Origin of the sequence: Staphylococcus sp. HMSC072E01, assembly GCF_001814125.1 — a bacterium.
Classification (GTDB): domain Bacteria; phylum Bacillota; class Bacilli; order Staphylococcales; family Staphylococcaceae; genus Staphylococcus; species Staphylococcus hominis.
The window spans coordinates 173,015-230,685 of the sequence record NZ_KV814962.1 but is presented as its reverse complement, the minus strand read 5'-3'; the positions used below and the strand labels follow the sequence as shown (position 1 = coordinate 230,685).

The window sequence follows — 57,671 nt, the reverse complement described above, 5'->3', positions numbered from 1 at the left end:
CTTTTTCTAAAGCTTTCCACGCTAACGTTGCACATTTAATACGCGCTGGGAATTGAGAAACGCCTTGTAATGCTTCTACATCTCCCATATCTTCAGTGATGTTATAATCTTCACCTAACATCATTTTAGTAAATTCTTGACTCATTTGCATTGCTTCACCTAATGAATGACCTTTAACTGCTTCAGTCATCATCGATGCACTTGACATTGAAATTGAGCAACCTTCACCTTCGAATTTCGCCTCTTGAATGATACCATCTTCAATATCAAATGTTAGTCTAATGCGATCACCACAAGTAGGATTATTCATATCTACTGTCATTGATCCATTATCTAAAACGCCTTTATTACGAGGATTCTTATAATGATCCATAATTACAGATCTATAAAGTTGATCTAAATTATTAAAACTCATATGAGAAAAACTCCTTCGTTTGTTTCAATGCTTCTACTAATTGGTCAACATCTTCTTTTGTATTATAAATATAAAAACTTGCTCTTGCAGTAGATGATACATTTAACCATTTCATTAATGGTTGCGCACAGTGATGTCCAGCTCTAACAGCGACACCTTCAGTATCTACTGCTGTAGCAACATCATGTGGATGAATATCAGCTAAATTAAAAGTGATCACACCTGCACGTCTTTCTTTAGGGGGACCATATATTTCTAATCCTTCAATTGAAGATAATTGCTCATATGCATATTCTGTTAATTCTTTTTCATGCTGATGAATGGCATCAAAGCCTATATTTTCGATATAACGAATAGCTTCAGCCAATCCAATAGCTTGAGCAATAATCGGTGTACCAGCTTCAAATTTAGTAGGTAAGTCAGCCCATGTTGCATCGTACTTACTTACAAAATCAATCATGTCCCCACCATACTCAACAGGTTCCATGTTTTGAAGTAGTTCACGTTTTCCATATAATACACCAATACCAGTCGGTCCTAACATTTTGTGACCGCTAAAGCTAAAGAAATCAACATCTAAATCTTGAACATCGATATCCATATGAGGTGCAGATTGTGCTCCATCAACACTAATAATAGCACCGTGTTCATGCGCAATCTTAGCAATTGCTTTTATATCATTAATGGTACCTAAGACATTAGACACATGAGTAATAGCTACAATCTTAGTATTGTCATTAATTGTCGATTTGACATCTTCGATTCTTAGTTCACCATCATCAGTCATAGGAATAAATTTTAAAGTAGCTTTTTTTCGTTTAGCTAGCTGTTGCCAAGGCACAATATTAGCATGATGTTCCATCTCTGTCACAACGATTTCGTCGCCTTCGTTAATATTAGCGTCTCCATAACTATGTGCAACAATATTAATTGAAGCAGTCGTACCTCTAGTAAAAATAATTTCTTCAAAATATTTAGCATTAATGAAACGTCGTACTGTCTCACGAGCACTTTCATATCCATCTGTTGCTAAAGAACCTAGAGTATGCACACCACGATGCACATTAGAATTGTAACGTTTATAATAATCATCTAATACATTTAATACTTGCACTGGTGTTTGACTTGTTGCTGTTGAATCAAGATAAGCTAATCGTTTTCCATTAACTTTTTGATTTAGTATAGGAAAGTCTTCAATAATTTCTTGTATGTTTAATGAAGTTTCGGCCACTACCTTCACGACCTTTCTTTTATTGAAAATCTCAATGACCTATTTATTTACTTTAAGTTCGATGACTTCTCGTAATTGACGTTTCACATCTTCAATTGGTAATTCACGGACAACTGGATCTAAGAAACCATGAATAACAAGACGTTCTGCTTCTTTTTGAGAAATACCACGGCTCATTAAGTAGTAAAGTTGTTCTGGGTCAACACGACCAACCGAAGCTGCATGACCTGCTTCAACATCATCTTCATCGATAAGTAGAATAGGGTTCGCATCTCCGCGAGCATGCTCTGAAAGCATTAACACACGAGATTCTTGATTTGCGATAGATTTTGTACCGCCATGCTTAATATATCCAATACCGTTAAATACAGATGAAGCATTTTCACGCATTACACCATGTTTTAAGATATAACCATTTGTTTCCTTACCATATTGAACGATTTTAGATGTTAAGTTAATTTTTTGATCACCAGTACCAACAATGACTGATTTTAGTTCACTTGTTGAACGATCACCCATTAAGTTAGTAGTATTATCAATAATTTGGCTTCCCTCATTCATTAAACCTAAAGCCCAATTAATTGATGCATCTGCTGCCGTCACACCACGACGGATAATGTGACCTGTAAATCCTTTATCTAGATAGTCAACTGAACCATAAGTAATGTTTGAATTTGCTCCTGCAATCACTTCAGAAATAATATTGACTTGATTACCTTCACCACTTGCAGTTGAAAGGTAATTCTCAACATATGTTACTTCAGCACTTTCTTCCGTTACAATAATGACATGATTAAATAAACTTGCATTCTCATTGTCATGTAATACTACATATTGAATAGGGTCTTCAACTACTATATTTTTAGGGACATATACAAATACGCCACCATTCAATAATGCTGTATGCAAAGCAGTTAATCGATGTTCATCTACTGTAACTGCATCTTTCATTAAATATTTTTCTACTAATTCACTATGATCTTGTAGCGCTTTTGATAAACCTTCAATAATAACATTATTATGATTTGCTTGTTCTGATACTTGTGTGAAAGCTAAATCATTATTATGTTGAATAATTAAATTTTTAGAATTTTCTATATCAATAATATTTTTAACTGATTCAGGAAGTTCTGATACATCATTATATGATTTACTTTCTACATGATGTTGTTTAAATGCATCGAAATCCCATTTTCTTAGTTTTGTTTTATCTGGTTTAGGCATTTCTAAAGTTTCTGTTAATTTCAAAGCTTTTTGACGTAGTTCAGTCATCCAAGAAGGTTCATTTTGTGCTTTAGAATAATCAACAAGTTGTGCTTCAGAAATATTTAAAGTTTCTGTTGTCATAATGCTTTTTCCTCCTACTTGATGAAAAATTTTAGTAACTGAATTGATATATAAACTGTTTATTTCCACATTTTAAAATCAATCAGTTCTTTTTATGAATAGTTTTTATATTATTTAATGACCTATTCAGTTGCACCAAATTCTTCTTTAACCCATTCATAACCTTCTTCTTCAAGACGTTTAGCTAATTCTGGACCGCCTGATTTTACAACTTTACCGCCATACATAACATGTACTTTATCAGGAGTAATATAGTTTAATAAACGTTGATAGTGTGTAATCATTAATGCACCGAAATCTTCACCACGCATTTCATTGATTCCTTTAGAAACGACTTTTAATGCATCAATATCTAAACCTGAGTCAATTTCATCTAAAATCGCAAATTTGGGTTCTAACATCATTAATTGTAAGATTTCATTACGTTTTTTCTCCCCACCTGAGAAACCTTCATTTAAATAACGTTGCGCCATATCTTTATCAATATCTAAGAAATCCATTTGTTTATCTAATTTTTTAATAAATTGCATTAAGTTAATTTCTTGACCTTCTTCACGTTTTGCATTAATCGCTGAACGCATAAAGTCTGCATTTGTTACACCAGTAATTTCTGATGGATATTGCATTGCTAAGAAAAGACCTGCTTTTGCTCTTTCGTCAACCTCTAATTCTAAAATATTTACGCCATCAAGTAATACTTCACCTTGAGTAACTTCATAACTTGGGTGACCCATAATTGCAGAAGATAATGTTGATTTACCTGTACCATTAGGTCCCATGATTGCGTGAACTTCACCAGTATTAATTGTTAAATTAACACCTTTTAAAATTTCTTTATCTTCAATAGACACATGTAAGTCTTTAATTTCCAATGTTGATGACATTTATATTCCCTCCATAAAATATAAAGTTTTCTTAACTAGTTTATAGTAATTTTAATTTATAGTCAAAAAGACTTCTAACACTTTAATACACTTAATTATAACGTAAATAGTCCCCAATATAAACTTATTAAAATGACAAAAAAGATTATATTTTCGTCAAAATTGTTTCGAAATGACTTCAATTTTCAAGTGCGACTGATAATCAAAAGGCATCTGTTCTCAATAGGCATCTATATATTAACGATGATTGACTACTTAATATTTCAATGTAAGTTAAAAATTTGGTAGTATTCGTATTAACTTAATAAAGAAAGGAGACCTTTATGACATTCAAATGGAAAAATATTTTAAAAGGATTTGCGATGGGAACTTCAGATTTAGTTCCAGGAATTAGTGGAGGTACCATTGCTTTACTTTTAGGAATATATGATGGTTTTATTTCATCCATTAGTGGATTGTTTTCTAAACGATTTTGGCCAAGTCTAAAATTTTTACTTCCTATATTAATAGGAATGATTTTAGCGATTGGTGTACTTAGTAATTTAATTCATTACCTACTCGATCATCATCACGTAATAACGATGTTCTTTTTTACTGGTTTAATTATAGGCATTGTCCCTTACTTATTAAAAACTTCAGATTTTAAAAAAACATTTACAACTAAACACTATGGATTATTAATTTTAGGAATCATAGTTATAGTGGCATTAACGTTATTAAATCCTAGCACACAGCAATCAAGTTTAACACTTCAATTATCTTTTAGTCTTATTATTAAATATTTTATAGCAGGTGTTTGTGCTTCTAGTGCAATGCTACTTCCAGGTATCTCTGGCTCATTTATGCTACTTGTATTCGGTGCATATGGAACAATAATGTTAGCTATTGCTAATTTAGCTAAATTTAACTTTACCGGTCTGCCTATATTAATAGTAGTTGGTTTAGGTATTTTATGTGGATTTCTATTTTCAAGCCGTATTATAAAATACTTTTTAACCCACCACTTTATTGGAACATTTGCCTTAATTACTGGTTTTGTTATTGGTTCAATTTATGCTGTATTCCCAGGAATTCCTAAATCACCAGTAGAATGGATTGTTTCGATTATTTCTTTAGTAATAGGATATATAGTAAGTTATTCATTAGGACTGATTACGTCTAACAATGATACTCAGACATAATATTCTAAAATAAACAAAAAACGCATGTGTTTAACACATGCGTTCTCTTCTAGTTAAAACGACTTATTTATCGCCTTTTAATTTATCAATAACATCATTTGCTTTATCTTTAACGTTATCAACCACTTCTTTAGCTTTACCTGAAGCTTTGTCGCCTTGACCTTCTTTTTCTAAATCTTTATTATCAGTTGCATTACCAACTGTTTCCTTAATATTACCTTTAGCTTGTTCAAATTTATCTTCTGCCATTTTAAATTCCTCCTTGTTGAACATTTCATTCTTAAATGATTTTTGTAATATTAACATACCCAATACATATCATGTATAAACATAAATTCTGTTATTTTTTTATATTTTCTGTCTAATTAAAATAATTGTTATAATAACATTGTTCAATTTACTTATCCAATTGGAGATGATAACTATGACATTTGTTAATTTTACTGCTATGACAGAAAAAGGTTTAAATAAAAAAGTCAATGCATTCTTAGAAGAACATCCATATATAGAAATTGTTAAATTTGAATATGCGATGGGTCAAGGTGGTATCGGCGTTGGAATACTATATCAAGACGATTCAAGTTTATAATATAAATGACTGCAATAAATGTATTGATATAAAATAAAAAAACGGTTCACATATTTCTTTGTGAACCGTTTTTTACTGCATTATTATTCATTATTTTGCAGGTACAACTGCACCTTTGTATTTTTCATTGATGAAATCACGAATGTCTTTAGATTGTAATACTTCAACTAAAGCTTTAATTTTTTCATCATCTTTATGATCTTTACGAACTGCAATTAGGTTTGCATAAGGGTTATTATTAGGTTTTTCAACTACAATTGAATCTTTTTGTGGACTTAAGCCTTGATCAATAGCATAGTTTGAATTAATAATAGCTGCATCTACATCTTGATTTTGATAGATTTTTGGAAGATATTCAGCTGATTGTTTGTTATTGAATTTAATATCTTTTTTGTTTTCAGTAATATCTTCAAATTTAGCGTCTTCAATTTTTACGCCTTTTTTAATTTTAATTAAGCCTTCATCAACGAAGAATTTTAAGAAACGACCTTGTTCAGCTGGGTTATTTGAAACATAAACTGTCGCACCTTTAGGAAGGTCTTTTAAACTTTTGTATTTTTTAGAATAAACAGCCATTGGTTCTAAATGAACTTTACCTGCATCTTCAATTTTGTATCCTTTTTCTTTACTTTCAGTTTTTAAATAAGGAACGTGTTGGAAGTAGTTAGCATCAAGCTCACCTTTATCTAACAACTTATTAGGTGTAGTGTAATCATTGATTGTTTTAATTTCTAAATTATAACCTTTTTTCTCAAGAAGTGGTTTTGCTTTTTCTAAGATTTCAGCATGTGGTGCTGGTGAAGCACCTACAACGATTTTTTTATCTTTTTCGTCTCCGCCTTTACCACAAGCAGCTAATACAACTGTCAGTGTAAGTACTAATACTAAACTTAAAAGTTTTTTCATTTAATCTGTCCTCTTTTCTATTATCGTTTATCAATTTTATTTGTAAGCCAATCCCCGATGAATTGGATTATAAATACAATAATTAAAATAAATACGGTTGACACTAGAATGACGTCGTTTTGGTTACGTGTAAAACCAGTTAAGTAAGCTAAGTTACCTAAACCACCTGCACCAATAACGCCTGCAATAGCAGTTGAACCAACTAAAGCGATAGCAGTTACTGTAATACCTGAAACAAGTGCTGGCATTGCTTCTGGAAGCAATACTTTTCGAACGACTGTCCAAGTATTCGCACCCATAGACCATGCTGCTTCAATAACGCCTTTATCGATTTCTTTAAATGCGATTTCAACTAATCTTGCGTAGAACGGTGCAGCACCAATGATTAATGCTGGAAGTGCTCCCGTCGGTCCACTAATTGTACCTAATAATACACTTGTGAACGGAATTAATAACAAAATTAAAATAATAAATGGAATTGCACGGAACAAGTTAACTATAAATGAAACTACCGTATAGAAAATTTTAGCTCCAGGTGCGTCACTTTTAGCTGATAAGAAAAGCAGCACACCTAAGATTAAGCCAAAGATAAAAGCAAAAATGGTTGACACTATAGTCATATAAAGTGTTTCATATATTGCTTGCCAAACTTCAGGCCATTGCACGTTAGGCATAGTAATCATTTCATGGAAGATATCACCATATGATTTATCCATGTTTAATCACCTCCACATTTACGTGTTGTTTATGTAACTCAGTTACAAATGTATTAAATCCATCTTCACTAATATGTGGAATGTGTACAATTAAAAATCCAATTGAACCTGTACGTGTGTTTTTAATATTTGCTTCCAAAATATTTAACTCAATATTCTGCGTTCGCGTAATATCAGATACAACAGGTTGTGTTGTATTATTACCGTTGAAATTCAATCTTACAATATAAGCGTCTTTGTTCAATGGTTCTAGATGTTTGATTGAATCTTCAAAATCGTCGTCTAAATCGTCTTTCACGAATCGTTTTGTCACCTCATGTTGAGGATTTTCAAATACTTCATCAACATTACCTTGCTCAATAACACGTCCATTTTCCATCACTGCAACTGCATCACATATGCGTCTAATCACTTGCATTTCATGTGTAATAATCACAATCGTTAGATTTCTTTCTTCTTTTATTTTTAACAGTAAATCTAAAATTTCATCCGTTGTTTGTGGATCTAGCGCACTTGTAGCCTCGTCACACAATAAGACATTCGGATCATTCGCTAATGCACGAGCAATCCCAACTCTTTGTTTTTGACCACCCGATAATTCTGAAGGATAAGCTTTTTCACGACCTTTTAAACCGACCAACTCTACAAGTTCTAAAGCTCTTTTTTTTGCTTCTGTACGAGCTACTCCAGCTATTTCTAGTGGAAACATAATATTACTAATGACAGTACGTGACCATAATAAATTAAAATGTTGGAAAATCATACTTACTTTTTGTCGTTTTTTTCTCAAATCTGATTTAGAAAGTTTGTTAATATTGTCTCCATCTATAATGATATCCCCTGAAGTCGGCTCTTCTAGATTATTAAACATTCGAATTAACGTACTTTTACCAGCACCAGAGAACCCAATCACTCCAAAAATTGAGCCTGATTCTATATTCAAATCAACGTGATCTACTGCTAGTACATCTTTGTTCTTTGTGTGATAGCGTTTAACAACTTGATTTAACTCAATCACGTTAAATGCCTCCCTTAAATTCCTTATGTAATTAAAAAATGCTTTCCCACCTAGAGAGATGAGAAAGCATTTAAAATTATCTTTCTCTCATCTTCTAAAGTCTTAAACTTTATGTGAATTGGCACCATTTCCATTATAGACGGTTGCCGGGCTTCGTAGGGCACATCCCTCCACCTCTCTCGATAAGAGTTTTCGCACTATTTAATTAATTTATATCCTATCACTGTACTAATAATTCGTCAATCATTTTTTTAACTTTTCTAACAAATATGGCACGGATTGAAATGCATAGATTCTATCTACCTCTTTATCCTTATCCATAATTAACAGTACAGGTACAGACATAATTTTATATTCTTCACTAAAATACTTATGGAAATTTAAATCAATTTTTTTAAGTGGTAATTGTTCGATATCATTTGCAATATCTAGCATACGCTCTGAAATCTTACATGTTCCACACATAGGAGTATATCCAAATATTAAATGTTTATCTTTATCAAAGTGTTCTTTGATGTCTTCGATTTTAATAGAATTATTCATTCACGAGTACTAACCTTTCAGAACTTAAATTAGGTATAAGTTTTTTCTCTTTTTTTACGTTAAATCCATATTTACTCAATACATGAGCAAGATAATTTTTAGGACAACGCGCGACTTCACAATATGTTTTATCTACATAGATATGTTCACTTTCACTTAAATAACGTTTAAACCATTTTCTAATTTTTTCGCCTTCATCATCTGAATCGGCAAGAATATAGACCTGTTTTCCATATAATGTTTCTATCATATCGTCTAGTTTGTCGATACTCATTGTACCATGTGTACAAATAATATTTACAGGTTCAGCTATGACTTGTTGCACTTTCTTCTTATCAGATTTACCTTCAACAATGATAACTTTGTTTAAAATTGCCATGTTCATCCACCTTCTAAGTCGATATTAAACAATCATTTACTTTTTCACGTTATTGATGAATATAAACACAATTTACAGATAATTAATATAATATATAAAAAACTCCTAGATTCAATATCAAGGAGTTTTTTAAAATTATTCGCCAATCATTTCAGAATATTGTTCAGCTGATAGCAATTCATCTAATTGACTTTCATCATTTAATTCAACTTTTACCATCCACGCTTTTTCATAAGGTGATTCATTAACAAATTCTGGACTATCTTCTAATTCGTCATTTGTTTCAACAATTTTACCAGAGACAGGTGCATACAATTCAGATACTGTCTTTACTGATTCAACACTACCAAATGTATCCCCTTCATTAATTTCATCATCGACATCTGGTAATTCGACAAATACGATGTCTCCTAATTCGCCTTGCGCGTATTCAGTAATACCAATTGTTGCCGTATTTCCTTCAACTTTAACCCATTCATGTTCCTTAGAATATTTGAATTCGCTCGGTACTGCCACGAAAATCCCCTCCTAAAAATAATTACAATTTAATGATGCCATACCGTAAGTTTTCATTCAACTATTAATATTAAAAGTTGTGATTATACTTTCTATAACCATACATCTTTATATTGTTCTTCATTAAAACCTAATGTAACTTTTTCACCTGAAACCGCTAGCGGACGTTTTACCAACATTCCATCTGAGGCTAAGAGTTCTAATTTTTCATCATTAGATAATTCTTTTAATTTATCTTTTAAACCAAGTTCTCTATATTTCACACCATGTGTATTAAAGAATTTATTTATTTCCACTTCTGATTTAACTACTAACTCTTTGAATTCTTGTTTTGTAGGTGTGTGTTGCACAATATCTATAGACTCATAACTCACTCCATGCTCATCTAAAAATCGAGCAGCTTTTTTACAAGTTGTGCATTTTGGATATTGATAAAATTTAATCATTCAGTATTATCCTCCTATTTAAACTTATTATAAATATATCAAATTATTTAAATAAACGCTCTACTTTTTAAGCTTTATTTTTTTCTAAATATTAGTAATTAGTTATAATATATAAAACAAGCTAAAAGGAGTGTAAAGTATGAAAAATATTACTACTACTGAAGAATTTAATTCAATTATTCAAAGTGAACAACCTGTAATTGTAAAATTTGAAGCTGGTTGGTGTCCTGATTGTAAAGCAATGGATATGTGGATTGATCCAATCGTTGACAAGTATAACGACTATAAATGGTATTCTGTAAATCGTGATGAATTAGAAGATGTAGCATCAGACAATGAAGTCATGGGTATCCCAAGTTTACTTATATTTGAAAATGGTCAAAAACAAGCTCATTTGCATTCTGCTAATGCAAAATCACCTGAACAAGTTGAATCATTCTTAAAAGAAACATTTAATAAATAATTAAAGAACCACACTCGTTATTTTGAGTGTGGTTTCTTTAGTATTCTGAGATTAAATGTTTATTTTTACGTTTTGCTTTAGGTGGTACCTCTTTTAAATCAGTAAGATACAATAAACCTGCAATAGCTTCATCTTTAGCAATACCAAACGCTTTTCTTACTTTTGGTTCAAAGATGTACAATGGCGTTTTCCAACATGTACCAATACCTTTTTCATAAAGTAATAACATTAGATTCTGAGTGTATGCACCCATCGCAAAAAAGTTTTCGCGATTTTGTCGTTGTCGTGGGTCAGTTTTAAGTACTAAAACTAACATACCTCCTAAATTTGTCACCGCGTTATAATGATCTTCTTGTTTTTCTGGACTATTTGGAAAGGCAAAACGTGTAATATCTCTACTCATATCTCCTAATCTATCTTTAGAAACATGAATAACTCTCCACGGTTCTCTCATACCATGATTAGGAGCGTCAGTAGCTTGTTCTATGGCTTTAAATACATCTTCATCATTAATCACCATATCATGTTTAAATTTCTTTATACTTCTTCTTAAAGAAATTACTTCTTGTAATTCCACAATTATCGCTCCTCTATATTGATAACTATTATCAATTATACGCGGATATCGATGACATTTCAATGTATACTACATGCTTTCGTAAAATAATAATTGTTTTTTTAGTTCTTTAACATGAATCTGTCCTGGCGCTTGAGGTTCACCTAAGCAACCATATGACACTGTACCCCCAAAAACACCTTGAGCAGTTCGGCTCACTAATCCTAAATGAGACATAGATATTCCAATAACTTGTTGAGAAATCGCTTCAGATGTATAAGCTACTGCTTCTAATAGCATTGCTACGTCCTGTTTTTCCTTAGGCATTACTGCAATTTTTACATACTCAGGATTTAATTTTTGCATTTTATAATATGTGAATTTTAATTCTTCTAACGGTGGCGTTTCTAAAAAATTATGATATGACACAATTATTTGTTTCTGATGACGATGTGCATTTTCTATAATACGCTTATGCGTCTCAACCTCAATATTTGACTCCCATTCTATATCTATCATTTGAAATGCATCTATTGAGGAAATTGTTTCAATTAACTGTAAATATGCTTTATTAGTTAACTGACCTTTTCCACCTTGAGAAATTGTGCGATATGTCACCAATATTTTGAAATGATCCTTTATTTCATTTAGAAGTGAAAGGTTTTTCATTAAAAGTTCGTGATGATGACTCTCCCACTGATCTATACGCAACTCAATGATATCTATATATGCATGATTATCATTGATACTATTTAACGTTTCATTATCTATTATATCTTGAGGTGCTATGGTTGCAGCTACCTTTACTTCTGCCATATAATCCCTTCTTTTCTTGCCATTTACAATTTTATATTATTTTAAACTATTTATGTCACACTCGCCAATGTTTAAAATTCTTTTTAATTTTTACAAATCATGATTTAAAACTTTTTAGTTGGGTATACAATAATTGTATTCGAATTTAGGAGGTAATAATAATGGCAGTTCAATATGAAACTAAAGCAACAAACGTTGGTGGACGTAAAGGACACGTACACACAGACGATAATGCAATAAATGTAGATGTATTACCACCACAACAAGCAGATGGAAACGCAACTAACCCTGAACAATTATTCGCAGCTGGCTATGCTTCATGCTTCAATGGTGCATATGACCTTATTTTAAAACAAAACAAAGTTCGCGGAGCAGAACCTGAGGTAACTTTAACTGTACGCTTAGAAGATGATCCAAATGCTGAAAGTCCAAAATTAAGCGTATCTATTGATGCAAAAGTTAAAAATGTATTATCTCAAGAAGACGCTGAAAAATATCTACAAGATGCTCACGAATTCTGTCCATATTCAAAAGCAACTCGTGGCAACATCGATGTAGATTTAAATGTTCAAGTTGTTGACTAATTAGCATTATTCTTTAAAATTAAAATTTTATAATTTAAAAAAACCCTGAGACACCTCATTATGTCTCAGGATTTTTTTATGTGTTGATAGATAAAGACTGAATTAAAAAGAGCTGATATCAAGTTATTTCAATAGTAGTATGAAAGTTAACATAATGACTTTCAATAAGAACATTTACGTCCTTGGGGATATATTGCTAGAATTGAACGACGAATTTAAATTGAATTTTGTCCCACTCCATTTCATTTCCTATCTAACAAATTAAGTTTAAAGATAGCGATGTATGATAGATCATATTCTAACGTCTATGTATTCTCACACTTTTTGTATAATTTTTAAAAATAGGCTATTCTATGGATATAGTTATTAATTAAACTTTATAAAATATTTATAATTCAATTAATTTGTATAAATAGATTATTAAATGCTAATAATAATTTGAGGTGAGTATAATGTCAGAAGTTAGAATTCTTACTAACAATGATTTAAATCAATATATTACTTTAATATCAAATGATTCACATACTTATTCATGGGATAAATTTTATTTTGAACATGTGTCTCCAAATTACTTAAAACACATTCTATCTAAAGAAGAAGAGTATTGTAATATTTTTGGCAATTTTAAAAATGAAAAACTTGTGGCTGGTGTTACATTGCGACAACTCAAACAAGTGGGCACACAACATAAAGCAATGTTAGAAAATCTCTTTTTAAAAGACAAAAAAGACGAGATTACTTTGCAAAATTTAATCTGTGAAGTGATTAATTATGCAAAGTCTCGTCATATTGAAAAACTAATGACTTGTATTACATCAAATCATATTGGTGCAAAGATTTTTTTCACTGCACTTGGTTTTGAAACTTTAGGGATTGAAAAAAACTCATTTAAAGTAGATGATACTTATTTTGATGTTCATTGGCTACTCTATGATATTAAATAGCCAGGATAATGATTTATTTATTGGCATCATCGATTGTAGGATCAACCATATCGAGAAATTCAAACTTTCCATGTGTATAAATAAATTTTAAAATACAACAATTTCCAATGACATATTGATTTGCCATATCATCACCTATCCATTTTCTTAAAAAAACCTGAATGGCTGTACCATGGCTTACCGCTAAGAATGTTTTTCCATTAGAGGACTCTAATAAATTACTTAATGTCGTAACGATACGATGTTCAACTTCATTTTTCGTTTCTCCTCCAAAAGGGCGTAGTCTAGTTCCAAAAATATCGTGTTTATCCCAAACTGCATCCAATAATTGAACACTATCCCCTTCAAATAGCCCAAAACTCCACTCTTTTAATCCTTTATTACGTTGATATGCTTGTTCAGGTAAAACATTTTCTAACGTATCACATGCCCGTTCCGAACTAGATGAATATGCTTCGTCAAAAGTAATATGATTATGTTTAAAGTAATGACCTGCTTGCTTCGCTTGAGATATTCCTAATTTAGTAAGTGGAGAATCACTTGCACCTTGTACTTTCCCTCTTAAATTAAACATAGTTTGTCCATGTCTCATTAAATAGAGTATTTTACTCATTACATTCACCTCAATATATTTTTAAATAATATAGGCAACTTTCTTTTACACCACTTTATAATCCATACATAGTATACCTTAATTTTTTTATACTTAAAAATAACTAAAGGTAAAAAATTAATTAATACACGTTTGGTTCTCATTGTGATGGGTATAATGAATTATAAGTTTTACAAATAAAGGAGCGTTCATTATGAATGATCATCATCAATACAATTATGTCAATCCTAATAAGCTCTCATTAGATTGGGAATGTTTTGTAATAAGTAAATCAGAAATGTTACTTGATGGAGTTCCTAGTGAACTTATTCATTCGTGGTTAGATAGAGAAATTATAGAACCTTTTTCAATTAGAGATAATGAATTAAACTTTAAAACTAAAGATATATGGAATGCGTTAAAGCAACAAAATTGGTACTATCCTAATTCAAATTAATTTATAGAGACTCATTGCTCGATTAGCGCTTTCAATTAGTTGGTGATCAACGTAATTTGACATCACATATGCTCTAATTTCTTTATTATTGCGTTCGTTTTTGGGAAATTTATGATCATTTACAATGTAGTTTGCTAAACTTCCTAGTGGTGTATCATCATTAATAAATCCAATAACAAAATCATAAAATGTCATTTTTTTCCTCCTCACATTACAACATTTCAGTATCTCCTATCATCTTATTGTTTCTAAATGAATGATGTTTATTTATATATAATCACATCAGTAAGTTATATTTTTTATAAAAGTTGTAATGTTTTAATTGATTTTATTAAAATAATTAAAACACTTTATTTCTAACTATTCACTAAAAACATTCTATGCGAATATTAATTTTCTGTAAATGTGACGATTTTTCGAATTTTTATACTCTTTTATTTACTTTTTTGATTTCCCCTTTTAATTGATACGTTTATTAGTTAATCATACATATTTATGACTGCCGATGAGTACATTTTAGTTTAATCGCCGGTTTTTTTATGTAAATTTACGAAGTCATTCTTTTAATAAGGATTAAAGTTTTACCTTTCTTTTAAAGAAGTGATATGATGATAAAAAAGACATCATTGTTATAGAGGTGACACTACCTATGAATATTAATAAATTATTTTGGATTAATATTATGATTACCCTTTTATTTCTAGGTTTTAACATTATTGTCACCTATTTTCCTAAGTTAGATGATTATTTCTGGCTCATACCTGGTTTAATCATATGTGGCCTCACTATTTCATTCAGTTTAATTGCCGCTATCTTGGATAAAAACCTTATAAGCGAAATAATTTTTTTAACTAATCTAATCATTTTTTTATATTATATATATCCACTGATATATAACTTTTTTTAATTAAAATGTGGGAGGTTTACAAATGAGTACACATTTAACGATTTTACTTTGGCTGGGTATTATATTTGTTGTTGCTGCTTCAATTATATTAGGGTTATTGCTAAAATCTAAAAAAGAAGAACGTAAAGAATCATATTTAGGCTTTACAGTCATCTTCTATATTTTTGGTTTTGCTTTACTGATATATATACTATTATTTGGTATTTTATAAATAGGGTTTAAAAGAACAAAATACGATTTTATTTTGTTCTTTTTTATATGTTTCTCTATAAAACGATTAAGGAGATATAAATTGAAGATTATTCAATTGAAACGTATTATATTTGTGATTTTCATTTTATTACTATTTTTCGCGTTCTCTTCTCATACTTATGCATCTATAAGTTCCACTTCTTCATCTTCAGAAAAAGGAAATGATTTCAAATTACAACCTGGTGATATTATTCTTACAAAAGGTCCGGTATTATTTGGTTTCTTTGGACATTCAAGTATTGCTTTAGATCATGATACTGTTTTACAAATTGAAGGACCCGGCGATAAGCCTATTACTGAATCTTTCGAATCATTTAAACAGCGATTTGGCGTTAAAAAAAATGATTGGATTAAAATATATCGTTGTGAGTATCCTAATGCAGGTCAAAAAGCAGCTAATTGGGCAAAAGCTCATTATAAAAATAGTGATAAAACTTATTTAGTTACACTTAATTTAAAAAGTGAACGCTTTACATATTGTACTAAAATTATCTATCAAGCATATAAATACGGTGTAAGTAAAGATACGATAAATGATCATGGTTTACTGATTATCTCTCCGTATGCTTTAGTTGATAATTTTAATAATGACTATCGCCTTAAGCTAGTCAAAAAATACTAATAGTTAAAGAATGTGGTGTTACACTATACTTTTCTATACTAAGAAATGATATTTAAAGGACCAACTTATTTTTATGAAAAACAAAAAATTACATTATCGATTTTTTTATTATATGTTTTTAACTCTTATTATTATATTATTTATTCTTCTCTTTCTTTACTTTTATAAACATTTTGAATTAAAACAAAATCAATCCTTAGATTACTATGCTAACTTTAATGATTTAAAACAACATACAACAAAAAATAAAGATTGGAAAATAATCACAAAACACCGTAAGCATAGCGATACCTTAATTACAGCTATTCATGGTGGAAGTATTGAACCTGGAACCACTGAACTCGCTCGTCGTATTTCAAATATTGGTCAATATAATTTTTATTCATTTGAAGGTCTACGTTCAGATAATAATGCTCAACTACATATTACTTCTACTGTTTTTGATGAACCTCAATTATTAGATATGCTCAACCATTCGTCAAAAACAATATCTATTCACGGATATGCAGGCGATGAACCCATTGTTTACGTAGGTGGTAAAGATAAAAAATTAGTTCAAACATTACGTCATTCATTAACTCATCATGGATTTACAGTACAAAAAACGCCTAAAGGAATTGAGGCCCTTTCCAATAATAATATTATTAATAGAGATAAAAAAGATACAGGAGTGCAACTGGAATTGACGACCCGCCAGCGAGCTTTGTTTTTTAAACATAATAAATTGGATAAAAATAATAGACGATATTCAAAAAATTATACGAGAACATTTTATAAATTTGCCGAAGCAGTAGATCAAGGTATTAAAAAAGCGCAATAAATGTAATATCGTCTTTTTAGTTTTTTAATTAAATTAATTTGGGTATATATAAGTAATGAGTTTAGGAGGCGTTTCTATGGACGAGTTAACTAAAGAACAAAAATATACAGTAGCAAAATTTTATAAGCTATATATGGAACGTTCAAATAGTGGACAAACAGAGGAAGAAGCAAATAATTTTAAAGATAGTATTACAGCTCAAGATGACTATTTTTGCGATAGAAAATATAGTGATTTCTTAGAAAATTGCAAAGTTCTTATTGATCATGGCTATCTAGATGGAAATATTATGTCTGATAGAATTGATAATATTAAAGTTACAAATAAAGCTTTTACTGAAATTGAACAAAGCTTTAATTAAGAATATCTAATTTTTTCAAGTTATTCCTATTCACGGATATTTGCTTAAAAGTCTTAAATAAATATATTTATTTAATTATGAATATAACTTTTAAAGCCTGTACATATGTATTGAGTATGTTTCAGGCTTTTTATTTTTAATAGAGGTGAGTTTACATGAATCATTGGAAATTTAATAATATGACGAATAGAAATCTACTTATACAACAAAACGAAAATGATGTATCAATAGTTGAACCTTTAAATAATGGTTCATTTAAAATTCTATCAGAGTTTAAACTGAATACACCCTCTCTTCCTATTAATACATATGATGAACATTTATATGTTTCAATCAATTTTAAAAATGAAGAAATTAATATTTACAATAAATCAAATGAATAACACTATTATATTAATAATTTTATTAACTAAATTGTTTTAAAAAAATAATAAAATATTAAATAAATATTAATATTTATTATGTAATATTTATAATGAAATTTAATTGACATATTGTAATGATGGAGGTCAGTTATGGATAAAATTATATTCTATCTAGGCATTACTTTATTTTTAATCGCTTGTATAGTCATTATTTTTGGTATTATTGCTATTTTTAAGAATAAAAATTACTTAAAAATGCTTGCTATGGCTATTATTATTATCTTATTAAGTATGCTTGCACTGGGTATTCATAAAGTCATTGAGAGTAATAACCCCTCTAAAAGTGACATCACTCATGTAAAAAAAGACAAGCCTAAAGATAATAAAACAAATAAAGAAAATAACAATAAAAAAGAAAATAATTCTAAGAAAGATCATAAGGATACATCACATGAGTCTATTCAGGATACTTCTTCCACTCAAGAAAACACACCCGCCACAGAAGAAAATTCAATTCAGTCATCAGAATCACCAACTACACAACAATCAAGACAACAAGAAAACCCAACTACTGAACAAAATAATGCGACTACAAATAATCAAAATTCTACACAACGACAGCAAGAACCTTCAACACAACAACAAGACACATCTCAATATCAGACGAATTCAGCAAATAATGATTCAAAACAAACACATTCTACTCACAACCAGAATAGTCAAAATAGTACTCAATTTAATCATACAAATGAATCTAATACAACAAAAGACAACACTAATAATGTAAATCAAAATAGCACATTAAATACAACTCAAAATACACAAAGCGATAATACGAATAATCATATAAATCAAATAAACAATTAATAATAAAAAAGGTAGAGTTTTGATGCTCTATCTTTTATTTTCGACATCTTTTTAAAACTTATAAATATTTATTGAATATTACATTTAATATGCCATACTAAAATATGATACGACTTAAAACAAAGGGATGAGACAATGAAAAAATTAGCCTTACTAACACTTTCAAGCTTTCTAATATTAGGTGCATGTAGTCATAGTAATGATACAGTCAAAGATGTAAATGAAAGTGCACATAAAAAGAATAATCCAAAAGCACACAAATCTAAAGGCAATTCTGAACGCGTAGATAGTAAAAAAATAAATAAAAACTAAAAATAAGGAGTAGAAGCGCTCTTACTATCCGTCGCTTCTACTCCTATTTAATTATCATTCTTCGTATTGTTTAAAGTAATCTTCGTCTAAATGGTTAAGATGAATATTTTCAATTTGTAGCGTAACATGTTCTAAATTATATTTTTCTTTCAACAATTCAGAAACTTTATTAACCGTTGAATACGGCCATTTAGTATATTCATCACTTAAAACAACATGAGCACTCAATGAACTATGGTTTGTAGTGATGCTCCATAAATGAAACTCATGCACATCTATAACGCCTTCAACACTTTTCATTGCATTAATAATTTCATCTGAATCATATCCATCTGGAATACGCTCCATTAATACTTTCCAAGCATTTTTAATTATTTTATAACCACCATTTAAAATGATAAGAGAAATGATGATACTAATGATTGGGTCAATAATTGCCCATCCAGTAAAATGAATAAGTACTACTGCTACGATAACGCCAATTGAATTTAATAAATCTCCGAAAAAATGCCATAATGCACTTTGAATATTGACATTATCTTCTTTTCTTAAAGATCTAAATAAAATAAGTGTTAAAATGATATTTATAATAAGACCTAATACAGCTACAAATATCATAATACCACTTGCTACCGGTTCAGGATGTATGATTCTCAAAACGCCTTCGTACATAATACCTAACGAAATAACAATTAATGCTAAACCATTTAAGAAAGCTACAATAATTTCTAATCTTAAAAATCCATACGTATAATGTTTCGTTGGAGGCTTACTTGCAAAATAAATAGCAAGCATAGACAACCCTAGTGCCAAAACATCACTTAACATATGGAATGAATCTGATAATAAAGCAAGTGAATTAGCATATAATCCACCTACAAACTCTACAATTGTAAAAATCAGCGTAATAATCAAAGAAGACCAAAGCGTTGCTTTTGAACTACTTTGAAATTTCCTATGTTCTACATGATGAAAATATTTTGATTGATTGTTCATTACTTCTCTCCAAACAATTAAATTATAAACTATTTTCTTTAAAACTACCCTAATATATATATTAAAAAAATCTTACAAACATTAATATATCAACGTTTTAATGTTATTACAATAAACAATTGAAATTTAGAAATTTAAAAACATTGTATATTTGAAGTGAAATGATTTATCACATAAATGTAAATATAAAATTTCATTACATTTAATCACCACAATTGATTAACCAACCATAAAAGTTCGTTATTTCTATTTTGTCTTAGAGTAACTGACTTAAATCTGACGTTAGTCTAATATATTTATTATTCTTTAATTTATTAACATTTTTTATGTGTTTGAATTATTTAGTTGTATACAGTAACTACATTAAAATTTTTTCACATCATACTTATATTATTTTTCTTCTTTGCATTATTTCTATATAATATTAAGAAAGAAACTCTTCAAAAACTTGAAAAAGGAAGTTATCAAATGCTTTTATTTCCTTCAAGTATGTTTATGATTTTACTAGGAAGTTTAATTATTAAAAACCCACCTAAAAAGATAAACCACTTCTACGGATTTAGAACAAAAAAGTCAATCAAATCTCAACATAACTGGGACAAAGGACAAATCATTTGTGGAAAGTATATAAAACATTTTTTCAGTTATAGTCTTTACTTCTCTATAATACCTATAGCTTTAGATATATTTTTTCTGATAATCAAGAGAGAAAATATATTACTATGGTCTATCATAATTCAAAGCATAATCCTTTGTACCTTACTTTTATATGTAATTCCTAAAACTAATAAACATTTAGATTAACCAAAACCTATTATTTGCTTTATCTCAACTATTTTTTGTTACGTTGATCTTTTTTCATTTTTGTATTTTTACGATAAATATAAATTGCATTTATCGCTCCAAGTATTATCCATATAATCGTTATATACACATTCCCATATTTAAGAGTTAATGGCATAAATATTATAAAAAATATATTCAAAATTAGAGCGATAATATGTTTAATATCATAGCGATACATTTATAAATTAAACCTCCTAATTGCTTTACTGACATTGAATCTCAGAATTCTTAACAAACCCAAATATTGTCAAATGGTCTACTTAATGGCTCACGCTATGTAGACATTAATCTACAAATTTAGTTAAGTATATTTCTCAACGCACAATAAATTTCTCGATATAAATGCAGTATTCTATTTTTTCTCTTTCTTTGTGATTTTAACTAACAATTTAGCTGTTTTTTCTTCAAAAACTGTTGCTAAAGCAACTAGAATATCTATGATTTTTTTACAAACGTACAAAAACTCCAAAATATTTAAAGCTCCTTTTTTAAAATTTCTTCTCAGTTAATTTATCAAATATAAATTTAGGTTTTTTTCCTGAAACTAAAATATTAAAAGAATTATTATAAATAACTTTTGCCTCATCTACTCTCTCAGATTGAGATGTCGAAATTATATGATAAATATTTCCAATTTCTTCAAACAAATTCAATTTTTTTGATAATAAATTAAATCCTCTTTATTAGCTTCAAGTTCAGCAAATCCATTTCTGATACCGTATTTTAAAGCATAATAAAGTAAAATAGCTGAAAAATGATGTATATAAATATCAAGTTAAAACCTCTCCTTTTAAAAACTTTAGTACAAGAGTTATTAAAATTTTAAACATCTCTATTTGCAATTTTAAGATATTTTTAGAGCATTTAGAGAATTTCATATATCATTTTTATTTAACGACTCTTAAAACTCAAGTGAGAGTCAAATTTAAAGATTAGAAAAAACCCTTTACTCTAAATACTAACAAACTAAACTTTTATTTAATACTAAATACAAAATAAAGGGTCCTACAAAATATCGATACTTTAATTATTTCTAAATAAAAAAATATATTATATATAAAGATAATTATGTGTTATTTAGTACTTTTTCAAAACTTTTAGTAAAAGTAAAATGGATCGTTGGTTTACTAATGCGTACAAATTACTTCTTGATGATTTCCTTAGAATTGTAATTCATGAAATCCGTCATAGTCATGCGTCACCTTTAATTAATCAAGGTGCTAGTTTAATGATTATTGCACAAAGATTAGGACATTCATCTATTGAAGAAGTAAGCAAACGTTATGGACATTTATATCCTAGTACACAAAAAGAAATTGTTAAATATTTATGAGGTGATGAAATGGAAGAAGTAAAAGTTTTAATGATAGGACAAAGTCCATATGAAGACAATGAAAAATATGGACCATTAAAGATTGACGGTTATCTTTCGGAAATCGTTGCATTTTTTCCAAAAATTAATGATAAAAAATACAATTTATATAAATTAACAATTTACAGACGATTATTAGGTTTCTTAAAAACTAAATCTTTAACAGAGAAAGAATTCACAGCGTTCGATTCCCCTGAAAATTAGTTGATTGTTATAAAAGTAAAGGTGTCTACTTTGTCAATGTAGTAGATATTGAAAGCATAAATAACAATATTATTACTTTTGAAAGTACAAAATGTTCAATTGATATAAAAAATACCAAAATTATTTGTTTTGGAAGTAAAGCGATAAACTGTTTTAAAGGTCATAAAAACATTACTAAACTTCCTCATCCTTCACCAAAAAATAGTAATAAATTTTGGAAAAAATATGAGTCTGAGTATAATGGCATTAACTATAATGAGTCTTTTAAATTCAAAGAATTATTAAGCACTCTTTAATTAGAGTGTTTTTTTATTGGAGCATATTGGGGGCTATATTGGGCAATAAAAATAAAAAGCTTGCAACCAATAGGGTTACAAGCTATCAGATGGAGGCGGCGGGATTCGAACCCGCGTCCAGAGGTCCTGATACAAATCTTTCTACGTGTGTAGTCTATTGATTCATTTCGCATATTGGTAAGCAACAGACAACCAACAATATGCTAGTTTGATTAAATTTCATCTAAACAGACTTCAAACGGCAGTGTTTAGCATATCCTATTAGGGTTGAATCGCGTTAACAGCACATAGGAAATGCTGTTAGGCGATGCAGAGCGCTATTACGCAGCTACTGCTAAATTATTGTTTGATTTGTCAGTTATATTTAACCGAATGTGTTGATGACGGAGACAACCCTCCGACACGCTTAATAAGCTCGGGGGACCCCTGTCGAATCCAAAAACGCCCCCGCAATATAATAAAATATAAGATACAGTTTAATTTAAACAACTTTATTTATCATAACAAATAGAGCCCGATTAAGCAACAATTATGCTTAATAACGGGCTTTCATTGCACGATCAACGTCTCGTTTCATTGCTTTATCTTTCAATGCTTGACGTTTATCATGCAGTTTTTTACCACGAGCTATGCCTAATAAAACTTTACATTGTCCATGTTTTAAATACAATTTTAAAGGAATAATCGAATATCCAATTTCTCTTGTACGTTCGCCTAGTTTGATAATCTCTTTTTTATGCAATAACAACTTTCTTGACCGTAATGGATCATGATTAAAACGATTTCCTTCTTCGTATGGAGCAATATGCATATTATTAATGTACATTTCTCCACGTTTCACTTGTGCATAACTATCTTTTAAGTTCGCACTACCACGTCGAATCGATTTAATTTCTGTACCTTGAAGCACAATGCCTGCTTCAATGGTATCTTCAATATTATAATCATGTCTTGCTTTACGGTTTTCAGCCAACGTACCTGGTGATTTTGTTTTTTTCTTGGCCATTAATGTATGTCACCTCTTTGCTGATTATTTTTTCTTACGACGCGCTTTTTTCTTAATATGTTTATCTTTATAAAAAGGTTTATGCTTAGTTGAGCTTTGTTTATCACGTTGACGTTGATTTTTACCCTTACGTTGTTTACGCTTTTTCTTTTTGTTTTTTTGATGATTATCTTTAGATTTATCTAAAGATTTACCACGTGTTTTAGCTTGAATCGTTTTTCCACGAGCGGGACGCTGTGATTTATCCTTTTTAGGTAATGGCATGCCAACAATTTGGAAATCTATCATGCGTTCATCTACGTCTACATGAGTAACTTTAACTGTTACCTCATCACCAATTCTAAACACTTTAGCATGTCGTTCACCTATCAATGCCATTTGTCGTTCATCAAATTGATAATAATCATCTGTCATATTAGAAATATGAACCATACCTTCTATCGTATTTGGTAATTCAATGAACATACCAAAATTGGCAACAGAGCTTACAATACCTTCAAATTCATCGCCAATATGTTGAATCATATACTCTGCTTTCTTCAATTCATCTGTATCTCTTTCTGCTTCAATTGCACGACGTTCACGTTGAGATGTATGTTCTGCTAATTCTGGTAATGTTTCTTCCCATTGATGCATCTCTTTATGATTCATAGAGTGATCGACAAGATACTTACGAATTAAGCGATGGACAGTTAAATCTGGATAACGACGAATCGGAGAAGTAAAATGTGTATAATATTCTGCTGACAAGCCAAAATGACCTAAATTCGTATCATCATAATGTGCTTGTTGCATTGAACGTAACATCATTGTTGAAATAACCATTTGCTCAGAACGACCTTCAACTTCTTCTTGGATAGATTGTAATGTTGAAGGATGAATATCTTCGCCTGTGCCTTTAACCATAATACCAAAATTAGTAATAAAGTCGAAGAACTGGCGTAATCGATCTGATTTTGGTTGTTCATGAACACGATAAATAAATGGCACTTCTAATTTGTTAAAATGTTCAGCAACTGTTTCATTGGCTGCTAACATAAATGATTCAATTAAACGCTCTCCTTCACCACGTTCTCGCAATATTACATCTGTAGGTAGGCCTTCTTGATTGACCAATACTTTAGCTTCATTAATATCAAAATCAATTTCACCACGACGTTTACGCATACGGACAAGTCGATTAGATAAATCTTGTGCCAAATCTAACATTGGAACAATTTCACTGTATTGTTGACGCACTTCTGTATTTTTTTCGGTAATAATTTGATTCACTGCATCATACGTCATACGATAGTTTGAATGAATAACACTATCAAATATGTCATGATTCACCACTTCGCCACGCTCATTTATTTCCATACGACAACTTAACGTTAAACGATCTACTTCAGGATTTAATGAACAGATACCATTACTTAAACGGTGTGGAATCATTGGAATAACACGGTCTACTAAATATACACTCGTTGCTCTATCATAAGCTTCTTTATCTAGCGCAGAGCCTTCTTTTACGTAATAACTTACGTCTGCAATACTTACTGTCAATTCCGTATGTCCATTATCTAGACGTTTAACGCTAATTGCATCGTCTAAATCTTTAGCATCTGCACCATCTATTGTAATTGTAAGATCGTTTCTTAAATCTCTTCGTCCTTTAATTTCTTCGGGTTTTATTTCTTCAGGGACTGATTCCGCTTCTTTTAATACCTCATCAGGAAATTCAATCTCAATTCCATGCTGATATATAATTGAAAGAATATCTACTCCTGGATCATTTTTATGACCTAGAATAGCAGAAACATGTCCTTCTGGATTATCTGTGCCATCAGCATATTTTGTGATTTGGACAAGTACTTTATGACCATCTACGGCTCCAAGACTCTGTCCTTTAGGTATAAATATATCTTGCATAATACGTTTATCATCAGGAATGACAAAACCAAAATGTTTTGCTTCACTATACGTACCTACCACTTGTGTGACAGAATGTTTTTCTATAGATTTTACTTCACCTTCAACTTTTCCACGATGCTCTCCTCTAGATTTTTGTAATTCAACTATTACTGTATCTCCATCTAAAGCGCGGTTAATCTTTGTTGGTGGAATAAAAATATCTTCAAATTCTTCGTTTTCTGGGCGTAAAAAAGCAAAGCCTTTTTTATTTTGACTTAAAGTACCTCTTATTAATTTTGAACTTAAATTCTTATTTGATGCTTTACGTTGATAGCGATCTGTCTTTGTTCGCTCTACCAATCCTACTTGTTCAAGTTCAACGAGCACCTTTATTAATTCTCTAAATGAGTCGGCACTACTAAGACCTAAAGCATCTTGAAAGTCTGATACAGACATCGGTTCATAATCAGGTTGTTTTACAATTTCTTCAATGGATTGCTTTAAATTCATCATGCCCCTCCTTTCTTTATTCAATTATTTTTATGATTTATTCAGACCAGTCTAATCCTTCTAAAAACTCATATACATCTTCAAACACTTGTTCTTTTTCTTTATCAATTGTAATGACATGTCCTGAATTTGCATACCATTTAATTTGTTTTTCATCTGAATCTACATTTTCATATATATAATTTGCTGACTGAGGATCAATCATTTCATCTTTTTCAGCTTGAACTACTAAAATAGGGTCTAAAACTTCATCTACATCATTACGCACACGACTTAACGTATCACTAAGTTCTTTGAGTGTTTCAGTAGGATGAAAATCTTCCATTTCTTTATCAATCGTTGCTTGGTCTTTACCTTCATATTTTTTAAAATTACGTGCATATTCTAAAAAACCTTCATAGATTGTACCTTCTGTTTTTACTTCGGCAGGTGCACACATTGTTATGATACCTTTTACAGGACGGTTTAAACTTAACTTCAATGCAAATACACCGCCTAATGACAATCCAGCTACTGCTATATCTTCATAACCTTGTTCTACAAGATAATCATAGCCATCAAGTACATCTTTAAACCATACATATGGACTAGATTTTAATATCTCTTCTGGTGGCGCAGCATGCCCTTCATACTGTGGTGCATAGGAAGTATAACCTTTTTTTTGTAAAAATCTACCAAGTTGTCTTACATCAGATGAATTACCAGTGAATCCATGTAAGAGTAAGACTGCTCTTTTACCTTCTTGGAAAAAGAAAGGTTGAGGTAACTTAATTTGCATTTTTTATCCCTCTCTAACAAAAATTATAATATGATTACTTTTTTATTTTGTACTAATAGATTGCATTCATTATATAATCAATCTATTTTATTCCCTTAATAGCTTAAAAATATGCATTGATGATCATATTAAAATAATGATTTCATTATAAAATGTATTAACTCTATTATAAATAAAAAAGCCCGACATTGATATCGTCGGACCTTATAAACCAAAATAACTTATTCCAATCATTATTAAAAAGAAAATGATGGCTAACACAATTGTTAATCTATGCAAGAATAAATCGACGCCACGTTGTTTTTGCTTACCAAATAACTGTTCAGCGCCCCCACTAATCGCACCCGAAAGTCCATTACTTTTACTTTCTTGGAGTAATACAACAGTAATTAATGCAATACAATCAATAATTAATAAGACCATAAATAATGTATGCATGAAAATTGTCCTCCGTTCATTATATACGTTCCGAATTATAACATATTCTTAATATAGTTATCAAATACTATCGATTAAATGTACTTTTACGTACAATTGAAATAATTAACATATATATTGCTAATATTGCTGAACCAATCACGACGATTAAAATAGGTAAAATAAATAAAATAGATTTTGTTTCAATAATAGCATTTAACACCATCGTTAAGTTGACAAGTGTAAATAATACATTTGATACATATACGGCAAACATAAACCACCAAAGATATTTATGTCGATTCCATAAAGCAATTACTCCAGCTAAATATGCAAGAATATACATAATACCTGTATATCTAAAACTATTTAAAATGTTATCTACTGCACTCCTTGATGCTTCTTGATATGCTAGTGTTAACAGTGTTTTAGCAGTGTGAGCATCTAAAGCAATAAAATTATGGATAATTAATAATATACAAAATACAAGCGAACTATATCCAATCCATTGACCGGCAATACGTTCTCTTTTATTTGACTGATTAAGTTGTTGATCCATCTTCAATTCTCCTTCTTTCAATTACAGGATTATTATATCAGTTTCATCAATGAAGTTAAATCTTACACTTCGAGGCTATTATTTAAAATTTTATATTAAAAAAGCCTGTCATAGTCTCAACTCTATGACAGGCAAACGCGTGAACTCTATTAATTTTAGTATGTTACTAAAATTATTTATCTAAATTGTAGAAAGATTTAATTCCGTCAAATTTTGCTGTTTCAAATAATTCATCTTCAATACGTAATAATTGATTATATTTCGCAATACGATCTGTTCTTGATAATGAACCAGTTTTAATTTGACCAGCATTTGTTGCTACTGCGATATCAGCAATTGTTGTATCTTCAGTTTCACCAGAACGGTGAGATACTACTGCAGTGTAACCAGCTTTTTGAGCCATTTCAATAGCATCAAATGTTTCAGTTAATGTACCAATTTGGTTTACTTTGATTAAGATTGAGTTACCAATACCTTGTTCAATACCTCTAGAAAGAATTTCAGTATTAGTTACGAATAAATCGTCACCTACTAATTGAACTTTGTCACCGATACGATCAGTTAATTGTTTCCAACCGTCCCAGTCATTTTCATCCATACCATCTTCAATTGTAATGATTGGATATTTACTAATTAATTCTTCTAAGTAGTCAACTTGTTCAGCTGCACTACGTTTCGCACCATGTTCACCTTCGAATTTAGTGTAGTCATATACACCATTTTCATAGAATTCAGATGACGCACAGTCAAATCCCAAGAATACATCTTCGCCTGGTTTGTAACCAGCTTTTTCAATCGCTTTAATGATTGTTTCAACTGCATCTTCAGTACCGTCAAATCTTGGAGCAAAACCACCTTCGTCACCTACAGCAGTTTCTAATCCGCGTTCACTTAAAATTGATTTTAAGTTATGGAAAATTTCAGCACCCCAACGTAATGCTTCTTTAAATGATTCAGCACCAGTTGGTAAAATCATGAATTCTTGGAATGCAATTGGTGCATCTGAGTGAGAACCACCGTTAACAATATTCATCATTGGCACTGGTAATTGTTTACCGTTAAATCCACCGAAATATTTGTATAATGGTTGACCTAATAAGTCAGCAGCTGCACGTGCAACGGCAATAGATACACCTAAAATAGCGTTTGCACCTAATTTACCTTTGTTAGGTGTTCCGTCTAATTGAATCATCATTTTATCAATTGATACTTGATCTAAAACTGAAAATTCACCTTCAACGATTTCTGGAGCGATAATTTCGTTTACATTTTCAACAGCTTTTGTAACGCCTTTACCGCTATAACGTGATTTATCTCCATCACGTAATTCAACTGCTTCGTGTTCACCAGTAGAAGCACCTGAAGGTACTAAAGCACGACCAAAAGCACCACTTTCAGTTAATACTTCAACTTCAACTGTTGGGTTACCACGTGAGTCTAATACTTCGCGAGCATAAACATCTGTAATAATTGGCATAATAAATAATCTCCTTTAAATTTAGATTTCTTAATTATTATAACTATTTTTTGTTATTTAATAAAATATTTATACTAAGATGACTTAATATTAAAGAATAATATTAAATCATCTTAGTATTTACAACTTTACTAATGCTTAATTAAAGATTCACCTGTCATGTCTGACGGTTGTTCAACATTTAATAAGTCTAGTAATGTAGGTGCTAAGTCACCTAAACGACCAGTTTCACGTAATGTTACATCTTCTTTAGTAACAATTACTGGAACTGGGTTTGTAGTATGAGTAGTCATAGGTTGATCATCATCAGTTAAAACTTGATCTGAGTTACCATGGTCAGCTGTAATTATTGCATAGCCATTCATATCTAAAATTTTATCAACCACTTCCCCTAAACATTCATCTACTGCTTCAATTGCTTTGATTGTTGGTTCAAGCATACCACTATGACCTACCATGTCAGGGTTAGCAAAGTTTAAAATAATTAAATCTAAATCACCTTTGTCTAACTCTTCTAACAATGTATCTTTAACTTCGTATGCACTCATTTCAGGTTTTAAATCATACGTAGCAACTTTAGGTGAATCAATTAAGCGACGACGTTCACCTTCAAATTCTTCATTACGTCCACCACTCATGAAATAAGTAACATGGGGGTATTTTTCAGTTTCTGCAATACGTAATTGTTTTAAATTATTATTTTGAGCAACTTCACCAATTGTATTAGTTAAATCAACTTTTTCAAATACGACTTCTGCATCAACATTATCATTATATTTAGTAAATGTTGCATAGAATAAATCATTTACACGCTCAACTTTAAAGCCGTCAAATGCTTTATTTGTAAATATTTCAGATAATTGTGCTGCTCTATCAGGACGGAAATTGAAGAAGATAACAGCATCACCATCTTGAACACCTTCATTTTGTCCTTCAACTATGAAAGGTTCAACAAATTCATCTGTAACGTCATTTTCATAATTCGCTTCTACACCTTCTTTAGCGCTCGCATAAGAAGGTCCTTCGAAATTGCGAATAGCATTATAAGCTTTTTCTTCACGATCCCAACGTTTATCACGGTCCATAGCGTAATAACGACCTGAAATCGATGCAAATTGACCTACACCAAGTTCTTTGAATTTAGCTTCTGTTTCTTCAATATATTTAATTGCTGATTTTTGATCTACATCACGACCATCTAAAAATGCATGTACATACACTTTATCTAAACCTTTTTGTTTAGCAAGTTCTAATAATGCAAATAAATGTTTGTAATGACTGTGAACACCGCCATCTGAAAGTAAACCAAATACATGTAATGCTGAATCGTGATCTTTAACGTGTTGAGCTGCTTTACCTAACACTTCATTTTCGTAGAAATCACCATCTTCAATGGATTTATTAATACGAGTTAAACTTTGATAGACAATACGACCTGCACCTATATTCATATGACCTACTTCAGAGTTACCCATTTGACCTTCGGGAAGACCAACATCTAAACCACTTGCTTCAATTTGAGTCGTAGGATATGTGTTGTAATAACGATCGAAATTGGGTTTATGCGCTTGTTTTACTGCATTACCATGTTCACTTTCACGGTTAGCAAAACCGTCTAAAATAATTAATGCTGTTGGTTGTTTAGCCATAATTATTTAGCACCTTCTAACAATTGTACAAAATCATCTACTTTAAGTGATGCGCCACCAACTAATGCACCATCGATATCTGATTGAGCCATATATTCTTTAACATTATTTGGTTTCACACTACCACCATATTGAATACGAGTCGCATCAGCTACATCTTGACTAGACACGTCTACTACTGTTTTACGTACTTGTGCACACATTTCATTTGCATCTTCTGAAGTAGCTGATTTACCAGTACCGATTGCCCAAATTGGTTCGTAAGCAATGACAACTTCTTTAAGTTGATCTTCTGACAAGCCTTTTACTGCTTCTTTTACTTGGTTGCTTACTACTTCGTTAGCTTTGCCATTTTCTCTTTCTTCATCTGTTTCACCAACACAAATAATTGGTGTCATTCCATGATTAAATACTGCATGTGCTTTTTTATTTACATCTTCATCTGTTTCATGGAATAATTCACGACGTTCTGAATGTCCAATAACGACATATTTAACACCTAAATCAGCTAATGCCACTGGAGAAGTTTCTCCTGTATATGCACCATTATCTTCAAAATAAGTGTTTTGAGCACCAATTTTTAATCCTTTTGCTTTGCCATCATTCACTAGAGAGATTAATGCATCTAATTGAATTGTTGGCGCACAAATTACTGATTCAACTTCCTTTTCATCAGGTAATGTAGGTAAATTGTTTACAAAGTCTTTAGCTTCTTGAACTGTTTTATTCATTTTCCAGTTACCAGCTATGATTGGTTTTCTCATTATTGACACTCCTATTATTAATAAATTTAAAATTAATTATAAATATTTACGTTCTTTTATTGTTTTCCCATGAAAATCATAAAAGAAACATTTTTATTATTCAAATAAATATTATTTATCGTTAATTGCTTTGATACCAGGTAATTCTTTACCTTCAAGGTATTCTAATGAAGCACCGCCACCAGTTGAAATATGAGTGAAATCCTCTTCAAATCCTAGTGAAATTGCAGCCGCTGCTGAATCACCGCCACCGATAATTGTGATTGCATCTTCTAAGTTAGCAATTGCTTTACATACACCAATTGTACCTTTAGCAAAATTACTAAATTCAAATACACCCATAGGTCCGTTCCATACTACTGTATGAGCACCTTGTAATTTTTCAGTAAATAACTCTATTGTTTTTGGTCCAATATCCATTGCTTCTTGATCACTTGGAATTTCATCAATAGATACTTCAGTGATTTTAGCATCGTTTGAAAATTCTTTAGCTACTTTACAATCAACAGGTAATACAATTTGATCGCCATTTTTTTCTAAAAGTTCTTTAGCAAAGTCAATTTTATCTTCTTCTAATAAAGATAGACCAATTTCTTTACCTTGTGCTTTTAAAAATGTATATGCCATACCGCCACCAATAATGATTTTATCAGCGATATTCACTAAATTTTTAATAACACCAATTTTGTCAGATACTTTAGCACCACCTAAAATAGCCACAACTGGTTTATGTGGATCATTTACCACACCACCAATAAATTTAATTTCTTTTTCTATTAGGTAACCTGCAGCTGTTTCTAGATGAGTAGAAATACCAACATTTGAAGCATGTTCACGGTGTGCAGTACCAAATGCATCATTTACAAACACATCACCTAATGATGCCCAATACTTACCTAATTCAGGATCATTTTTAGATTCTTTTTTACCGTCTAAATCTTCAAAACGAGTATTTTCAACTAATAATACATCGCCTTCATTTAAATTTTTAATTGCAGATTCTAATTTTTCACCGCGTGTTTCTGGAACAAACACAACTTCTTTGCCTAATTTTTCAGTTAATGAATCTGCTACTGGTTTTAAAGTTAACTCTTTTTTATCACTTTCTTCTTTAACTTTACCTAAGTGAGAGAATAATACCAATTTACCGCCTTGTTCTAAAATATATTTAATTGTTGGTAAGGCTTGAACAATACGGTTATCATTTGTAATTTCACCATTTTTTAAAGGTACGTTAAAGTCAGCACGTTCAAGTACAACTTTTCCTTTTAAGTCTAAATCAGAAACAATTTTTTTTGCCATTATAATTTCCTCCTTTAAATAGAAATTATTAATATAAAAATAAGCGGAGAAGCGTTAGTGCTCCCCGCTTACTCATAAGCTAACTTAATTCAACATTTTATATAAGTGTACTGAGCACAAGTTTTATTAAACTAGGCTACGAAATTATTTAGTTAATTCAGCTAAATATTCTAAAGTACGTACTAATTGAGAAGTATAAGACATTTCGTTGTCATACCAAGCAGCTACTTTAACTAATTGTTTGTCGCCAACTGAGATGACACGAGTTTGAGTTGCATCGAATAATGAACCAAAGTTCATACCAACAATATCTGATGATACGATTTCATCTTCAGTGTAACCGAATGATTCGTCAGCAGCATTTTTCATTGCTTTGTTAACATCTTCAACTGTTACTTCTTTTTCTAATACAACTGTTACTTCAGTTAATGAACCAGTAGCTACTGGTACACGTTGTGCTCCACCATCTAATTTACCATCGATTTCAGGAATTACTTTACCGATAGCTTTAGCTGCACCTGTTGAGTTAGGTACGATATTTTGTGCTGCTGCACGTGCACGACGTTTGTCACCTTTTCTGTGTGGACCATCTTGAGTCATTTGGTCACCAGTGTAAGCATGGATAGTTGTCATTAAACCTTCAACAATACCAAATTCGTCATTTAAAACTTTAGCAACTGGTGCTAATGAGTTTGTAGTACATGAAGCACCTGATACTACTGTTTCAGATCCATCTAAGTCTTTGTGGTTTGTGTTAAATACGATAGTTTTAACATCACCTTTGGCTGGAGCAGAAATTAATACTTTTTTAGCTCCTGCATTAATGTGTGCTTCAGCTTTTTCTTTTTCTGTATAGAAACCAGTACATTCTAATACTACGTCGATATCTAAATCGCCCCATGGTAATTTACTTGCATCTGGTTCTTCAAAAGATTTAACTTCTTTACCATTTACACGGAAACCACCTTCAACTACTTCTACGTCTCCGTTAAAGCGACCTTGCATAGTGTCATATTTTAATAAATGAGCTAACATTTCGTCGTCTGTTAAGTCGTTTACTGCAACTACTTCAATACCTTCTACGTCTTGAATTCTTCTGAATGCTAAACGACCAATTCTACCAAAACCATTAATTGCTACTTTTACTGCCATTATAATGGCCTCCTTTAAAATGATATTTAAAAAGTTAAATAACTTTTTATTCCTTATTTAGTATTACTTTAGCTGCTGCTTCATCAGTAATTAATATTGTATTTTGGGGGGCAATACTGAGATATGCTTTGATAGCTTCTCCCTTAGACATGCCACCAGCAACAGCATATATAAAATCTTTGCTTTCTAAATCTTCAAGTTGTAATCCAATAGTTTTTACTTTTTGAACTACATGACCTTGAGCGTCAAAATAATATCCGAAAGCTTCTCCAACGGCTTGATGATGTTGAAGTCTTTCAATCACCTCATCAGATGATTGTCTACGGTGCGCCATCTTCAGCGCATCACCAATACCGTGTATTGTTATATTTGCTTGTTTAATCTTTTCTAATGTATGCACAACTGATGGTTCCATCAGTAATGTATTATATGTTGATTCGCTAACATTATCTGGTACATATAGCGTGGTATAATAACCGCCACTTTGTTGTGCCATACTTGCTGCAATTGTATTTGCTTGATAAACCATATTTTCACCAAGACCACCACGTGCAGGAACAAAAAACACATTAAATGGTAATAAATGCATTGCTCGGCTAACATTAGCCATTGTTGATCCACCTGTCACTGATACAATTGCATCTTCATACAATATATCTTCTAGTAAATGACCTGCTTGTCTACCCATCTCAGACTTAACTTCTTCATGCATGTCAGCATTTCCAGGTATGACATATACTTCTTTAATTCCAAAGTTGGACTTAATATGTTTAGCGTAATGATTATCATCTTTATACACTTTAAAGTAATCACTTAATTGATTAAGTACTTTTGTACCTTCTTCAGTGATTTCCATACCAGTTGATTTTACTTGTATAAGATTTTGCTTTTTTAATATGTCTGTTTCTGTTCTTAAGACTCTTTCTGTAATATCCATATGTTCGCTTAAACTTCTACGCCCAACAGGTTCATTATTTGAAATTGTCGTTAAGATAGAGAAACGTCGATACATTTTATCAACTAAGTCAGGAACCAACTTTTGTTGTAGTTTAATCAGGTCTTTCACTACTACCTTCCTCCTATTTTTCTCAAAAGATAATCGAGAGTTAGAGGAGGTTTGACTTTTTTTGTCCCAGGTGGGACAAAATTCAACCTCTTTACAATTGCAATACTACTATTGTCGTTATAAAAAAGCAAGTGAAAACCTTTATTATTTTAAATAATCTGTTAAATATTTAAAATAGGGTATAGTAAATGCAATAGAGTTAACCTTATAGGTTTTTCAAAAATAATGAATTATAATTTAAACATTAACTAGATAGGAGGAATCACTTTGAAATATAAAGACAATAAGGATGTAGAAGTTTTAGATCCTTCTGATAATAGATATAAAGATGATGACTATTTTAAAAGAGAACAAGAATATCGAGATATTTCTGAACATCACAATACAATACGATATCACTATGGTTGTGGTTGTCCTTTTGGTTGTTTCTCTTCTATTTTTATATCGATTGTTCTTTCAATTATCTTAACATTCTTGCTTAACTGGATATTTTAAAAAAACCTAGAGATACACACATGGTAAAATGTGTATATACCTAGGTCTTTTTTTATTCTTCGTTTGAAGATCTTTGAGATTGTTGGGTATTACTTTTTGATTCTGAAGTAGTTGAACTAGATGATTGTGTTTTAGGTTCGGTAGTAGATGGTTGCATCGTTGATTTTTGTGTTTGGGATGACTGATTTGTATTAGCTCGTTCTTGTGTAGTAGTTGTGTCATTGTTACTTGACTTATGTTGTGATGTTTCAGTTGAAGCATTAGAACGAGAAGATTGACTTGACTGAGTGTTTTCATTTGATTTATCTGTTTCTTCTTGCGTTGCTTTTTCTTGAGTTGGTGCGTTTTCTTTTTGTTGAGTTTGTGAGTTTTCTTTTTGTTGAGTACTTTGAATTTGATTTGTATTAGGTTGTTTTGTAGATGTTTCTTTAGAAGATTGCTGCGTTTGAGCTGTTTTACCTTGATTAGTAGGTTGTACTTTCATTGAATTATTTTGCTCATTAGAATAGTTATCAGTTACATTTGGATTTTTTACGTTATCTAATTTATTTTCTTTACTATTATTTGTATTGTTTTCACTTGTTTTATTTTCTCGCGTACTTTCTTCATTCTTTTTATCACTTTCAGTATCTTTATCTTTCTTATCTTTATGTTCTTCCGTTGACTGATTATTTAAACGTTCATTGACTCTGTTTGAATTATCCACAAAAGCAAAAACTGCAAACACCAATCCACCAAGTAATAGAAGCACAATAAGTGTACTAATTATTTTAGAAATACTACTCATTTTTTTCTTTTCATGTGCTTCATAGTCTTTAAGATTTCTATTTTTTTTTGACATGGACTCCCTCACTTCTTAATTATCTATTCATCCTTTAATATAGCAATCTATTTTACATTATTTCCTTTTAAAAAAATATTAAAAATACTTAAGTACATATATAAATGGAATACTCATTCAATTATATATGATAACATCATATATAAATAACTACACTATCAATATGATGTAAATTTTGGAGTGACAAAATGAAAAAAGATACTTTTAACACATTATTCAAACATCATTCAAGCAATAAAATTAAATCTATGATGTTAAGTAATGATGATTTTGATGAAAGTAAAAACTCAAAATTTGATATATTTATTGGCATTTTAATTCCTATAATCATATTATTCTTAATCTTATTTATAAAGTAATATAATAGAAACTTGAAAGAGAAGAGAATAGAAAGAAATTAAAATGACTTTTGTTTTGTAAATTAGTATATTAAAGGTATAAACATACTTTTTAAATATTCTACTATTCTCTATAGCAAAGCTATACTTATATTATAGCTAAATTTAGGTAATTTAATGACCGTATTTTCTAAAGTTAATGACATAATCTTAAATGCTTTTTGAGCATCTTTCTCTACATTGTCATTAAAAAAATTTATTTTCTTTATAAAAAATGAGGTGTTAGTAAATGAAACAATTTTTAATTACTGGTGGAACTGGAATGGTAGGCAGTCATTTAGTAAATGAAATTAAAAAAAGAGAGGCTCATATTACAATTTTAACTCGTAGTGATAAACAAAGTGATGAGCCTAAGATTACGTATGTTAACTGGTCTAAAAAAGGATGGGAAAATCAAGTACCAGATATTGATGTAGTCATTAATTTAGCAGGAGCTACATTAAATAAACGTTGGACATCCTCTTACAAACAAACGATTATGACAAGTCGTATTCAATCGACTGAATCTTTAGTTCATTTATTTGAGCAACGTCAACATAAACCTGAAGTGCTTTTTAATGCAAGTGCTATGGGTTATTATCCTCCAAGTTTACATCGAACTTATACAGAACAATATCAAACACTTCCTTTTGATTTCCTGTCAGATGTCGTTTATCAATGGGAACGATTTGCTCGTCGTTTCGAAAATTTTGGTACACGTGTTATATTGGGAAGATTTAGTATGATTTTGTCTTCTGAAGGTGGCGCACTTCAAACGATGAAACTACCATATAAATTCTACGTAGGCGGCAAATTAGGTTCTGGCCGTCAATGGTATTCTTGGATTCACATAGATGACTTAGTGCGTGCGATTTTATTTACAATTGACGAATCAAATGCAAAAGGTCCATTTAATATGGCTTCTCCAATTCCTGAACGTCAAAATTTATTTGGTTATACGCTTGGACGTACGATGCATAAACCACATGAAACGTGGGTGCCATCATTAATTATGCGTGCTGTACTAGGAGAAATGTCGACAGTAGTTCTCGATACTCAAAAAGTCTTACCTAATAAATTAGAAGCATTAGGGTTTAATTTTAGATATAATAATTTAAAAGTTGCACTTGAAGACTTAATTAACGAATAGTATTTGGAGATTTAGTAATGAATGACAACAAGTTAACGTATATCTTACTACTTATCGCTAGTGTATTTTTAATTTTAAATGGTATCTTTGCTTTCGAAAAGAGTATTATTATGGTACTTTTATCTTTTTTCTTTATTATTATAGGATTATTATTAGGGTTTGTAGCTATACATTATTTATTAAAAACTAAAAAACCATAAAAAAAGGAAGAGCATCAATGCTCTTCCTTTTTTACATGTTAAACAATTCTATTTACATATCTTCAGGTTGCATTACATGATCAATTAAACCATATTCTTTTGCTTCATCAGCAGTTAAGAAGTTATCACGATCAGTATCTTTTTGAATTGTTTCAATACTTTGACCTGTACGTTCAGCTAAAATACGATTTAATTTTTCACGTGTTTTTAAGATATGATTAGCAGCAATTTCAATTTCTGTCGCTTGACCTTGAGCGCCACCTAATGGTTGATGAATCATAACTTCAGCGTTTGGTAAGGCAAAACGTTTACCTTTTGTACCAGCTGCTAATAAGAATGATCCCATTGACGCAGCCATACCAATACAAATTGTTTGTACATCTGGTTTAATGTGTTGAATTGTATCGTAAATAGCAAATCCTGCTGTTACACTACCACCTGGAGAATTGATGTATAAATAAATATCTTTTTCAGAATCTTGAGCTTGTAAGAATAATAATTGTGATACAATTGAATTTGCAACATTATCATCAATTGCTGAGCCTAACATAATAATGCGGTCTTTTAATAGACGAGAATAAATATCATATGCGCGTTCACCACGATTTGTTGTTTCAATAACTGTAGGAATTAAATTCATTATATTTCCTCCTTGTAATTAACTGTTATATTTATTTTACAATAAAAGTCAAAAATGGTCAAAAATAATACCTTTACATTTATTTGACGTTGCGTTTTATAATTTTATACACTATTCATATATTCAAATTGTACTGTTAATTATATATTTAGTACAGAAATTAGTTTTTATATTATACTCCTCGTAGTGTAATGGATATCACGTAAGATTCCGGTTCTTAAGATAGAGGTTCGATTCCTCTCGAGGGGGCTATTATTAAAAATAGGATGAAACGTTATATTAATGTTTCATCCTATTTTTAAAACACATTTTATTTTATAATTCGACTTTTTCTCCATTTCTAATTTTATCAGCGAGTTCATTTAATTTTCGTAAGCGATGATTTACTCCTGATTTAGAAATAGGCCCATTTGATATCATTTCTCCTAATTCTTTCAAAGAAATTTCTTGATGTTCTACTCGTAATTTTGCAATCTCTCTTAAACGATCAGGCAAATTATCTAAACCCATTTCTTCATCAATTAATTGAATGCTTTGTACTTGTTTCATAGCTGCACTCACAGTTTTATTTAAATTAGCTGTTTCACAATTTACTAGTCTATTGACAGAGTTTCTCATATCTCTCACTATTCTTACATCTTCAAATTTTAATAGTGCTTGGTACCCCCCTATCAAACTTAAAAACTCAGAAATTTTCTCCGCTTCTTTCAAATAAGAGATACTTCCTTTTTTTCGTTCTAAATGCTTAGCATTTAGTCCATAACTGTTCATTAGTTTAGTTAATCCCTCAGCATGCCCTTCATATTGAGAAAAAATTTCTAAATGGTAGGAAGAGGTTTCTGGGTTGTTTACTGATCCACCCGCTAAAAATGCTCCCCTTAAATAGCTTCTACGCATTTCATCATCTTTAATCATACTCGCATCAATATCATGAACAAAAATACCATTTTTTAAAATACCTAATTCATCAAGTATTTCTTTAACACGTACTTTAGTTCGACAAATATAGATATTATTCTTTTTTAATTTCATTTTTTTTCGTACTAAAATTTCTACTTCCACATTAAAAATACGCTTAATTAATGAATATATTCTTCGAGCCGTAGTCGCATTTTCAGTTTGAACATTAATTACAAATTGTTGATTAGATAAACTGAGTGCACCGTTCATCCGAATCAAAGCGCTAAGTTCAGCTTTAGCATTACTTTCATCGACTTCAATACGGGTCAATTCACTTTTCATATCTGATGCAAAACTCATTGATGCTCCCTCCTTTTCTCATCATCATTATTATATGTAATTAACATCTCAAAATATATAACACTCTATATCAAATTATTTTTAAATTCATTAAAATTTATTTTTTAGGTTTAAATTGAATTGTACTTGTTAATTCAAGTGCTAAATCATATATAAGGTTAGCAAGCACCTTTGTATTATGACGAACGAGGACGTGGTCATAAACTTCTACAAGATTTTTAGAAGTAATCATTTTAATATGATTTTCTGTTAATTTTATTTTATTCATATTAACAGGATGAGCATTACGTTCTTTATATCGTTGAAGAATCTGTTCATCAAATGCATCATTACTACAAATAACATAATCAATAAATGGTTCTCCAGCATGTTGATGAATAGCTTTAATATGATCGTAGACATCATAATCATTTGTTTCTCCTGGTTGAGTCATAATATTAGATATGTATAATTTCGGTGCTTGTGAACTTATTATTGCTTTAGAAATACCTTCAACACACAAATTTGAAATTACACTCGTATACAGTGAACCAGGACCTAGAACAATTAAATCTGCTTCTTGTAAAGCATCAACAGCTTCTTGCATGGGTTCTACATTAGATGGTTCTAAATAGACACGTCGAATTTTTTTATTTTTTTTAGGTATTTTAGATTCACCTTCAACAATCTCACCATCTTCTAATACAGCATTTAACATAACATTAGTATTAGTAGATGGAATCACTTTTCCTTTAATGTTTAAAATTTTACTTAATTCTTTCACTGCATGACCAAAGTCATTTTTTATATTTGTGAGTGCTGCAAGTAATAAATTACCTAATGAGTGACCTTCAATTTGATGTTCTTCAAAACGATACTGAAATAATTCTTCTAGAATAGGTTCCGCATCACTTAGCGCTGCAATGACATTTCTAATATCTCCTGGAGCAGGAATAGACATTTCATCCCTAATTTTACCTGTACTACCACCATCATCTGCGACTGTAACAATAGCAGTGATATCTATTGGATATTCTCGTAATCCTCTAGCTAGTACTGAGAGTCCCGTACCTCCTCCGATTAGTACTACTTTCAACTGTTTCATTTCTTCACGCCACTTTCAATATGTGCATCTCTATGATGAACATACACATTATAATCAAATATATCATTTAACTCTTCTCCGATACGCTTAGCTAAGGCTACAGAGCGATGTTGTCCGCCGGTACACCCTATTGCTATAACCAGTTGCGATTTACCTTCTTTTTTATAACCTGGAATCATAAAAATAAGTAAATCCATTAGTTTTTCAAAGAAAGTTTCAGTTTCTTTCCATTTCATCACATAATTATAAACTGCTTCATCTTCTCCAGTCATCGGTCTCAAGTCTTCAACATAATATGGATTAGGTAAAAAGCGTACATCGAATACTAAATCAGCATCTTTCTGAATACCATGTTTAAATCCAAAACTAGTTACATTAATACTAAATGAATTCATTTTTTCATTGGCGAAACGACGTTTGATTCTTTCTTTTAATTCTTTAGGCTTTAACTCTGTAGTATCAATAATGTAATTCGCTATTGACCTAATATTTGAAAGCAATTGTTGTTCTTCTAGAATTGAATCAATTAAAGACATTTGACCATTTTGATTTAAAGGATGCGCTCTACGTGATTCTTTATATCTAGAAATTAATTTTTCAGTTGTAGCTTCTAAAAACATAATATCTACAATAACATCATTTCGCGTTTTAATTGCATCAATTTCATCTACAAGTGATTTAAATAACTCTTTTCCTCTTAAATCAATTGCAATTGCTACTTTTTGAAGTGAAGGATTACCTTGCTCCATTAACTCCACAAGTTTAGGTAGTAATATAGGCGGTAAATTATCTACACAGAAAAAGCCAATATCTTCTAAACATTGAATAACTAATGATTTACCAGCGCCAGACAATCCCGTAATAACTAATAGTTCACTTTTGCTCATTTCATCATTTATTTGATTAACCATTCTAAGCACCATCCATTTAAGCATACATATATTTATATAACATCATAGCATATATTTTTACATTGCTAACAATTTGTATCGACTTTACTGCTAAGAAAAAAGCTAGTAATAATACTTCTATCAGAAGTGATTATTCTAGCTTTAATTAATATCTTAAGCTTCTTCTTTATCATTTAATTCTTCGATATAATCAATTGCACTTTGTGCAGCAATACTACCATCACCTGTAGCAGTTACGATTTGACGTAATCCTTTATCTCTCACATCTCCAGCTGCAAAAATCCCTGGTACAGAAGTAGTCATATCATCTTTTGTAATAATATAGCCCATATCATTTGTAATACCTAAATTATTAAATGGTGCTGTTAGAGGTTTCATACCAATATAAATAAAGACACCGTCTGCATCTAACGTTTGCTCAGACGCATCTTTTGTTGAAACTAACGTTACAGATCCTACTTTTCCATCTTTTTCATTAATTGATTTCAAAGTGTGACTCCAAATAAAATCAATTTTTTCATTTTTAAATGCACGATCTTGTAGAATTTTTTGGGCTCTTAGTTCGTCTCTTCGATGAACAATTGTTACTTTATCAGCGAATTTAGTAAGGAATGCACCCTCTTCTACCGCTGAGTCGCCGCCACCAATAACAAATATATTTTTGTTTTTAAAGAATGCGCCATCACATACTGCACAATAACTTACACCACGACCACCTAATTCTTGTTCACCAGGGACACCAATTTTTTTATATTCTGCACCTGTTGAAACAATCACTGCTCTAGCTGTTATTGTTTTATTTCCTAGATTAATCACTTTGTGATCGCCATTATCTTCAATTGATTTGATATCTCCATATTGATAAGAAGCACCAAATTTTTTCGCATGTTCAAACATTTTTGTTGATAAATCTGGACCTGTAATCATTTCAAAGCCTGGAAAATTTTCAACTTCTTCCGTATTTGCCATTTGTCCTCCAGGCATACCGCGTTCAATCATCACTGTATTTAGATTTGCACGTGATGCATAAACTGCAGCAGTCATTCCAGCTGGTCCAGCCCCAATTATCGCAACATCAAAATCTACTTCGTTCATTTTTATACCTCCTACGTTTATATTAATACGCGCATTATATAGTATTATTTGCTTTTCATAAATTTATATGCTCAATAATTTATCAATTGCGTTATCTAATTTATATCTTGTAGTATTAAAAATTTCAATAATTTTCTTTTTAGTTATATGCTTTTTATGATAACGGTAATATAAATAAACATGTGCCGCAATATATCTATTTAACTCTTTAAAATTAACGCCTTCAACGATTAAAGCTTCTCCTTTATCAATCCAACTGACAAATAATTCTGTATCAAACGATAGTTCTTCAACGTCATATATTTTCTTTAAGCCTTTATGAATAAAATCAAGCTTATTTAAATGTAATCCTTGAACTAAGTAAGTTAAATATAACTTTTCATAGTCATTCATGTTTTCCAATACTGACCAAATGTCTTCAGTCATTAGTATTTCTTTTCCATTTAACTGATTTAATAAAAATACGCCATATAATCGATAATGACTGTCATCATCTAATAATAAAGGTAATATTTTTTGTTCAAATGTGTATTTACTTTCTTCTAATACCCATGGGGCATACCCCACATTTACTTCAGAAATTTGCAATAATTTATCCCAAAATAGTTTACTTTGTTCTTTATTTCCTAAGTAATAATAGTTATAACTTAAAGCATTAAACATTTGAACTGAAACAAACTTACCCTTTTTATATAAAGGTAATAAAAGTTGTTGAGACGCTTTGTACTGTTTAAGATAACTTAGTACAATACCTAACTTAAAACTTTCATCTTCATTCATCGGCATCACTTTATTTAATATTTTTATATATTTGTGATACTTCTCTGTTTCATTAGTATTATATAATAGCAATGTATAATGACATAGTGCATGAACATCCGAGTTATCTTCAGCAAGCAATGTTTCGAATAATTCTTTAGCAATCTCATATTCACTCAAATAAAGATAACACATTGCTAGTAAATTTCTAATAACGCGATGCGACTGAATATCATCGTTTTGTTTTAAAATATACGTTCGTGCTTCTTGTAACCGTCCTTGAGCGAATAAATATTGAAATAATAATTGAACTGCAAATAATTGTGCTTCCATTTCAATTTTATTTTCTTCAATATAAGAAACTTCGAACATGTTTTCTAATTCTTCTCTAAAAGAATCATCATTTGATAAAACTACATAATTAATACCAAACAAGAAGGCCTTGTTTGGCTCATTAAGTTTAATATTCAGTTGACTCAATTGATAATAACTTTCTGATACATTATGATCATTTATAATGCTTTCATAAAACATTCTTTCTGCTTTTTTATTCAAATTCAATTCATTTAAACAATCGGCATACTTAAGTTTTATATCAAAATCTTCAGGTGACAAATCTAGCACATTTCCATAATATTCAGCTGCTTTTCTATAATTTCTCTGTTTATATTTTTGATCTGCCATCTTTCGATAAAAATTCTCATCAAAAGTCATTGGAATAATTTTTTGTTCCTTTCGTGCCATGCTTTGTCACCACTTTCTTATTTATTATGAATTTGCATGGGGTTTCCAAAAGCAATAGTATCATTGGGAACATCTTTAGAGACGATAGTACCTGCTTTAATCATAACGTTATGACCGATTTTCACTCCAGGTAAAATGGTCACATTTGCTCCAATTAAAGTATGAGAACCAATGTCCACTCGTCCATAACGATACTCATTTACTAAAATTTCATGCGTTAATATTGTTGTATTATAACCAATAACAGTATTACTGCCAATAGATATTAACTGGGGATGAAAAATATCAGGCATTACCTTATAGGCAAATGCAGTTCGTTCCCCAATTGACATCTTCAAGAAATGAATATAAATATATCGTTTCACATTTAAAAAAGGAATAAATCGACTTATTTCTATTATTACTGTATTTTTTAACACTTTAGAAAAACGAACAAATTGGTAAATGCGCCATAAGGGATTCATCGACTGTGTATTAATAATAGTTAATCGTCTCATTATTTTACTTTCCCTCTTGAATTCCAAGTTAATGGTCCAGCATTTTTATAAATAGCTGGTTGATATTTTATTCGACGATAGATAATCAAAGTCATACCAATAATAATTAAAATAATTGAAACAAGTTGAGCTACGCGAATATGACTTGTTAACATTAAACTGTCTGTTCGTAATCCTTCAACGAAGAAGCGCCCTATTGAATACCAAATGAGATATAATGAAAATGTTTCTCCAACGCGTAGATACTTTCTAAGAGTAATTAATATAATAAAACCAAGTATATCCCAAATAGATTCATATAAAAAAGTAGGATGATAGTATACACCTTCAATATACATATTTCGAATAATAAATTCTGGAATATGCATATTTTCTAGAAATGCTCTTGATACTGGTCCGCCATGAGCTTCATGATTCATAAAATTGCCCCATCGTCCTATACCTTGAGCTAATATTATACTTGGTGCAACAATGTCTCCAATTTGAAAAGGATTAAGATTTTTCAATTTACATAGAATAATTCCAGTAATAAAGCCACCTATTAATCCACCGTGAATAGCTATCCCGCCATGCCAAATTTTAGGTATTTCTGATGGATTTTCCATATAATAAGGCCATTGAAATATAACAAAATAAATTCTTGCAACTAGAAATCCGAAAATTGCACAATAAAAGATAATATCTACTAATGTATCTTTATGTAATCCTATAGATTTCAAGCTTTCTTGAGCAATAAAATATCCAATCAATATTCCTACTGCAATAATAATTCCATACCATTTTATCGATAAAGGACCTATATCGATAGCAGTAGGATTAATATAATTCAAATTAAAAAGCATATACTATATCCCTTCATTCTGATTCCCATTTTTGAGAATTTCTTCATTTAAACGTTGATTAAATTCTTCAGCTGTATTAATACCCATGATATTTAAACGATAATTCATTGCAGCTACTTCTATAATAACAGCAACGTTTCTTCCTGGTCTTACAGGGATTGTTTTTTTAGTTATTTCCGTATCTAAAATCTTTAACGTTTCTTCATTTAAGCCAACGCGATCATATAATTTATTCTTATCCCAATTTTCAAGATTTATATTTAACCGTATTTGTTTTTGGGTTAGAATTGACCCCGCTCCAAATAAAGTCATGACATTGATAATTCCTAGTCCACGTATTTCTAATAAATGTTCAATTAACTTAGGTGGTGTACCAATCAATTCGTCTCTCGTAATTTCGCGAATTTCAACATTATCATCTGCTACTAAACGATGACCTCGTTTTACTAATTCTAATGCTGTTTCACTTTTTCCGATGCCAGAGTCTCCTGTAATCAATACGCCTACACCATATACGTCTACTAAAACGCCGTGTAGAGAGGTCGTTTTAGCTAACTCATGTTCTAAAAATGTCGTTAATCGACTCATTAAACTTGTCGTAGCATCTTTAGAAACAATCAAAGGTGTCTCCATTTCTTGAGCCGCTTCAATCAGTTCCTGAGGGGGCTCTAATCCTCTTGTCACAATAATTGCTGGGGTTTCAGGACGACATAATTTTCTCATTCGTCCTCGTCTTTCTTCATCTGGTAATAAATTGTAAAATGATAATTCAGTGGTACCTAATAATTGAATACGATTTGCTGCATAATGAGAAAAATAACCTGCCATTTCTAAACCAGGTCTAGAAATATCAATATTTTTAATTGTTTTATTTAATCCTTTTTCTCCAGTAAATAGCTTCAGTTTTAATACTTTAACCAATCTCTCTGTCGTTAACATGAGTTCACCTCAAAATTCCCTTGAATTAATTCATCTCTTATCATATCAAAAATATAACAATATGTTATATAAAAAAGGAGTAGAAAATTATTTTTCTACTCCTTTTTTCAAAACCATTAAAATGATATTCTACTTCATTTATACTCTAAAAAAGCATTATCGCACATTAAATTCTATTTTATTCATCTCGCACTTTATCACGTTCTAACACTGTTTTTAAGTACTTACCTGTATAAGAAGCTTCCACACTTGCAATGTCTTCTGGCGTTCCAGTTGCAACGATAGTACCGCCACCTTCTCCGCCTTCTGGTCCTAAATCTATAATATAATCTGCTGTTTTAATAACATCTAAATTATGTTCAATAATAACCACTGTATCTCCATTTTCCACAAGGCGATTTAATACTTTTAATAATCGACTGATATCGTCAACATGAAGACCTGTAGTAGGTTCATCTAAGATATAAATTGATCGTCCTGTAGAACGTTTGTGTAATTCTGAAGCCAGTTTCACACGTTGTGCTTCCCCACCAGAAAGTGTGGTTGCTTGTTGCCCTAGAGTAATATAGCCTAATCCTACATCTACAAGTGTTTGTAATTTTCTATGAATTTTAGGAATATTTTCAAAGAAATAAGTCGCTTCTTCTACTGTCATTGCTAATACATCTGCAATATTTTTTCCTTTATATGTGACTTCTAAAGTTTCTCTATTGTATCGTTTGCCATCACACACTTCGCATGGCACATATACATCTGGTAAGAAGTGCATTTCTATTTTAATAATGCCATCACCTTTACAAGCTTCACAACGACCACCTTTAACATTAAAACTAAAGCGTCCTTTTTGATATCCTCTAATTTTAGCTTCATTCGTTTGAGCAAAAACATCTCTAATGTCATCAAATACACCTGTATATGTCGCCGGGTTAGAACGTGGTGTTCTTCCTATAGGTGATTGATCAATATCTATAATCTTATCTAATTGATCAATCCCTTTGATCTCATCATGCTCTCCAGGTTTAACTTTAGAATTATTAATTGTTTGAGCTAATGATTTATATAACACTTCATTAACTAATGAACTTTTACCTGATCCAGAAACACCTGTTACAACCGTCATTACTGACAATGGAATATCTACATCAACATCTTTTAAATTATTACTTTTTGCACCTTTAATTGAGATTTTACGATTCGTAACTTCTCTGCGATGTTCCGGGACGTCAATACGTTTTTTACCGCTCAAATATTGACCAGTTAAGGATTTCTTGTCTTTCATTACCTTTTTAGGAGTCCCACTTGAGACAATTTCACCGCCATGATTACCTGCACCAGGTCCGACATCAACAAGGTAATCGGCTGCTCTCATCGTATCGTCATCATGTTCAACTACAATTAGTGTGTTACCTAAATCTCTCATCTCTTTTAATGTATTGATTAAACGATCATTATCGCGTTGATGTAATCCGATAGAAGGTTCGTCCAATACATAAAGCACGCCTGTCAATCGTGATCCAATTTGAGTAGCAAGACGAATACGTTGTGCTTCTCCACCTGATAATGTTCCTGAAGAACGATTCAGTGTTAAATAATCAAGCCCTACATTATTTAAGAATGTTAATCTTGAAATAATCTCAATTAAAATTTGTTTAGCAATCGCTTTGTCTTGCTCTGATAACTCTATATTCTCATAAAATTTGAGTGCATTTTTAATGGAATATTCTACAACTTCTCCAATATTATATCCACCAACATATACTGAAAGTGCTTCTTTACTTAAACGTTTACCGTGACATGTTTCACATGGAAGTTCAGTCATATATCTACTCATCATTTCACGTGTATATTCTGATGGTGATTCGTGATAACGTCGATCTATATTAGGGACTACGCCTTCAAATTTCATTTTTCTACGACGTGTGCCTCCATTTCGACTATGAAATGAAAACTCAATTTCTTTATCACCTGACCCATTCATAAGAATATCTTTTTGTCTATCAGTCAATTTTTTATATGGCTTATCCATATTAATTTTATAAACTTCACATACTCGTTTTAATAATGTTGGATAAAAGTCGGAACTTGTGGGCTCCCAGGGTTCAATCGCGCCTTCATTTAAAGTTTTATTAGTATCAGGAACAACCAAATCTAGATCTACTGTAAGTCTTTGACCTAATCCATCACATGTCGGACAAGCGCCGAACGGACTATTAAAACTAAACATTCTAGGTTCTAATTCACCTATAGAAAATCCACAAATTGGACAAGCATGATTTTCAGAGAATTTGAGATTTTCTCCACCAATGATATCAACAGTAAGGTTTCCTTCACCCAGCTCTAAACTTGTTTCTATTGAATCTGCTAATCTTGTTTCTATTCCTGATTTTACAACTAAACGATCTACAACTACTTCAATAGTATGATTTTTATTTTTATCTAGTGCAGGAACGTCGTTTACATCGACCACTTCACCATCCACACGTAATCTGACATATCCCTTTTTGCCAATATCTTCAATTAATTTTTCATGGCTCCCTTTTCTATGCGAAACTAAAGGAGCTAAAATTTGAATTTTAGTTCTTTCTTCTAATTCTAATATACGATCTATCATTTGCTGCACGATTTGCGATTCAATTTCGATTCCATGATATGGACAAAATGCTTTCCCCACACGTGCATATAATAATCGAATGTAATCATATATTTCAGTCACAGTAGCTACTGTAGAACGCGGATTTTTACTTGTCGTTTTTTGGTCAATTGAAATTGCAGGTGATAATCCTTCAATGGTATCAACATCTGGTTTATCCATTTGTCCTAAAAATTGTCGTGCGTAGGCACTTAACGATTCTACATAGCGACGTTGTCCTTCAGCATATATTGTGTCAAATGCAAGTGATGATTTTCCCGACCCAGAGAGACCAGTCATCACTATAAGTTTGTTCTTTGGTAACTCAATATCGATATCTTTTAAGTTATGTGCTCTTGCACCTTTAACTACGATACTTGGACCTTTCATGTAATAATCACCCTTCTGCTTTTAGTTCAAATAACATATCTCTCAATTCTGTTGCTCTTTCAAAGTCTAAATCTTTAGCTGCTTGTTTCATTTCTTTTTCAATATTTTCAATTGTTTTCTGACGTTCTTTCTTTGTCATTTTTTTAGGTACTTCAGTTTGTTGTTTTTCATTTGTTTCATCATTATCCACTGTAGCACTAATGACATCATGTATTTTTTTATTGATTGTTTTAGGAGTAATACCATATTTTTCGTTATGTGCCATTTGTATTTCTCGACGACGCTGTGTTTCATCAATTGCGTACTGCATAGAGTCTGTTATCTTATCGGCATACATGATAACTTCTCCTTTATCGTTACGTGCAGCACGTCCGATTGTTTGAATAAGTGAACGATTTGAACGTAAAAATCCTTCTTTATCTGCATCTAAAATAACTACTAACGACACTTCAGGTATATCGATACCCTCTCTAAGCAAATTGATACCTACTACTGCATCGTATGTGCCCATTCTTAAATCACGTATAATTTCTATACGCTCAAGTGTTTTGATTTCAGAATGAAGATAATTCACTTTAATTCCTGCCTCTTTCATATATGTTGTCAAATCTTCACTCATTTTTTTAGTTAAGGTTGTGACAAGTACACGTTCATTCCTATCAATTCTTTCTTGAATTTCACTGAGTAAATCATCAATTTGATTCTTCGTAGGTCGAACATCAATTTTAGGATCTAATAAACCAGTTGGGCGAATAATTTGTTCTACCATTTTATCAGTATGTTCAATTTCATATGGACCAGGCGTTGCTGAAACATAAACGAGCTGTTTAGTTTTTTGTTCAAATTCTTCAAATTTAAGCGGACGGTTATCCATAGCACTTGGTAAACGGAAACCATGCTCTACGAGTACTTTTTTACGTGCTTGGTCTCCGTTGAACATACCTCTAATTTGTGGTAACGTCACGTGCGACTCATCTATCATTACAAGCCAATCATCACCAAAATAATCAAGTAAAGTATAAGGCGTGGAACCAAGTGGTCTTAATGTTAAATGAACAGAATAATTCTCTATTCCTGAACAAAAGCCCATCTCTCTCATCATTTCTAAATCATAATTTGTACGTTGTTCTAGACGTTGTGCTTCTAATAATTTATTTTCAGCCTTCAATTCTTTTACTCGCTCTTCAAGTTCTTTTTCAATACGTTCAATAGCGACTTTCATTTTTTCTTCTCTAGTAACAAAGTGGGAAGCAGGGAATATAGCAAAATGTTCTCTTTCACGTAGCACTTCACCGGTTAGATAATTTACTTCTCTGATTCTATCAACTTCATCGCCAAAGAATTCCACACGGATACACATTTCTTCTCTTGAAGCAGGAAAGATTTCTACAACATCTCCTCTTACTCTAAATGTACCACGTTGAAAATCAATGTCGTTCCTTGAATACTGAACATCGACTAATTTTCGAAGAAGCTCACTTCTATCCATTTCCATTCCTACTCGAACGCTAACAACTAAGTCTTTGTATTCTTCTGGATTACCTAAACCATAAATACAACTTACACTTGCAATAATAATCACATCATCACGTTCAAATAAAGCACTTGTAGCTGAATGTCGTAACTGATCAATTTCATCGTTAATTGAGGCGTCTTTTTCGATAAATGTATCCGTTGATGGCACATATGCTTCAGGTTGATAATAATCGTAGTAACTTACGAAATATTCTACCCTATTTTCAGGAAAGAACTCTTTAAATTCACTATACAATTGACCTGCTAACGTTTTATTATGCGCTATAATTAATGTAGGTTTTCCAACTTCTTTAATAACATTACTCATGGTAAATGTTTTACCAGTACCCGTTGCACCAAGTAATGTTTGATGACGTTTACCAGCTTTAACACCTTCAACAATTTTTTTTATGGCTTGAGGCTGGTCCCCTTGTGGTTCAAATTCAGAATTTAATTTAAAAGGATGATGTTCTACCATTCTTTCAAGCGCCTCCTCAGTTTATTTTTATTAATTGTTTATTTCAGTAAAAATAATACTATTTATACTTATTTTAACAAAAAAGTGAATAAAAAAACAAACGTTTGTTCGCTTACGTTTGCCATCATTTTTTATACATATATAAAAGATGAGACACAAATATAAATTCACTTCTATATTTATGCCTCATCTTAATATGTTGACGTATTTTTATTAGATATGTATTAATAATATAAAACAAATGGTATAGTACTGCAATTTTTTTGGCTTAGTCTTGATGTTTGTGAAATTCTAAATTATCAATTATCACATAACCAGCTAGGATAGATACTACATCTAAAAATATAATCCATTCATTATGAAAAAATCCTTTATACACTGAAGCGGCAATTAATATCAATGTTACAATAACGCCCACCCATTTACTTCTGGTAATTACACTAAATAAAATAACTAAGATACAAGGAAAGAAAGCAGCTAAAGTATACCATACCATTCTATTCACTCATTTCTTCTTCGTCGTTCTAAGATTGTCATTGTTGTTTCACGTAGTTCAGCACGAGGAATAAAGTTTTCCGTAAGCATTTCCGGTATAACGTGATCAATAAAATCTTGTACTGAACTTAAATGATCAAATTGCATTATTGTTTCTAGGCTATGTTCATAAATTTCAAAAAACAGATCTTCCGGATTACGTTTTTGAATTTCACCAAACGTTTCATATAATAAGTCAATTTTATCAGCTACTGATAAAATTTGGCCTTCTAAAGAATCATCTTTTCCCTCTTGAAGTCTTTTACGATAAATATCTTGGTATGGCTTCGGAATTTCTTCATTAATGAACGTATCTACCATTTCTTCTTCGACTTGAGAAAATAACATTTTTAATTCTCTGCTTGCATATTTAACTGGTGTCTTAATATCCCCTGTAAATACTTCTGCAAAATCATGGTTAAGGGCTTTTTCATACAAGCTTTTCCAATCAATTGAATTACCATGATATTCTTCAACTGTTGCTAAGTATTGAGCTATTTTAGTAACTTTAAATGAATGTGCTGCAACATTATGCTCAAAATATTTGAATTTTCCTGGTAATCTTATTAATTTTTCAAGATCAGATAAACGTTTAAAGTATTGATGAACCCCCATAATGCGGTTATACCTCCTTATATTATTAAATAGAAATTATACTTGTATTTATTATATCAATCAATCGTTTAGTAAAAAGTTTTAATTGTGATAATTTCATAACTTTTATTTCTTTTTTTAAATAATACATTGCATTATTAATAACTAAAAAAACATCAACAAAACATAAGCTTTGTTGATGCTTTAACATTATAAATCCTTTGAAAATTTAATGTATAAAATTATAACTAGACGAATTATAAATTGTTCTATTTGTAACATCATTGAAATGACCATTCCAATTCATTTCTGAAACATAAAATGAACCATCATTGTTCACACGTTCTACGATGCCCACGTGACCATAATAACCCGCTGGTGTTTGGAAAACAGCACCTACTTCAGGACGATGATCGACCACTAAACCAGCATTTCTAGCTGAGCTTGCCCAATTATTCGCATTTCCCCAATAGCTCCCTACTGAACGTCCTAATTGTTGTCTACGATCAAATGCATAATATGTGCAGTTACCAAAATAATAATGATTACCTTGGTTATTTAAAGCACTATTATTATAATATACTGGTGCACTTACTGTTTCAGTATTGTAATTATTACTAGTAACATATGATGGAGACGCTACATATGACGCAGTTTCAGCGCTATTATAACTTAATGGTGCAGTTTCAGTTTCACTTGAATAAGGCGTAGCATATACACTACTATCACTTATCAATTGACTTTCTAATGTTGCTGAACCTTTGTCACTTACTGCGATTAAATCACCAGGATGAATTAGCGGTTTTACTCCTGGATTAAATGCATATAATTCATCTAATGTTAAATGATGAGCATTCGCAATGTTGTTTAATGTATCACCCGATTTAACTTCAACAATATCTTTATCAGGTACAACTATTGAAATATCTTTTTCAACTTCCTCATTACCTATATGATTTAATTTTTTTATCTCATCTGCAGTTGTAGAAAATTGTTGTGCCAATGCTTCTACATTTGTTTTTTCTTTAACAATGTGTGTTTGTTGTGCATGTGCTAACGTATTTAAACCTGTAATTGCTGCAATTGAAGCAAATGTTACAGTCATTGATTTTTTTAACATGTTGTCATTCCTTTGCTGTAGTGTATGCTTGTTCATTAATACTTTAGCATAAACAACATTAAAAAAGAGGAATGTTAAAACCTTGTAATATAAAGGTTAAATAACACTCCTAAATTAGTTTAAATTGATTAAATTAGTAATATTACAAGTCACGAATTACATTTTAAAGTTAGATTTATTTAGATTTTAAAATTTTATTTTTTATTAATAAACAACTCAATCAATCATTTTGTGACATCGTTTGTCGTAAATAAGCTTCTATAAATGGCGCAATATCTCCATCCATTACTGCATCTACCTTAGCAGTCTCTTCATTTGTACGATGATCTTTTACCATAGAATATGGATGGAATACATACGAACGAATTTGACTACCCCATCCTATTTCTTTTTGTTCACCACGAATTTCTGCCATTTCACGTTCTTGCTCTTCTAACTTCAATTGATATAATTTAGATTTCAACATTTTCATTGCAGCTTCACGGTTCTTGATTTGAGAACGTTCATTTTGGTTATTCACTACAATTCCAGTTGGATGGTGAGTAATACGGATTGCAGACTCTGTTTTATTGATATGTTGTCCACCTGCACCTGATGCTCTAAATGTATCTACTGTAATATCATCAGGATTAATTTCTATTTCTATCTCATCATTATCAAATTCTGGTATAACATCACAAGAAGCAAATGACGTATGACGTCTTCCAGATGAATCAAAAGGTGAAATTCTTACAAGTCGGTGTACTCCTTTTTCTGCTTTTAAGTAACCGTAGGCGTTATGACCTTTAATCAATAATGTAACGCTTTTTACTCCCGCTTCATCACCTGGTAAATAATCGATGGTTTCTATTTTAAAGCCTTGTTGTTCACCATATCTTTGGTACATTCTTAATAACATGCTAGCCCAGTCTTGAGATTCGGTCCCTCCAGCACCAGGATGCAACTCTAAAATAGCATTATTTGCATCATGTGGACCATCTAATAATAATTGTAATTCAAACTGATCGATTTGTTCTCTGAATGCTACAATATCTTGTTCTAAATCTTCTTTGATTTCATCATCATACTCCTCTTGAAGTAATTCCCATGTTGCATCCATATCTTCTAATTTATGATTGAGCTCATAGTAACCATTAACTATCGATTTTAACGCATTATTTTTATCAATAACATCTTGAGCTTTATTTTGGTTATCCCAAAAGTCTGGTTCTGTCATCATTTCTTCATATTCTTGAATATTTGTTTCTTTATTTTCTAAGTCAAAGAGACCCCCTAATTTGTTCTAAATCATTATTATATTCATCAATATTACGTTTGATTTCTGATAATTCCACTATATATGTCTCCTTTATTTATAAATTCTTTAAATAAAATACGAGATCGCGACAAAAGCTTTTAAATGATAAGCAATATACGTCTCGATCTCGCCTAATTATAATTACTTGATATTAATCTTCTTTACCATGGCAATTTTTATATTTTTTACCACTACCACAAGGACAAGGATCATTACGTCCGATTTTTTCACCTTTTACAATAGGCTGTTTTTTTGCTTTTTCTTTGCCATCTTCAGCAGATACGTGTTGTGCCTTGCCAAAATCTGTTGTTTTTTCACGTTCAACTTGTTCGTCTACTTGAATAACAGATTTCAATATATATTTAGACGTATCTTCTTCAATAGCTTGCATCATTAAGTCAAATAACTCGTGTCCTTCATTTTGGTAATCACGAAGTGGATTTTGTTGGGCATATGAACGTAAGTGTATACCTTGGCGTAACTGATCCATTGTATCAATATGGTCAGTCCAATGAGTATCAATAGAACGTAATAAAATCATACGTTCAAATTCAGGCATTTGATCTCCAATTTTTTCTTTTTGGCTTTCATAACCTTTTTCAATTTTAGTCCATACCACTTCAAAAATGTCTTCAGAATCTTTACCTTTAATTTCTTCTTCAGTTAATTCTCCTTCTTGAATAAACACATCATTAACATAATCTATAAATGGTCCATAATCAGGATTATCATCTTCATCGTTAATATAATAGTTAATCGCTCTCTGTAAAGTAGTACGCATCATCACAATAACAATTTCTGAACTATCTTCTGAATCTATAATGCTATTACGTTCATTATAAATAATTTCACGTTGTTTACGTAATACTTCATCATACTCGAGAATACGTTTACGTGCATCAAAGTTATTTCCTTCAACACGTTTTTGAGCTGATTCAACTGCGCGTGAAACCATTTTAGATTCTATTGGCGTTGAATCATCCATACCTAAACGATTCATCATTTTTTGAAGTCTTTCAGAACCAAAACGAACCATTAATTCATCTTGTAATGATAAGTAGAAACGACTATCCCCTTTATCTCCTTGACGACCTGAACGACCACGTAACTGATCATCAATACGACGAGATTCATGTCTTTCAGTACCTATTACTGCAAGGCCACCTATTTCTTCTACGCCTTCACCTAATTTAATGTCTGTTCCACGTCCAGCCATATTAGTAGCAATAGTAACTGCACCTTTTTGTCCTGCATTGGCTACAATTTCAGCTTCTCTTTCATGATTCTTCGCATTTAATACATCATGACGTATACCACGTTTTTTCAATAAATTTGAAATGTATTCACTTGTTTCTACTGCAACAGTACCTAATAAAACTGGTTGCCCTTGTTTATGTTTTTCAACCACATCGTCTACAACTGCATCAAACTTTCCTTTTTGACTAATATAAATTAAATCAGACTTATCTTGACGTTGAACAGGTTTGTTCGTTGGAATTTGAGTTACTGTCATATTATAGATATTACGGAACTCTTCTTCTTCAGTTTTAGCAGTCCCAGTCATTCCAGCTAATTTATTATACATACGGAAGTAGTTTTGGAAAGTAATTGAAGCCATTGTTTTAGATTCATTTTGAATTTTCACGCCTTCTTTAGCTTCAATAGCTTGATGCAATCCTTCAGAAAAACGACGTCCAGGCATTGTACGACCAGTGAATTGATCTACAATTAATACTTCTCCATCTACGACCATGTAATCGACATCACGTTGTAAAGTCACATGTGCTCTTAAAGCAGTATTAATATGACTAATAATATCTACATTTTGAACATCATATAAATTATCAATTTTAAACATTCGTTCTGCTTTATCTGCACCTTGTTCTGTTAAATGAACAGCTTTT

At 31.0% G+C, this 57,671-nt stretch carries 65 protein-coding genes, 1 other RNA gene, 1 pseudogene and 1 riboswitch (2 of these 68 running past the window's edge); of the genes and pseudogenes, 21 read left to right on the top strand and 46 right to left on the bottom strand.

From position 1 onward, the window contains the following. From sufU to sufC, 4 genes are all read right to left on the bottom strand, one after another. Window positions 1-415, bottom strand: the 5' portion of a protein-coding gene (gene sufU / locus HMPREF2953_RS03030; RefSeq protein ID WP_049335117.1) for a Fe-S cluster assembly sulfur transfer protein SufU. 47 nt of this gene lie to the left of the window's left edge; 415 of the gene's 462 nt are visible here — the first part of the coding sequence; it begins with the start codon at window positions 413-415; its stop codon lies beyond the left edge, outside the window. Continuing rightward, window positions 405-1,655 (bottom strand): cysteine desulfurase, encoded by a 1,251-nt coding sequence (locus tag HMPREF2953_RS03025; RefSeq protein WP_172457916.1) that lies wholly within the window; start codon window positions 1,653-1,655, stop codon window positions 405-407. The genes sufU and HMPREF2953_RS03025 overlap by 11 nt, the downstream gene beginning before the upstream one ends. A 30-nt stretch (window positions 1,656-1,685) precedes the next feature. Next, window positions 1,686-2,993 carry a Fe-S cluster assembly protein SufD gene (gene sufD / locus HMPREF2953_RS03020; protein ID WP_070671721.1) on the bottom strand — a complete coding sequence of 436 codons (1,308 nt, stop codon included), beginning with the start codon at window positions 2,991-2,993 and terminating at the stop codon, window positions 1,686-1,688. Between the two features lie 122 nt (window positions 2,994-3,115). Then, window positions 3,116-3,877: a Fe-S cluster assembly ATPase SufC gene (sufC, locus tag HMPREF2953_RS03015; RefSeq protein WP_002448050.1), complete on the bottom strand. Its 762-nt coding sequence runs from the start codon at window positions 3,875-3,877 to the stop codon at window positions 3,116-3,118. A gap of 323 nt (window positions 3,878-4,200) precedes the next feature. Here sufC and HMPREF2953_RS03010 point away from each other — a divergent pair, with 323 nt between their 5' ends. Further along, complete coding sequence (locus HMPREF2953_RS03010; protein ID WP_017175875.1) at window positions 4,201-5,058, top strand: polyprenyl-phosphate transporter PopT; 858 nt, start codon at window positions 4,201-4,203, stop codon at window positions 5,056-5,058. 63 nt (window positions 5,059-5,121) lie between these two features. Here the strand turns inward: HMPREF2953_RS03010 and HMPREF2953_RS03005 are convergent, their stop codons facing one another. After that, window positions 5,122-5,307 carry a CsbD family protein gene (locus HMPREF2953_RS03005; RefSeq protein WP_002448111.1) on the bottom strand — a complete coding sequence of 62 codons (186 nt, stop codon included), beginning with the start codon at window positions 5,305-5,307 and terminating at the stop codon, window positions 5,122-5,124. Window positions 5,308-5,482: 175 nt separating this feature from the next. On the opposite strand from HMPREF2953_RS03005, the gene HMPREF2953_RS11430 reads away from it, so the two are divergent. Then, complete coding sequence (locus HMPREF2953_RS11430) at window positions 5,483-5,647, top strand: hypothetical protein (protein ID WP_002448129.1); 165 nt, start codon at window positions 5,483-5,485, stop codon at window positions 5,645-5,647. A gap of 90 nt (window positions 5,648-5,737) precedes the next feature. Here the strand turns inward: HMPREF2953_RS11430 and HMPREF2953_RS03000 are convergent, their stop codons facing one another. From HMPREF2953_RS03000 to HMPREF2953_RS02970, 7 genes are all read right to left on the bottom strand, one after another. Further along, window positions 5,738-6,553 (bottom strand): MetQ/NlpA family ABC transporter substrate-binding protein, encoded by an 816-nt coding sequence (locus HMPREF2953_RS03000; protein ID WP_017175876.1) that lies wholly within the window; start codon window positions 6,551-6,553, stop codon window positions 5,738-5,740. A gap of 20 nt (window positions 6,554-6,573) precedes the next feature. Further along, window positions 6,574-7,269, bottom strand: a complete 696-nt coding sequence (locus HMPREF2953_RS02995; protein ID WP_002448101.1) for a methionine ABC transporter permease — start codon at window positions 7,267-7,269, stop codon at window positions 6,574-6,576. Beyond that, on the bottom strand, window positions 7,262-8,287 hold the full coding sequence (locus HMPREF2953_RS02990) for a methionine ABC transporter ATP-binding protein (protein ID WP_002448213.1): 1,026 nt from the start codon (window positions 8,285-8,287) through the stop codon (window positions 7,262-7,264). Before HMPREF2953_RS02990 ends, HMPREF2953_RS02995 begins: the two co-directional genes overlap by 8 nt. An 84-nt stretch (window positions 8,288-8,371) precedes the next feature. Further along, a riboswitch (SAM riboswitch) is annotated at window positions 8,372-8,476 on the bottom strand. Window positions 8,477-8,530: 54 nt separating this feature from the next. Then, a complete protein-coding gene (locus HMPREF2953_RS02985; RefSeq protein ID WP_002448091.1) occupies window positions 8,531-8,830 on the bottom strand; it encodes a thioredoxin family protein in 300 nt (99 codons plus the stop codon). Continuing rightward, window positions 8,823-9,209, bottom strand: a complete 387-nt coding sequence (locus HMPREF2953_RS02980; protein ID WP_002448075.1) for a toprim domain-containing protein — start codon at window positions 9,207-9,209, stop codon at window positions 8,823-8,825. Before HMPREF2953_RS02980 ends, HMPREF2953_RS02985 begins: the two co-directional genes overlap by 8 nt. 135 nt (window positions 9,210-9,344) lie before the next feature. After that, window positions 9,345-9,725, bottom strand: a complete 381-nt coding sequence (gene gcvH / locus HMPREF2953_RS02975) for a glycine cleavage system protein GcvH (protein ID WP_002448172.1) — start codon at window positions 9,723-9,725, stop codon at window positions 9,345-9,347. A 92-nt stretch (window positions 9,726-9,817) separates the two neighbouring features. Further along, entirely contained in the window at window positions 9,818-10,171 is a 354-nt protein-coding gene (locus tag HMPREF2953_RS02970) for an arsenate reductase family protein (protein WP_002455565.1), read from the bottom strand. A gap of 139 nt (window positions 10,172-10,310) precedes the next feature. On the opposite strand from HMPREF2953_RS02970, the gene HMPREF2953_RS02965 reads away from it, so the two are divergent. Next, window positions 10,311-10,634 (top strand): thioredoxin family protein, encoded by a 324-nt coding sequence (locus tag HMPREF2953_RS02965; RefSeq protein ID WP_070671719.1) that lies wholly within the window; start codon window positions 10,311-10,313, stop codon window positions 10,632-10,634. Between the two features lie 37 nt (window positions 10,635-10,671). Here HMPREF2953_RS02965 and HMPREF2953_RS02960 read toward each other — a convergent pair whose 3' ends face one another. Together HMPREF2953_RS02960 and aroD are read right to left on the bottom strand one after the other, a co-directional pair. Then, entirely contained in the window at window positions 10,672-11,211 is a 540-nt protein-coding gene (locus HMPREF2953_RS02960) for a nitroreductase family protein (protein WP_070671717.1), read from the bottom strand. 69 nt (window positions 11,212-11,280) lie between these two features. Further along, window positions 11,281-12,006 carry a type I 3-dehydroquinate dehydratase gene (aroD, locus tag HMPREF2953_RS02955; protein WP_070671716.1) on the bottom strand — a complete coding sequence of 242 codons (726 nt, stop codon included), beginning with the start codon at window positions 12,004-12,006 and terminating at the stop codon, window positions 11,281-11,283. Between the two features lie 161 nt (window positions 12,007-12,167). Between aroD and HMPREF2953_RS02950 the strand changes: the two genes are divergently transcribed. Both HMPREF2953_RS02950 and HMPREF2953_RS02945 read left to right on the top strand, forming a co-directional pair. Continuing rightward, a complete protein-coding gene (locus tag HMPREF2953_RS02950; protein WP_002448074.1) occupies window positions 12,168-12,590 on the top strand; it encodes an organic hydroperoxide resistance protein in 423 nt (140 codons plus the stop codon). 452 nt (window positions 12,591-13,042) lie between these two features. Next, window positions 13,043-13,534 (top strand): GNAT family N-acetyltransferase, encoded by a 492-nt coding sequence (locus tag HMPREF2953_RS02945; RefSeq protein ID WP_070671714.1) that lies wholly within the window; start codon window positions 13,043-13,045, stop codon window positions 13,532-13,534. A gap of 13 nt (window positions 13,535-13,547) precedes the next feature. Here the strand turns inward: HMPREF2953_RS02945 and HMPREF2953_RS02940 are convergent, their stop codons facing one another. After that, window positions 13,548-14,147 carry a histidine phosphatase family protein gene (locus HMPREF2953_RS02940; RefSeq protein ID WP_070671712.1) on the bottom strand — a complete coding sequence of 200 codons (600 nt, stop codon included), beginning with the start codon at window positions 14,145-14,147 and terminating at the stop codon, window positions 13,548-13,550. 193 nt (window positions 14,148-14,340) lie between these two features. Between HMPREF2953_RS02940 and HMPREF2953_RS02935 the strand changes: the two genes are divergently transcribed. Further along, window positions 14,341-14,583 carry a hypothetical protein gene (locus tag HMPREF2953_RS02935; RefSeq protein WP_002448133.1) on the top strand — a complete coding sequence of 81 codons (243 nt, stop codon included), beginning with the start codon at window positions 14,341-14,343 and terminating at the stop codon, window positions 14,581-14,583. Here the strand turns inward: HMPREF2953_RS02935 and HMPREF2953_RS02930 are convergent. Then, complete coding sequence (locus tag HMPREF2953_RS02930) at window positions 14,575-14,778, bottom strand: sterile alpha motif-like domain-containing protein (protein WP_002448195.1); 204 nt, start codon at window positions 14,776-14,778, stop codon at window positions 14,575-14,577. The genes HMPREF2953_RS02935 and HMPREF2953_RS02930 overlap by 9 nt on opposite strands. A gap of 454 nt (window positions 14,779-15,232) precedes the next feature. On the opposite strand from HMPREF2953_RS02930, the gene tsaA reads away from it, so the two are divergent. From tsaA to HMPREF2953_RS11425, 8 genes are all read left to right on the top strand, one after another. Further along, a complete protein-coding gene (gene tsaA / locus HMPREF2953_RS11625; protein ID WP_002455569.1) occupies window positions 15,233-15,490 on the top strand; it encodes a type II toxin-antitoxin system antitoxin TsaA in 258 nt (85 codons plus the stop codon). A 22-nt stretch (window positions 15,491-15,512) separates the two neighbouring features. Beyond that, on the top strand, window positions 15,513-15,701 hold the full coding sequence (tsaT, locus tag HMPREF2953_RS02925; RefSeq protein WP_002448257.1) for a type II toxin-antitoxin system toxin TsaT: 189 nt from the start codon (window positions 15,513-15,515) through the stop codon (window positions 15,699-15,701). A 96-nt stretch (window positions 15,702-15,797) separates the two neighbouring features. Next, window positions 15,798-16,364: a lipoprotein N-acylation protein LnsA gene (gene lnsA / locus HMPREF2953_RS02920; RefSeq protein WP_371090986.1), complete on the top strand. Its 567-nt coding sequence runs from the start codon at window positions 15,798-15,800 to the stop codon at window positions 16,362-16,364. A gap of 73 nt (window positions 16,365-16,437) precedes the next feature. After that, window positions 16,438-17,184: a poly-gamma-glutamate hydrolase family protein gene (locus HMPREF2953_RS02915; protein WP_070671709.1), complete on the top strand. Its 747-nt coding sequence runs from the start codon at window positions 16,438-16,440 to the stop codon at window positions 17,182-17,184. A gap of 76 nt (window positions 17,185-17,260) precedes the next feature. Further along, entirely contained in the window at window positions 17,261-17,545 is a 285-nt protein-coding gene (locus HMPREF2953_RS02910; RefSeq protein ID WP_002448116.1) for a hypothetical protein, read from the top strand. Between the two features lie 155 nt (window positions 17,546-17,700). Further along, window positions 17,701-17,928: a hypothetical protein gene (locus HMPREF2953_RS02905; RefSeq protein ID WP_070671707.1), complete on the top strand. Its 228-nt coding sequence runs from the start codon at window positions 17,701-17,703 to the stop codon at window positions 17,926-17,928. Between the two features lie 132 nt (window positions 17,929-18,060). Beyond that, window positions 18,061-18,777 carry a hypothetical protein gene (locus tag HMPREF2953_RS02900; protein ID WP_070671705.1) on the top strand — a complete coding sequence of 239 codons (717 nt, stop codon included), beginning with the start codon at window positions 18,061-18,063 and terminating at the stop codon, window positions 18,775-18,777. 135 nt (window positions 18,778-18,912) lie between these two features. Next, window positions 18,913-19,089: a hypothetical protein gene (locus HMPREF2953_RS11425; RefSeq protein WP_002448052.1), complete on the top strand. Its 177-nt coding sequence runs from the start codon at window positions 18,913-18,915 to the stop codon at window positions 19,087-19,089. A gap of 54 nt (window positions 19,090-19,143) precedes the next feature. Here HMPREF2953_RS11425 and HMPREF2953_RS02895 read toward each other — a convergent pair whose 3' ends face one another. Continuing rightward, a complete protein-coding gene (locus tag HMPREF2953_RS02895) occupies window positions 19,144-20,085 on the bottom strand; it encodes a cation diffusion facilitator family transporter (protein ID WP_049335107.1) in 942 nt (313 codons plus the stop codon). A 468-nt stretch (window positions 20,086-20,553) separates the two neighbouring features. Here HMPREF2953_RS02895 and HMPREF2953_RS02890 point away from each other — a divergent pair, with 468 nt between their 5' ends. From HMPREF2953_RS02890 to HMPREF2953_RS02870, 3 genes and pseudogenes are all read left to right on the top strand, one after another. After that, a complete protein-coding gene (locus HMPREF2953_RS02890; RefSeq protein ID WP_049335106.1) occupies window positions 20,554-20,889 on the top strand; it encodes an SdpI family protein in 336 nt (111 codons plus the stop codon). Between the two features lie 1,082 nt (window positions 20,890-21,971). Beyond that, a pseudogene (locus tag HMPREF2953_RS02875) lies at window positions 21,972-22,264 on the top strand (tyrosine-type recombinase/integrase); the annotation flags it as partial. A gap of 9 nt (window positions 22,265-22,273) precedes the next feature. After that, a complete protein-coding gene (locus HMPREF2953_RS02870; protein ID WP_070671701.1) occupies window positions 22,274-22,507 on the top strand; it encodes a hypothetical protein in 234 nt (77 codons plus the stop codon). 383 nt (window positions 22,508-22,890) lie between these two features. Here the strand turns inward: HMPREF2953_RS02870 and ssrA are convergent. The 12 genes from ssrA to HMPREF2953_RS02810 form a co-directional block, all read right to left on the bottom strand. Then, window positions 22,891-23,252: a transfer-messenger RNA gene (gene ssrA, locus HMPREF2953_RS02865) on the bottom strand. Window positions 23,253-23,338: 86 nt separating this feature from the next. Further along, entirely contained in the window at window positions 23,339-23,809 is a 471-nt protein-coding gene (smpB, locus tag HMPREF2953_RS02860; protein ID WP_002448235.1) for an SsrA-binding protein SmpB, read from the bottom strand. 24 nt (window positions 23,810-23,833) lie between these two features. Further along, window positions 23,834-26,212 (bottom strand): ribonuclease R, encoded by a 2,379-nt coding sequence (rnr, locus tag HMPREF2953_RS02855; RefSeq protein ID WP_070671699.1) that lies wholly within the window; start codon window positions 26,210-26,212, stop codon window positions 23,834-23,836. A 37-nt stretch (window positions 26,213-26,249) separates the two neighbouring features. Then, window positions 26,250-26,990, bottom strand: a complete 741-nt coding sequence (locus HMPREF2953_RS02850) for an alpha/beta hydrolase (RefSeq protein ID WP_002448246.1) — start codon at window positions 26,988-26,990, stop codon at window positions 26,250-26,252. Window positions 26,991-27,194: 204 nt separating this feature from the next. Then, window positions 27,195-27,428, bottom strand: a complete 234-nt coding sequence (secG, locus tag HMPREF2953_RS02845) for a preprotein translocase subunit SecG (protein WP_002448159.1) — start codon at window positions 27,426-27,428, stop codon at window positions 27,195-27,197. A 67-nt stretch (window positions 27,429-27,495) separates the two neighbouring features. Further along, window positions 27,496-27,966, bottom strand: a complete 471-nt coding sequence (locus HMPREF2953_RS02840; RefSeq protein ID WP_070671697.1) for a hypothetical protein — start codon at window positions 27,964-27,966, stop codon at window positions 27,496-27,498. 172 nt (window positions 27,967-28,138) lie between these two features. Further along, window positions 28,139-29,443 carry a surface-displayed alpha-enolase gene (gene eno / locus HMPREF2953_RS02835; protein WP_002448208.1) on the bottom strand — a complete coding sequence of 435 codons (1,305 nt, stop codon included), beginning with the start codon at window positions 29,441-29,443 and terminating at the stop codon, window positions 28,139-28,141. A 131-nt stretch (window positions 29,444-29,574) separates the two neighbouring features. Next, on the bottom strand, window positions 29,575-31,092 hold the full coding sequence (gpmI, locus tag HMPREF2953_RS02830; RefSeq protein ID WP_002448105.1) for a 2,3-bisphosphoglycerate-independent phosphoglycerate mutase: 1,518 nt from the start codon (window positions 31,090-31,092) through the stop codon (window positions 29,575-29,577). A gap of 2 nt (window positions 31,093-31,094) precedes the next feature. Beyond that, window positions 31,095-31,856, bottom strand: coding sequence for a triose-phosphate isomerase (tpiA, locus tag HMPREF2953_RS02825; RefSeq protein WP_070671695.1), 762 nt, complete (start codon window positions 31,854-31,856; stop codon window positions 31,095-31,097). Between the two features lie 111 nt (window positions 31,857-31,967). Next, window positions 31,968-33,158, bottom strand: coding sequence for a phosphoglycerate kinase (gene pgk / locus HMPREF2953_RS02820; RefSeq protein ID WP_070671694.1), 1,191 nt, complete (start codon window positions 33,156-33,158; stop codon window positions 31,968-31,970). A gap of 144 nt (window positions 33,159-33,302) precedes the next feature. Next, window positions 33,303-34,310, bottom strand: coding sequence for a type I glyceraldehyde-3-phosphate dehydrogenase (gene gap / locus HMPREF2953_RS02815; RefSeq protein ID WP_002448134.1), 1,008 nt, complete (start codon window positions 34,308-34,310; stop codon window positions 33,303-33,305). 46 nt (window positions 34,311-34,356) lie between these two features. Continuing rightward, window positions 34,357-35,376, bottom strand: coding sequence for a sugar-binding transcriptional regulator (locus HMPREF2953_RS02810; protein WP_070671691.1), 1,020 nt, complete (start codon window positions 35,374-35,376; stop codon window positions 34,357-34,359). Between the two features lie 267 nt (window positions 35,377-35,643). Here HMPREF2953_RS02810 and HMPREF2953_RS02805 point away from each other — a divergent pair, with 267 nt between their 5' ends. Then, on the top strand, window positions 35,644-35,871 hold the full coding sequence (locus HMPREF2953_RS02805) for a hypothetical protein (RefSeq protein ID WP_002448224.1): 228 nt from the start codon (window positions 35,644-35,646) through the stop codon (window positions 35,869-35,871). Between the two features lie 52 nt (window positions 35,872-35,923). Here the strand turns inward: HMPREF2953_RS02805 and HMPREF2953_RS02800 are convergent, their stop codons facing one another. Beyond that, complete coding sequence (locus tag HMPREF2953_RS02800) at window positions 35,924-36,712, bottom strand: hypothetical protein (protein WP_070671689.1); 789 nt, start codon at window positions 36,710-36,712, stop codon at window positions 35,924-35,926. Window positions 36,713-36,900: 188 nt separating this feature from the next. Here HMPREF2953_RS02800 and HMPREF2953_RS11420 point away from each other — a divergent pair, with 188 nt between their 5' ends. The 3 genes from HMPREF2953_RS11420 (at window position 36,901) to HMPREF2953_RS02790 (ending at window position 38,439) form a co-directional block, all read left to right on the top strand. Beyond that, window positions 36,901-37,071, top strand: coding sequence for a hypothetical protein (locus HMPREF2953_RS11420; RefSeq protein ID WP_002448117.1), 171 nt, complete (start codon window positions 36,901-36,903; stop codon window positions 37,069-37,071). Between the two features lie 268 nt (window positions 37,072-37,339). Then, on the top strand, window positions 37,340-38,239 hold the full coding sequence (locus HMPREF2953_RS02795) for a TIGR01777 family oxidoreductase (RefSeq protein ID WP_002455607.1): 900 nt from the start codon (window positions 37,340-37,342) through the stop codon (window positions 38,237-38,239). A 17-nt stretch (window positions 38,240-38,256) separates the two neighbouring features. Then, window positions 38,257-38,439: a hypothetical protein gene (locus tag HMPREF2953_RS02790; protein ID WP_002448125.1), complete on the top strand. Its 183-nt coding sequence runs from the start codon at window positions 38,257-38,259 to the stop codon at window positions 38,437-38,439. 52 nt (window positions 38,440-38,491) lie between these two features. Here the strand turns inward: HMPREF2953_RS02790 and clpP are convergent, their stop codons facing one another. The 16 genes from clpP to secA all read right to left on the bottom strand — a co-directional run. Continuing rightward, on the bottom strand, window positions 38,492-39,079 hold the full coding sequence (gene clpP, locus HMPREF2953_RS02785; protein WP_049335079.1) for an ATP-dependent Clp endopeptidase proteolytic subunit ClpP: 588 nt from the start codon (window positions 39,077-39,079) through the stop codon (window positions 38,492-38,494). A 315-nt stretch (window positions 39,080-39,394) separates the two neighbouring features. Then, the gene (gene whiA / locus HMPREF2953_RS02775; RefSeq protein WP_070671687.1) at window positions 39,395-40,339 is read right to left on the bottom strand and encodes a DNA-binding protein WhiA; all 945 of its coding nucleotides are present in this window, start codon (window positions 40,337-40,339) and stop codon (window positions 39,395-39,397) included. 97 nt (window positions 40,340-40,436) lie between these two features. Continuing rightward, window positions 40,437-41,423: a gluconeogenesis factor YvcK family protein gene (gene yvcK / locus HMPREF2953_RS02770; protein WP_070671686.1), complete on the bottom strand. Its 987-nt coding sequence runs from the start codon at window positions 41,421-41,423 to the stop codon at window positions 40,437-40,439. After that, window positions 41,420-42,334, bottom strand: coding sequence for an RNase adapter RapZ (gene rapZ / locus HMPREF2953_RS02765; protein WP_064206819.1), 915 nt, complete (start codon window positions 42,332-42,334; stop codon window positions 41,420-41,422). The genes yvcK and rapZ overlap by 4 nt, the downstream gene beginning before the upstream one ends. 153 nt (window positions 42,335-42,487) lie before the next feature. Next, complete coding sequence (gene trxB / locus HMPREF2953_RS02760; RefSeq protein ID WP_070671684.1) at window positions 42,488-43,429, bottom strand: thioredoxin-disulfide reductase; 942 nt, start codon at window positions 43,427-43,429, stop codon at window positions 42,488-42,490. 63 nt (window positions 43,430-43,492) lie between these two features. Further along, complete coding sequence (locus HMPREF2953_RS02755; RefSeq protein WP_070671681.1) at window positions 43,493-44,932, bottom strand: tetratricopeptide repeat protein; 1,440 nt, start codon at window positions 44,930-44,932, stop codon at window positions 43,493-43,495. A 17-nt stretch (window positions 44,933-44,949) separates the two neighbouring features. Next, window positions 44,950-45,429 carry an acyltransferase gene (locus tag HMPREF2953_RS02750; RefSeq protein WP_070671679.1) on the bottom strand — a complete coding sequence of 160 codons (480 nt, stop codon included), beginning with the start codon at window positions 45,427-45,429 and terminating at the stop codon, window positions 44,950-44,952. Continuing rightward, entirely contained in the window at window positions 45,429-46,271 is an 843-nt protein-coding gene (gene lgt / locus HMPREF2953_RS02745) for a prolipoprotein diacylglyceryl transferase (RefSeq protein ID WP_049335075.1), read from the bottom strand. The genes HMPREF2953_RS02750 and lgt overlap by 1 nt, the downstream gene beginning before the upstream one ends. A gap of 3 nt (window positions 46,272-46,274) precedes the next feature. After that, window positions 46,275-47,210 carry an HPr(Ser) kinase/phosphatase gene (hprK, locus tag HMPREF2953_RS02740; protein ID WP_070671676.1) on the bottom strand — a complete coding sequence of 312 codons (936 nt, stop codon included), beginning with the start codon at window positions 47,208-47,210 and terminating at the stop codon, window positions 46,275-46,277. Window positions 47,211-47,388: 178 nt separating this feature from the next. Then, a complete protein-coding gene (gene uvrA, locus HMPREF2953_RS02735; RefSeq protein ID WP_070671675.1) occupies window positions 47,389-50,229 on the bottom strand; it encodes an excinuclease ABC subunit UvrA in 2,841 nt (946 codons plus the stop codon). Between the two features lie 7 nt (window positions 50,230-50,236). Further along, on the bottom strand, window positions 50,237-52,222 hold the full coding sequence (gene uvrB, locus HMPREF2953_RS02730) for an excinuclease ABC subunit UvrB (RefSeq protein WP_070671673.1): 1,986 nt from the start codon (window positions 52,220-52,222) through the stop codon (window positions 50,237-50,239). Window positions 52,223-52,490: 268 nt separating this feature from the next. After that, window positions 52,491-52,718, bottom strand: a complete 228-nt coding sequence (locus HMPREF2953_RS02725; protein WP_002448072.1) for a CsbA family protein — start codon at window positions 52,716-52,718, stop codon at window positions 52,491-52,493. A gap of 5 nt (window positions 52,719-52,723) precedes the next feature. After that, the gene (locus HMPREF2953_RS02720; protein WP_002448191.1) at window positions 52,724-53,371 is read right to left on the bottom strand and encodes a YfbR-like 5'-deoxynucleotidase; all 648 of its coding nucleotides are present in this window, start codon (window positions 53,369-53,371) and stop codon (window positions 52,724-52,726) included. Window positions 53,372-53,579: 208 nt separating this feature from the next. Continuing rightward, entirely contained in the window at window positions 53,580-54,470 is an 891-nt protein-coding gene (locus HMPREF2953_RS02715) for a CHAP domain-containing protein (protein WP_002448211.1), read from the bottom strand. 220 nt (window positions 54,471-54,690) lie between these two features. Continuing rightward, a protein-coding gene (prfB, locus tag HMPREF2953_RS02710) for a peptide chain release factor 2 (protein ID WP_107622391.1) occupies window positions 54,691-55,804 on the bottom strand; the annotation gives its coding sequence in 2 pieces (ribosomal slippage) (window positions 54,691-55,731 and window positions 55,733-55,804; 1,113 coding nt in all). Between the two features lie 114 nt (window positions 55,805-55,918). Continuing rightward, window positions 55,919-57,671: the 3' portion of a preprotein translocase subunit SecA gene (gene secA / locus HMPREF2953_RS02705; protein ID WP_049335069.1), read on the bottom strand. Its footprint extends 785 nt past the window's final position; the window shows 1,753 of its 2,538 coding nt (coding positions 786-2,538); the start codon falls outside the window, past its right edge — the gene reads right to left on this strand; it ends in the stop codon at window positions 55,919-55,921.

What these genes read in the sequence shown, in the direction of transcription:
- sufD (WP_070671721.1), bottom strand. Translation starts at nt 2,993, where the DNA reads ATGACAACAGAAACTTTAAATATTTCTGAAGCACAACTTGTTGATTAT.
- sufC (WP_002448050.1), bottom strand. Translation starts at nt 3,877, where the DNA reads ATGTCATCAACATTGGAAATTAAAGACTTACATGTGTCTATTGAAGAT.
- HMPREF2953_RS03010 (WP_017175875.1), top strand. Translation starts at nt 4,201, where the DNA reads ATGACATTCAAATGGAAAAATATTTTAAAAGGATTTGCGATGGGAACT.
- HMPREF2953_RS03005 (WP_002448111.1), bottom strand. Translation starts at nt 5,307, where the DNA reads ATGGCAGAAGATAAATTTGAACAAGCTAAAGGTAATATTAAGGAAACA.
- HMPREF2953_RS11430 (WP_002448129.1), top strand. Translation starts at nt 5,483, where the DNA reads ATGACATTTGTTAATTTTACTGCTATGACAGAAAAAGGTTTAAATAAA.
- HMPREF2953_RS03000 (WP_017175876.1), bottom strand. Translation starts at nt 6,553, where the DNA reads ATGAAAAAACTTTTAAGTTTAGTATTAGTACTTACACTGACAGTTGTA.
- HMPREF2953_RS02995 (WP_002448101.1), bottom strand. Translation starts at nt 7,269, where the DNA reads ATGGATAAATCATATGGTGATATCTTCCATGAAATGATTACTATGCCT.
- HMPREF2953_RS02985 (WP_002448091.1), bottom strand. Translation starts at nt 8,830, where the DNA reads ATGAATAATTCTATTAAAATCGAAGACATCAAAGAACACTTTGATAAA.
- HMPREF2953_RS02980 (WP_002448075.1), bottom strand. Translation starts at nt 9,209, where the DNA reads ATGGCAATTTTAAACAAAGTTATCATTGTTGAAGGTAAATCTGATAAG.
- HMPREF2953_RS02970 (WP_002455565.1), bottom strand. Translation starts at nt 10,171, where the DNA reads ATGATTAAATTTTATCAATATCCAAAATGCACAACTTGTAAAAAAGCT.
- HMPREF2953_RS02965 (WP_070671719.1), top strand. Translation starts at nt 10,311, where the DNA reads ATGAAAAATATTACTACTACTGAAGAATTTAATTCAATTATTCAAAGT.
- aroD (WP_070671716.1), bottom strand. Translation starts at nt 12,006, where the DNA reads ATGGCAGAAGTAAAGGTAGCTGCAACCATAGCACCTCAAGATATAATA.
- HMPREF2953_RS02950 (WP_002448074.1), top strand. Translation starts at nt 12,168, where the DNA reads ATGGCAGTTCAATATGAAACTAAAGCAACAAACGTTGGTGGACGTAAA.
- HMPREF2953_RS02945 (WP_070671714.1), top strand. Translation starts at nt 13,043, where the DNA reads ATGTCAGAAGTTAGAATTCTTACTAACAATGATTTAAATCAATATATT.
- HMPREF2953_RS02940 (WP_070671712.1), bottom strand. Translation starts at nt 14,147, where the DNA reads ATGAGTAAAATACTCTATTTAATGAGACATGGACAAACTATGTTTAAT.
- HMPREF2953_RS02935 (WP_002448133.1), top strand. Translation starts at nt 14,341, where the DNA reads ATGAATGATCATCATCAATACAATTATGTCAATCCTAATAAGCTCTCA.
- HMPREF2953_RS02930 (WP_002448195.1), bottom strand. Translation starts at nt 14,778, where the DNA reads ATGACATTTTATGATTTTGTTATTGGATTTATTAATGATGATACACCA.
- tsaA (WP_002455569.1), top strand. Translation starts at nt 15,233, where the DNA reads ATGAATATTAATAAATTATTTTGGATTAATATTATGATTACCCTTTTA.
- tsaT (WP_002448257.1), top strand. Translation starts at nt 15,513, where the DNA reads ATGAGTACACATTTAACGATTTTACTTTGGCTGGGTATTATATTTGTT.
- HMPREF2953_RS02915 (WP_070671709.1), top strand. Translation starts at nt 16,438, where the DNA reads ATGAAAAACAAAAAATTACATTATCGATTTTTTTATTATATGTTTTTA.
- HMPREF2953_RS02910 (WP_002448116.1), top strand. Translation starts at nt 17,261, where the DNA reads ATGGACGAGTTAACTAAAGAACAAAAATATACAGTAGCAAAATTTTAT.
- HMPREF2953_RS02905 (WP_070671707.1), top strand. Translation starts at nt 17,701, where the DNA reads ATGAATCATTGGAAATTTAATAATATGACGAATAGAAATCTACTTATA.
- HMPREF2953_RS02900 (WP_070671705.1), top strand. Translation starts at nt 18,061, where the DNA reads ATGGATAAAATTATATTCTATCTAGGCATTACTTTATTTTTAATCGCT.
- HMPREF2953_RS11425 (WP_002448052.1), top strand. Translation starts at nt 18,913, where the DNA reads ATGAAAAAATTAGCCTTACTAACACTTTCAAGCTTTCTAATATTAGGT.
- HMPREF2953_RS02895 (WP_049335107.1), bottom strand. Translation starts at nt 20,085, where the DNA reads ATGAACAATCAATCAAAATATTTTCATCATGTAGAACATAGGAAATTT.
- HMPREF2953_RS02890 (WP_049335106.1), top strand. Translation starts at nt 20,554, where the DNA reads ATGCTTTTATTTCCTTCAAGTATGTTTATGATTTTACTAGGAAGTTTA.
- HMPREF2953_RS02870 (WP_070671701.1), top strand. Translation starts at nt 22,274, where the DNA reads ATGGAAGAAGTAAAAGTTTTAATGATAGGACAAAGTCCATATGAAGAC.
- smpB (WP_002448235.1), bottom strand. Translation starts at nt 23,809, where the DNA reads ATGGCCAAGAAAAAAACAAAATCACCAGGTACGTTGGCTGAAAACCGT.
- rnr (WP_070671699.1), bottom strand. Translation starts at nt 26,212, where the DNA reads ATGAATTTAAAGCAATCCATTGAAGAAATTGTAAAACAACCTGATTAT.
- HMPREF2953_RS02850 (WP_002448246.1), bottom strand. Translation starts at nt 26,990, where the DNA reads ATGCAAATTAAGTTACCTCAACCTTTCTTTTTCCAAGAAGGTAAAAGA.
- secG (WP_002448159.1), bottom strand. Translation starts at nt 27,428, where the DNA reads ATGCATACATTATTTATGGTCTTATTAATTATTGATTGTATTGCATTA.
- HMPREF2953_RS02840 (WP_070671697.1), bottom strand. Translation starts at nt 27,966, where the DNA reads ATGGATCAACAACTTAATCAGTCAAATAAAAGAGAACGTATTGCCGGT.
- eno (WP_002448208.1), bottom strand. Translation starts at nt 29,443, where the DNA reads ATGCCAATTATTACAGATGTTTATGCTCGCGAAGTATTAGACTCACGT.
- gpmI (WP_002448105.1), bottom strand. Translation starts at nt 31,092, where the DNA reads ATGGCTAAACAACCAACAGCATTAATTATTTTAGACGGTTTTGCTAAC.
- tpiA (WP_070671695.1), bottom strand. Translation starts at nt 31,856, where the DNA reads ATGAGAAAACCAATCATAGCTGGTAACTGGAAAATGAATAAAACAGTT.
- pgk (WP_070671694.1), bottom strand. Translation starts at nt 33,158, where the DNA reads ATGGCAAAAAAAATTGTTTCTGATTTAGACTTAAAAGGAAAAGTTGTA.
- gap (WP_002448134.1), bottom strand. Translation starts at nt 34,310, where the DNA reads ATGGCAGTAAAAGTAGCAATTAATGGTTTTGGTAGAATTGGTCGTTTA.
- HMPREF2953_RS02800 (WP_070671689.1), bottom strand. Translation starts at nt 36,712, where the DNA reads ATGTCAAAAAAAAATAGAAATCTTAAAGACTATGAAGCACATGAAAAG.
- HMPREF2953_RS11420 (WP_002448117.1), top strand. Translation starts at nt 36,901, where the DNA reads ATGAAAAAAGATACTTTTAACACATTATTCAAACATCATTCAAGCAAT.
- HMPREF2953_RS02795 (WP_002455607.1), top strand. Translation starts at nt 37,340, where the DNA reads ATGAAACAATTTTTAATTACTGGTGGAACTGGAATGGTAGGCAGTCAT.
- HMPREF2953_RS02790 (WP_002448125.1), top strand. Translation starts at nt 38,257, where the DNA reads ATGAATGACAACAAGTTAACGTATATCTTACTACTTATCGCTAGTGTA.
- clpP (WP_049335079.1), bottom strand. Translation starts at nt 39,079, where the DNA reads ATGAATTTAATTCCTACAGTTATTGAAACAACAAATCGTGGTGAACGC.
- whiA (WP_070671687.1), bottom strand. Translation starts at nt 40,339, where the DNA reads ATGAGTTTTGCATCAGATATGAAAAGTGAATTGACCCGTATTGAAGTC.
- yvcK (WP_070671686.1), bottom strand. Translation starts at nt 41,423, where the DNA reads ATGAAACAGTTGAAAGTAGTACTAATCGGAGGAGGTACGGGACTCTCA.
- rapZ (WP_064206819.1), bottom strand. Translation starts at nt 42,334, where the DNA reads ATGGTTAATCAAATAAATGATGAAATGAGCAAAAGTGAACTATTAGTT.
- trxB (WP_070671684.1), bottom strand. Translation starts at nt 43,429, where the DNA reads ATGAACGAAGTAGATTTTGATGTTGCGATAATTGGGGCTGGACCAGCT.
- HMPREF2953_RS02755 (WP_070671681.1), bottom strand. Translation starts at nt 44,932, where the DNA reads ATGGCACGAAAGGAACAAAAAATTATTCCAATGACTTTTGATGAGAAT.
- HMPREF2953_RS02750 (WP_070671679.1), bottom strand. Translation starts at nt 45,429, where the DNA reads ATGAGACGATTAACTATTATTAATACACAGTCGATGAATCCCTTATGG.
- lgt (WP_049335075.1), bottom strand. Translation starts at nt 46,271, where the DNA reads ATGCTTTTTAATTTGAATTATATTAATCCTACTGCTATCGATATAGGT.
- hprK (WP_070671676.1), bottom strand. Translation starts at nt 47,210, where the DNA reads ATGTTAACGACAGAGAGATTGGTTAAAGTATTAAAACTGAAGCTATTT.
- uvrA (WP_070671675.1), bottom strand. Translation starts at nt 50,229, where the DNA reads ATGAAAGGTCCAAGTATCGTAGTTAAAGGTGCAAGAGCACATAACTTA.
- uvrB (WP_070671673.1), bottom strand. Translation starts at nt 52,222, where the DNA reads ATGGTAGAACATCATCCTTTTAAATTAAATTCTGAATTTGAACCACAA.
- HMPREF2953_RS02725 (WP_002448072.1), bottom strand. Translation starts at nt 52,718, where the DNA reads ATGGTATGGTATACTTTAGCTGCTTTCTTTCCTTGTATCTTAGTTATT.
- HMPREF2953_RS02720 (WP_002448191.1), bottom strand. Translation starts at nt 53,371, where the DNA reads ATGGGGGTTCATCAATACTTTAAACGTTTATCTGATCTTGAAAAATTA.
- HMPREF2953_RS02715 (WP_002448211.1), bottom strand. Translation starts at nt 54,470, where the DNA reads ATGTTAAAAAAATCAATGACTGTAACATTTGCTTCAATTGCAGCAATT.